The organism is Cesiribacter andamanensis AMV16, assembly GCF_000348925.1.
GTDB lineage: Bacteria > Bacteroidota > Bacteroidia > Cytophagales > Cyclobacteriaceae > Cesiribacter > Cesiribacter andamanensis.
In genome coordinates this window covers 1-57,315 of the sequence record NZ_AODQ01000007.1, presented here as the reverse complement: position 1 = coordinate 57,315, position 57,315 = coordinate 1, and the positions used below count along the sequence as shown (strand labels likewise).

At 55.1% G+C, this 57,315-nt stretch carries 50 protein-coding genes and 1 riboswitch (1 of these 51 only partly in view); of the genes, 25 read left to right on the top strand and 25 right to left on the bottom strand.

All coding sequences use genetic code 11. The features are described 5' to 3' along the window. On the bottom strand, positions 1-1,046 hold the 5' portion of the coding sequence (locus ADICEAN_RS02465) for a DUF5723 family protein (protein ID WP_152426282.1). It extends 334 nt beyond the left edge of the window; 1,046 of the gene's 1,380 nt are visible here — the first part of the coding sequence; the start codon lies at positions 1,044-1,046; its stop codon lies off the left edge, out of view. A gap of 302 nt (positions 1,047-1,348) precedes the next feature. On the opposite strand from ADICEAN_RS02465, the gene ADICEAN_RS02460 reads away from it, so the two are divergent. Continuing rightward, a complete protein-coding gene (locus ADICEAN_RS02460; protein ID WP_009193929.1) occupies positions 1,349-1,828 on the top strand; it encodes a hypothetical protein in 480 nt (159 codons plus the stop codon). Positions 1,829-1,995: 167 nt separating this feature from the next. Further along, positions 1,996-2,601: a TetR family transcriptional regulator gene (locus ADICEAN_RS20860; protein WP_009193928.1), complete on the top strand. Its 606-nt coding sequence runs from the start codon at positions 1,996-1,998 to the stop codon at positions 2,599-2,601. Positions 2,602-2,661: 60 nt separating this feature from the next. On the opposite strand, the gene ADICEAN_RS02450 is transcribed toward ADICEAN_RS20860, so the two are convergent. From ADICEAN_RS02450 to ADICEAN_RS02430, 5 genes are all read right to left on the bottom strand, one after another. Then, positions 2,662-3,267 carry an SPOR domain-containing protein gene (locus ADICEAN_RS02450; protein ID WP_009193927.1) on the bottom strand — a complete coding sequence of 202 codons (606 nt, stop codon included), beginning with the start codon at positions 3,265-3,267 and terminating at the stop codon, positions 2,662-2,664. Between the two features lie 230 nt (positions 3,268-3,497). Then, positions 3,498-4,925 (bottom strand): class II fumarate hydratase, encoded by a 1,428-nt coding sequence (gene fumC, locus ADICEAN_RS02445; protein ID WP_009193926.1) that lies wholly within the window; start codon positions 4,923-4,925, stop codon positions 3,498-3,500. Between the two features lie 208 nt (positions 4,926-5,133). Continuing rightward, positions 5,134-5,502, bottom strand: coding sequence for a cupin domain-containing protein (locus tag ADICEAN_RS02440; protein WP_009193925.1), 369 nt, complete (start codon positions 5,500-5,502; stop codon positions 5,134-5,136). Between the two features lie 24 nt (positions 5,503-5,526). Further along, positions 5,527-7,134, bottom strand: a complete 1,608-nt coding sequence (locus ADICEAN_RS20855) for a sensor histidine kinase (protein ID WP_051068775.1) — start codon at positions 7,132-7,134, stop codon at positions 5,527-5,529. A 94-nt stretch (positions 7,135-7,228) separates the two neighbouring features. Then, positions 7,229-8,026, bottom strand: coding sequence for a DUF1963 domain-containing protein (locus tag ADICEAN_RS02430; RefSeq protein WP_009193923.1), 798 nt, complete (start codon positions 8,024-8,026; stop codon positions 7,229-7,231). A 174-nt stretch (positions 8,027-8,200) separates the two neighbouring features. Between ADICEAN_RS02430 and ADICEAN_RS02425 the strand changes: the two genes are divergently transcribed. The 11 genes from ADICEAN_RS02425 to ADICEAN_RS21670 all read left to right on the top strand — a co-directional run bounded on the left by ADICEAN_RS02425 (position 8,201) and on the right by ADICEAN_RS21670 (position 21,515). Further along, entirely contained in the window at positions 8,201-10,171 is a 1,971-nt protein-coding gene (locus ADICEAN_RS02425; protein WP_009193922.1) for a DUF3857 domain-containing transglutaminase family protein, read from the top strand. Between the two features lie 9 nt (positions 10,172-10,180). Then, positions 10,181-12,097: a DUF3857 domain-containing protein gene (locus ADICEAN_RS02420; protein ID WP_009193921.1), complete on the top strand. Its 1,917-nt coding sequence runs from the start codon at positions 10,181-10,183 to the stop codon at positions 12,095-12,097. Between the two features lie 252 nt (positions 12,098-12,349). Beyond that, positions 12,350-13,153, top strand: coding sequence for an FkbM family methyltransferase (locus tag ADICEAN_RS02415; RefSeq protein ID WP_009193920.1), 804 nt, complete (start codon positions 12,350-12,352; stop codon positions 13,151-13,153). 181 nt (positions 13,154-13,334) lie between these two features. Further along, positions 13,335-15,242 carry a M1 family metallopeptidase gene (locus ADICEAN_RS02410; RefSeq protein ID WP_009193919.1) on the top strand — a complete coding sequence of 636 codons (1,908 nt, stop codon included), beginning with the start codon at positions 13,335-13,337 and terminating at the stop codon, positions 15,240-15,242. A gap of 263 nt (positions 15,243-15,505) precedes the next feature. Further along, positions 15,506-15,931, top strand: a complete 426-nt coding sequence (locus tag ADICEAN_RS02405; RefSeq protein ID WP_009193918.1) for a response regulator — start codon at positions 15,506-15,508, stop codon at positions 15,929-15,931. A gap of 375 nt (positions 15,932-16,306) precedes the next feature. Next, positions 16,307-18,376: an OmpA family protein gene (locus ADICEAN_RS02400; RefSeq protein ID WP_152426281.1), complete on the top strand. Its 2,070-nt coding sequence runs from the start codon at positions 16,307-16,309 to the stop codon at positions 18,374-18,376. 137 nt (positions 18,377-18,513) lie between these two features. After that, a complete protein-coding gene (locus ADICEAN_RS02395; protein ID WP_009193916.1) occupies positions 18,514-19,197 on the top strand; it encodes a hypothetical protein in 684 nt (227 codons plus the stop codon). A gap of 54 nt (positions 19,198-19,251) precedes the next feature. Continuing rightward, a complete protein-coding gene (locus ADICEAN_RS02390; protein ID WP_009193915.1) occupies positions 19,252-20,433 on the top strand; it encodes an AIR synthase related protein in 1,182 nt (393 codons plus the stop codon). Between the two features lie 173 nt (positions 20,434-20,606). Beyond that, positions 20,607-20,837 (top strand): DUF433 domain-containing protein, encoded by a 231-nt coding sequence (locus ADICEAN_RS02385; RefSeq protein ID WP_009193914.1) that lies wholly within the window; start codon positions 20,607-20,609, stop codon positions 20,835-20,837. Further along, positions 20,834-21,190 carry a DUF5615 family PIN-like protein gene (locus ADICEAN_RS02380; protein ID WP_040396001.1) on the top strand — a complete coding sequence of 119 codons (357 nt, stop codon included), beginning with the start codon at positions 20,834-20,836 and terminating at the stop codon, positions 21,188-21,190. Before ADICEAN_RS02385 ends, ADICEAN_RS02380 begins: the two co-directional genes overlap by 4 nt. A 106-nt stretch (positions 21,191-21,296) precedes the next feature. Continuing rightward, positions 21,297-21,515, top strand: coding sequence for a putative signal transducing protein (locus ADICEAN_RS21670; RefSeq protein WP_083879654.1), 219 nt, complete (start codon positions 21,297-21,299; stop codon positions 21,513-21,515). Positions 21,516-21,627: 112 nt separating this feature from the next. Here ADICEAN_RS21670 and ADICEAN_RS02375 read toward each other — a convergent pair whose 3' ends face one another. Next, positions 21,628-22,275 carry a hypothetical protein gene (locus ADICEAN_RS02375; protein ID WP_009193912.1) on the bottom strand — a complete coding sequence of 216 codons (648 nt, stop codon included), beginning with the start codon at positions 22,273-22,275 and terminating at the stop codon, positions 21,628-21,630. 285 nt (positions 22,276-22,560) lie between these two features. After that, positions 22,561-23,043: a methylated-DNA--[protein]-cysteine S-methyltransferase gene (locus ADICEAN_RS02370; RefSeq protein WP_009193911.1), complete on the bottom strand. Its 483-nt coding sequence runs from the start codon at positions 23,041-23,043 to the stop codon at positions 22,561-22,563. Positions 23,044-23,315: 272 nt separating this feature from the next. Between ADICEAN_RS02370 and ADICEAN_RS02365 the strand changes: the two genes are divergently transcribed. Continuing rightward, complete coding sequence (locus ADICEAN_RS02365; RefSeq protein ID WP_161622649.1) at positions 23,316-24,293, top strand: hypothetical protein; 978 nt, start codon at positions 23,316-23,318, stop codon at positions 24,291-24,293. A 44-nt stretch (positions 24,294-24,337) separates the two neighbouring features. Here the strand turns inward: ADICEAN_RS02365 and ADICEAN_RS23485 are convergent, their stop codons facing one another. The 7 genes from ADICEAN_RS23485 to ADICEAN_RS02335 form a co-directional block, all read right to left on the bottom strand. Further along, positions 24,338-24,466 (bottom strand): hypothetical protein, encoded by a 129-nt coding sequence (locus ADICEAN_RS23485; RefSeq protein ID WP_262486171.1) that lies wholly within the window; start codon positions 24,464-24,466, stop codon positions 24,338-24,340. A gap of 65 nt (positions 24,467-24,531) precedes the next feature. Further along, positions 24,532-25,275, bottom strand: coding sequence for a ZIP family transporter (locus ADICEAN_RS02360; protein ID WP_009193908.1), 744 nt, complete (start codon positions 25,273-25,275; stop codon positions 24,532-24,534). A 29-nt stretch (positions 25,276-25,304) separates the two neighbouring features. Next, positions 25,305-26,288 (bottom strand): patatin-like phospholipase family protein, encoded by a 984-nt coding sequence (locus ADICEAN_RS02355; protein ID WP_009193907.1) that lies wholly within the window; start codon positions 26,286-26,288, stop codon positions 25,305-25,307. Between the two features lie 54 nt (positions 26,289-26,342). Continuing rightward, on the bottom strand, positions 26,343-27,731 hold the full coding sequence (locus ADICEAN_RS02350) for a methyltransferase RsmF C-terminal domain-like protein (protein WP_009193906.1): 1,389 nt from the start codon (positions 27,729-27,731) through the stop codon (positions 26,343-26,345). 156 nt (positions 27,732-27,887) lie between these two features. Continuing rightward, positions 27,888-30,857, bottom strand: a complete 2,970-nt coding sequence (locus ADICEAN_RS02345) for a DEAD/DEAH box helicase (protein WP_009193905.1) — start codon at positions 30,855-30,857, stop codon at positions 27,888-27,890. A 182-nt stretch (positions 30,858-31,039) separates the two neighbouring features. Then, positions 31,040-32,263, bottom strand: coding sequence for an ABC transporter permease (locus ADICEAN_RS02340; protein WP_009193904.1), 1,224 nt, complete (start codon positions 32,261-32,263; stop codon positions 31,040-31,042). 96 nt (positions 32,264-32,359) lie between these two features. Continuing rightward, complete coding sequence (locus ADICEAN_RS02335) at positions 32,360-32,752, bottom strand: ribosome-binding factor A (protein WP_009193903.1); 393 nt, start codon at positions 32,750-32,752, stop codon at positions 32,360-32,362. An 83-nt stretch (positions 32,753-32,835) separates the two neighbouring features. Here ADICEAN_RS02335 and ADICEAN_RS02330 point away from each other — a divergent pair, with 83 nt between their 5' ends. Next, the gene (locus tag ADICEAN_RS02330; protein ID WP_009193902.1) at positions 32,836-34,272 is read left to right on the top strand and encodes a hypothetical protein; all 1,437 of its coding nucleotides are present in this window, start codon (positions 32,836-32,838) and stop codon (positions 34,270-34,272) included. A gap of 86 nt (positions 34,273-34,358) precedes the next feature. Here the strand turns inward: ADICEAN_RS02330 and rpiB are convergent, their stop codons facing one another. Beyond that, a complete protein-coding gene (gene rpiB / locus ADICEAN_RS02325) occupies positions 34,359-34,793 on the bottom strand; it encodes a ribose 5-phosphate isomerase B (protein WP_009193901.1) in 435 nt (144 codons plus the stop codon). A gap of 121 nt (positions 34,794-34,914) precedes the next feature. On the opposite strand from rpiB, the gene ADICEAN_RS02320 reads away from it, so the two are divergent. Further along, the gene (locus tag ADICEAN_RS02320) at positions 34,915-35,736 is read left to right on the top strand and encodes a hypothetical protein (protein ID WP_009193900.1); all 822 of its coding nucleotides are present in this window, start codon (positions 34,915-34,917) and stop codon (positions 35,734-35,736) included. Between the two features lie 99 nt (positions 35,737-35,835). After that, entirely contained in the window at positions 35,836-36,555 is a 720-nt protein-coding gene (locus ADICEAN_RS02315) for a hypothetical protein (RefSeq protein WP_009193899.1), read from the top strand. Between the two features lie 221 nt (positions 36,556-36,776). On the opposite strand, the gene tatC is transcribed toward ADICEAN_RS02315, so the two are convergent. Both tatC and glyA read right to left on the bottom strand, forming a co-directional pair. Continuing rightward, positions 36,777-37,667: a twin-arginine translocase subunit TatC gene (gene tatC / locus ADICEAN_RS02310; protein WP_009193898.1), complete on the bottom strand. Its 891-nt coding sequence runs from the start codon at positions 37,665-37,667 to the stop codon at positions 36,777-36,779. A gap of 54 nt (positions 37,668-37,721) precedes the next feature. Next, positions 37,722-39,035 (bottom strand): serine hydroxymethyltransferase, encoded by a 1,314-nt coding sequence (gene glyA, locus ADICEAN_RS02305; protein ID WP_009193897.1) that lies wholly within the window; start codon positions 39,033-39,035, stop codon positions 37,722-37,724. Positions 39,036-39,250: 215 nt separating this feature from the next. Here glyA and ADICEAN_RS02300 point away from each other — a divergent pair, with 215 nt between their 5' ends. The 3 genes from ADICEAN_RS02300 to ADICEAN_RS02290 all read left to right on the top strand — a co-directional run bounded on the left by ADICEAN_RS02300 (position 39,251) and on the right by ADICEAN_RS02290 (position 41,863). Next, positions 39,251-39,988 (top strand): head GIN domain-containing protein, encoded by a 738-nt coding sequence (locus ADICEAN_RS02300; protein WP_009193896.1) that lies wholly within the window; start codon positions 39,251-39,253, stop codon positions 39,986-39,988. Positions 39,989-40,007: 19 nt separating this feature from the next. Further along, positions 40,008-40,862, top strand: a complete 855-nt coding sequence (locus ADICEAN_RS02295) for a universal stress protein (RefSeq protein ID WP_040396020.1) — start codon at positions 40,008-40,010, stop codon at positions 40,860-40,862. Between the two features lie 140 nt (positions 40,863-41,002). Further along, positions 41,003-41,863, top strand: coding sequence for a universal stress protein (locus tag ADICEAN_RS02290; protein ID WP_009193894.1), 861 nt, complete (start codon positions 41,003-41,005; stop codon positions 41,861-41,863). Positions 41,864-41,909: 46 nt separating this feature from the next. Here ADICEAN_RS02290 and ADICEAN_RS02285 read toward each other — a convergent pair whose 3' ends face one another. Continuing rightward, positions 41,910-42,824, bottom strand: coding sequence for a DUF72 domain-containing protein (locus tag ADICEAN_RS02285; protein ID WP_040395998.1), 915 nt, complete (start codon positions 42,822-42,824; stop codon positions 41,910-41,912). 110 nt (positions 42,825-42,934) lie between these two features. On the opposite strand from ADICEAN_RS02285, the gene ADICEAN_RS02280 reads away from it, so the two are divergent. After that, entirely contained in the window at positions 42,935-44,068 is a 1,134-nt protein-coding gene (locus ADICEAN_RS02280) for a PA0069 family radical SAM protein (RefSeq protein ID WP_009193892.1), read from the top strand. A gap of 85 nt (positions 44,069-44,153) precedes the next feature. On the opposite strand, the gene ADICEAN_RS20850 is transcribed toward ADICEAN_RS02280, so the two are convergent. The 3 genes from ADICEAN_RS20850 to ADICEAN_RS02265 all read right to left on the bottom strand — a co-directional run bounded on the left by ADICEAN_RS20850 (position 44,154) and on the right by ADICEAN_RS02265 (position 49,015). Further along, the gene (locus tag ADICEAN_RS20850; protein WP_009193891.1) at positions 44,154-46,841 is read right to left on the bottom strand and encodes a T9SS-dependent choice-of-anchor J family protein; all 2,688 of its coding nucleotides are present in this window, start codon (positions 46,839-46,841) and stop codon (positions 44,154-44,156) included. A gap of 77 nt (positions 46,842-46,918) precedes the next feature. Next, positions 46,919-48,259 (bottom strand): zinc metalloprotease, encoded by a 1,341-nt coding sequence (locus ADICEAN_RS02270; protein WP_051068773.1) that lies wholly within the window; start codon positions 48,257-48,259, stop codon positions 46,919-46,921. A gap of 348 nt (positions 48,260-48,607) precedes the next feature. Continuing rightward, entirely contained in the window at positions 48,608-49,015 is a 408-nt protein-coding gene (locus ADICEAN_RS02265; protein WP_009193889.1) for a hypothetical protein, read from the bottom strand. Positions 49,016-49,187: 172 nt separating this feature from the next. Further along, positions 49,188-49,297, top strand: a riboswitch (SAM riboswitch). Positions 49,298-49,560: 263 nt separating this feature from the next. Here ADICEAN_RS02265 and ADICEAN_RS02260 point away from each other — a divergent pair. The 3 genes from ADICEAN_RS02260 (at position 49,561) to ADICEAN_RS02250 (ending at position 53,097) form a co-directional block, all read left to right on the top strand. After that, the gene (locus ADICEAN_RS02260) at positions 49,561-50,898 is read left to right on the top strand and encodes an O-acetylhomoserine aminocarboxypropyltransferase/cysteine synthase family protein (protein ID WP_009193888.1); all 1,338 of its coding nucleotides are present in this window, start codon (positions 49,561-49,563) and stop codon (positions 50,896-50,898) included. A 109-nt stretch (positions 50,899-51,007) separates the two neighbouring features. Then, a complete protein-coding gene (locus ADICEAN_RS02255; RefSeq protein WP_009193887.1) occupies positions 51,008-52,060 on the top strand; it encodes a homoserine O-acetyltransferase family protein in 1,053 nt (350 codons plus the stop codon). A 59-nt stretch (positions 52,061-52,119) separates the two neighbouring features. Continuing rightward, positions 52,120-53,097 (top strand): homoserine dehydrogenase, encoded by a 978-nt coding sequence (locus tag ADICEAN_RS02250; RefSeq protein WP_161622648.1) that lies wholly within the window; start codon positions 52,120-52,122, stop codon positions 53,095-53,097. A gap of 249 nt (positions 53,098-53,346) precedes the next feature. Here the strand turns inward: ADICEAN_RS02250 and ADICEAN_RS02245 are convergent, their stop codons facing one another. The 3 genes from ADICEAN_RS02245 to ADICEAN_RS02235 form a co-directional block, all read right to left on the bottom strand. After that, complete coding sequence (locus ADICEAN_RS02245; protein WP_009193885.1) at positions 53,347-54,711, bottom strand: hypothetical protein; 1,365 nt, start codon at positions 54,709-54,711, stop codon at positions 53,347-53,349. A gap of 20 nt (positions 54,712-54,731) precedes the next feature. Continuing rightward, positions 54,732-55,937: a tetratricopeptide repeat protein gene (locus tag ADICEAN_RS02240; protein WP_009193884.1), complete on the bottom strand. Its 1,206-nt coding sequence runs from the start codon at positions 55,935-55,937 to the stop codon at positions 54,732-54,734. Between the two features lie 168 nt (positions 55,938-56,105). Next, positions 56,106-56,741, bottom strand: coding sequence for a porin family protein (locus tag ADICEAN_RS02235; RefSeq protein WP_009193883.1), 636 nt, complete (start codon positions 56,739-56,741; stop codon positions 56,106-56,108). Between ADICEAN_RS02235 and ADICEAN_RS02230 the strand changes: the two genes are divergently transcribed. Beyond that, positions 56,729-57,315: gliding motility protein GldB-related protein (locus ADICEAN_RS02230; protein ID WP_449384782.1), on the top strand; the 587-nt coding region annotated here is incomplete at its 3' end. The genes ADICEAN_RS02235 and ADICEAN_RS02230 overlap by 13 nt on opposite strands.

Below are 57,315 nucleotides of genomic sequence, written 5' to 3'. Positions count from 1 at the left end.
AGCCGCATCTGGGTATTGAGGGGAGCCGAGAAATCAGCCCCTTCTTCAAAACTGAATTCATCGTAAATTCTGGCCAGCTGCTCTTTAAAGTTCAGGGTGCGGATGGTGGGATCATCCAGCTGCTCAATAAAACTGGCGGTGCTGGCCTGCGCCCGCACTACTCCCCTGTTCCAGTCCAGGGCCCCCATATCCAGCACAGCGGCGCCCAGCACCACCGTATTGGCAATCTCCAGGGTAAGGCCCAGATCCAGCCCCCAGCCACTGCCCGAGGTATCCAGTATTTTGCGCTGAAACTCATCCAGGTTGCGCCCTTCCGGCTGCAGATCACCATAGTTGATGTTATACACTTCTGAAAAGGCTGAATTGCCAATAATGGAGGCCCCCTCTATGGTGGTGTTGTAATAGCCGATGCCCCACAGCCGCTTGAGGGTACCCCCTGCATACAGGCTCAGGGCTTTGGAGCGAAACAGCGCCCGGCCATAGCCCAGGCTGGCCTCCCGTATGTGACTGTAGGAAACCCGCGTTCCATTGGATGCGGCTACCAGCTCCTGGGTGGTGCTGTTCTGGTAGGTATCGGACATGCGGCCCTCCAGTAGCAGAGCCAGCAGGTCATTGGGCACCGCGCTGTGGCTGCTGATGCGGTCCCGCACCCGTAGGGCAATGCCGCCCAGCTGAGGCGTGGCATAGCTGAAGGAAGCCCAGTTAAAATCGAAATTGGTGGCAAAGGTAAAAGGTTCTGTTTCCCCAGGGGCCAGCAGCTGGCTTTTTAGGGCAGTAGAAAGCGAATCGTCCGAGAAGGCAAAGCGCAGGGCATCGCCCAGATCCAGGCGGTTGGAGTACACATTGGAGCCGATCTGCAACAGACCAAGTGAGCGTTTTTTGGCCTTCACCCGTCCCAGCTGGGCCGGATTAATGTCCAGCGCCTGGGCATAGCCGGCCAGCAGGCTGTCGCCACAGCAGATCTGGCGGCCTTCCTTAAAGTACATTTGGGCAGGAGCAGCTGTGGCGGCTGCCAGCAGCAAAAGGATGATCAGGAGATGCTTCATAAGGGCGGCATTAAAAATGGAAGCGGTAAAGGTAAAAAATATTCCTGCCGGCAGGGCCTGCATGTAGTATTGCTTGAAAAAGAGCAGAATATAGGCCTGATCTAAAGATACGCATCCCTCTTTTTACACGGAAACCATCTGCGCTAAAATGTGCCTGAAGCCTGCACCTTCGCCAGGCCCCCTTTTATGCCTGCCCTTGCCCACTGCCTGAAGAGTGGACCATAAAATGCGGCCGGGGGGTTTCCTTTTTTGGAACGATGCCGCATCTTTGCCTCCCTTTAGACAGCAAAAACAAGAGTAGAATGAAAAAAACAGGTGTGCTGATTGGATTTATTATGATGCTGATGGCGCTGCAGGCGCAGGCGCAGGACTATGGTACCGCAGTAGGGCTACGGCTTTCGCCATTCTGGGGAGCCAGCATCAAGCATTTTATTTCCGGCACCGATGCGCTGGAGGGCATTGTGCACAGCCGCTGGCATGCCTTTAAGGTAACCGGCCTCTGGGAGCGCCATACCCCCGCCTTTAGGGAGCCGGGCCTGAAGTTTTATTATGGCGCCGGCGCTCACCTGGGGGCCACCAGCGGCCGTTACTACAATGATTCTTATTACAACCGGGGCCGCCTTATTCTGGGCATTGATGGCATCCTGGGCCTGGAGTATACCGTGCAGGATGCCTCGGTGCCGCTAAGTGCTTCGCTCGACTGGAAGCCGGCCTTTGACCTGGCTCCCTTTGCCGGCTTTTGGGGATCTGAGCTGGCCCTGTCAGTACGCTATACCTTTTAAGAAAGGCTGCTGCAGAACCCTTTTTCGCCCAGCTGACCAGCAGCTGTGCGGGCTTCACATGGGGGGTGTGCAAGGGCCTACTACCCCTTTGCGGGTGCTGCAGAACGTCTATTATTTTTAGCCTGCCGAATGCGCCATTTTAAGATACGGGCCCGTATGTTTGCAGCATGAAACGGACCAAGTCGGAAGCAGAAGAAACCCGCCAGCGCCTGCTGGAAGCCGGAATGCAGGTATTTTTAGAGCGGGGCTTTGATAAGGCCAGCCTGGAAGAGATTGCCCAGCAGGTAGACATGACCCGCGGGGCGGTGTACTGGCATTTTAAAGACAAACAGGCCCTGCTGGAAGCCCTGCTGGAGCAAAAACTGCAGCCGGCCCGTCAGCAGCTGGAAGGGCTGTTGCGCGATCCCGAGCTGCGGCCCCTGCAGAAGATCACCACTTTTGTGCGCCTGCAGCTGCAGCTGATGGCCGAAAATGAGGCCTACCGCAATGCTCAGCTCCTGTTGCAGCGCTGCTGGATGGCGCTGCCCGCCCCCGCCGAGGGCAGGTCTCCCTGGGGAGAGGAGCACTACCTGCTGCTGCTGGAAGAGCTCTACTGGCAGGCCCAGTCCGAGAGAGCCGTGGCAGCCCACCTAAGCCCCCTGCACCTGGCCACCTATACGCTGGGGGTGGTAAACGGACTGGTACAGCAGTTTGGGCAGCTGGGCCTGTCCCGGGCAGAAGCCAGGCGCATGGCCGAGCAGCTGGTATACCTGTTCATGCGCAGCCTGCAATAAAAAAAGCGCTCCCCAATGGAGAGCGCTTGCTTTATGTGGTAGATGAGCGGAGCAGGCAGCTTACAGCACGCCTTCCAGCACATCCTTCAGGGGAACCCGAACGCCGTCTTTGTACGATACGATCCAGGCATCTTTTACCCCCATTTCTCTGAGGTACTTCTTAAACTTGTCGGCCTCCCAGTAATCGGTAAACTGGCCAAGGGTGTAGCGCTGGGTTGAGTTGTCAACCTCGCCATCAAAGCTGCCGTTGCTTTCAAAGTATTTTGCCAGGTCTTTGTTGCGGAAGGCACCGATCTGTACTTTGAAGACCACGCCTTTGGCAACGCGGTTCTTATTGCCGGTGGCATCAATGGTATTGGTGGCCTCCTGGGCAGTTCTGGCTTCGGCCAGCTGGTTCTGCAGGTCTTTTACTTCGCTTTTCAGGCGGTCGGCTTCGGTGGTCTTTTCGTTGGCGCGGGACTGCAGGCTGCTTACCTGAGAGTTAAGACCAGCTACCTGGCTTTCAAGGGCTTCTTTTTCTTCTACCAGCTTCTTGAAGGCTTCTACATCCATATCCTTCATTTGCTTTTTCCACTCTTTCTTCTCCTTTTTAGAGAGCTGTGCGCTGGCATCAAAGGCTAGCGTTAGGCACAGCAGGGTGGCTACAGCTAAAACTACTTTTTTCATCGTATTCTTAAGGTTAAGGTTTCTGGCTGATAATCAGGCTTGCAAAGTAGTAAATGAAAACAAAATATTAATGTAGGGAAGCCAAAGAACCCTGCTAATGTAAGCTTTCCCCTAAAAATACAAAAAACCGGCAGGGGGGTACCTGCCGGTTTTGAGCTGTGTATAGCCCCAATTACTGTCGTTTAGGCCCCGGCTTAAGGAGCAGCGCAGGGCGTAGGCGACAGATAGGCTTATTTTTTCAGGCTGCCGATCATGTCTTCGGCCTTTACCCAGGCATCAAACTGCTCGTTGGTGAGCAGGTTCAGGTCCAGGGCTGCCTGGCGCAGGGTAGTCCCTTCTTTGTGCGCCTTTTTGGCAATTTTTGCCGCATTGTCGTAGCCAATGTGCGGATTCAGGGCCGTTACCAGCATCAGCGAATTGTCAAGGTGCATCTTAATGCGCTCCTGATTGGCCTCAATGCCCACGGCACAATGGTCGTTAAAGGACTGGCAGGCATCGCCCAGCAGGCGGGCCGCTGTAAGCAGGTTGTAGATCATCAGGGGCTTGAACACATTGAGCTCAAAGTGGCCGTTCATGCCGCCGATGCTTACGGCCACGTCATTGCCGATCACCTGGGCGCATACCATGGTAAGGGCCTCAGACTGGGTAGGGTTTACCTTGCCGGGCATGATGGAGGAGCCGGGCTCGTTTTCCGGAATGGTAATTTCGCCTATGCCGCTGCGGGGGCCGCTGCTCAGCATGCGAATGTCGTTGCCGATCTTCATCAGGCTTACGGCCAGCTGCTTGAGGGCACCCATGCTTTCTACCACCGCATCGTGGGCGGCCAGGCTTTCAAATTTGTTTTCGGCCGTGCGGAAGGGGTGGCCGGTAAGCTCAGCGATCTTTTGGGCTACGGCCACATCATACCCCTCGGGGGTATTGAGGCCGGTGCCTACGGCAGTGCCGCCCAGGGCCAGCTGGCTCAGGTGGTCCAGGGTATTGCGCAGGGCTTTCAGGCCGTGGTCCAGCTGGCTTACATAGCCGCTGAATTCCTGCCCCAGCGTAAGGGGGGTGGCATCCATAAAGTGGGTGCGGCCGATCTTTACCACCTGCATAAACTCCCGGGCCTTTTGGTCCAGCGTAGTGCGCAGCGTTTCCACCCGGGGAATGGTGTACTCTACCAGCATTTTGTAGCCGGCAATGTGCATGGCCGTAGGAAAGGTATCGTTGCTGCTTTGCGACTTGTTTACATCATCGTTGGGATGTACACTTTTCTTCTCGTCGGAGAGCTGGCCACCCCCTTTTACGTGGGCCCGGTTGGCGATCACCTCATTCACATTCATATTGCTTTGGGTGCCCGAGCCGGTTTGCCAGATCTTAAGCGGAAACTCGGCATCCAGCTGGCCGGCCAGGATCTCATCGCATACGGCGGCAATCTTCTGGGCCTTGTCCTGCGCCAGCACGCCCAGATCGGCATTGGTGAGGGCAGCCGCTTTCTTTAGGTAAGCAAAGGCGTAGATAATCTCCAGGGGCATTTTCATGGTATCGCCCCCAATCTCAAAGTGGTGTAGTGAGCGCTGCGTCTGGGCGCCCCAGTACTTGTCGGCAGGCACCTCTATGGGGCCCATGGTATCTTTTTCGGTGCGGGTGGCACCGCTGTGGTGTGGATCGTGGCTCATGATGATAGGTGTATCTAAATGATGGTACTAATCTGGATAAAAAGCCTGCTTGTGCTGGTTCGAGCTTGCAGCTCAGACCTCATTATGCTGGGAAAGGATCCGAGCTGCAAGCTCGAACCAGTGAGAACCAGTGAGATCAGTTGTGATCCTCCTGAAACGTCTGGGCCAAAAATAAAAAAATCCCGCCGGTATGGGTAGGCCGGAGGGATTATTCTGCTTCGCGGTGCACCAGATTGGGCGAAAAAGCCGGCATGCACAGCGAGATGTATTCATTTTCTTCAGCATAGGGGTTGCTGTAGCGGATGCGGGCGCCGGCTTTGATCAGGATGGACTGCCCGGCGCTGAGCTCGATCTGCTCGCCATCAATCTCAATTCGCTTGCGGCCGCGCAGCATCAGCGTAACTTCATCAAACTCGGGGGTCTGGTGGGGCTCGCTCCAGCCGGGCGGGGCTACCATGCGGGCCAGGCTAAACTGCTGGTGGCCGGTGGTGGCGCCGCCAAAATGCTCCAGAATGAGCTTGTTGTCGGGCACCGGTATGGGCAGGGGCTGGGTTTGTAGAATATACTTCTTGCTCATGCTGCTAAGATAGCACGAAAGCACTTAGGCCGAAAGTTTGCCGCTTTTGCTGGTGGCCGTTTCTTCCTGCAGCTTTACGGCATTGTTGCTGAGGCTGCTAAGTTTTTTGCGGCCGGGCAGGGTAAAATAAAAAATAGCGCCTTCGCCCGGGCTGGACTCGGCCCAGATCTTGCCCTCGTGCCGCTCGATGATCCGCTTTACGGTAGAGAGGCCCACGCCCGTGCCCTCAAAATTGGTGCCCGAGTACAGGCGTTTGAAGGGTACAAACAGCTTATCGGCCTCTGACATATCAAAGCCCACCCCATTGTCCCGCACATAGCAGGTAGTATAGCCCCTGGCCTCGTGGGAGCCAATGCGCACCTCGGGTGCGGCCGTTCTGGAGCTGTACTTTACGGCATTGGCAATGAGGTTTTGCATGACGGAGTGCATCAGGGTTTTGTCGCCCCATACCTGCATGTTGGGCTCTATTACAAAATGGACCTTTTTGCCCTGTACAGGCAGGTTTTCAATCACCTGCTCGCACAGGCGGCTCAGGTCTATCTTGCTGTAGTTAAGCTCTGTCTGGCCAATCTTGCCCAGTTTCAGCAGGTGGCTTACCAGCTCGGTTAGCTTTTCGCTTGATTGCACGATCAGCTGCAGCAGGTAGCGGTCTTTATCGGAGATCTGGCTTTCATTGCTGATCAGCAGCAGCGAGGCCAGCCCGCTGATACGGCCCAGGGGGCTTTTAAGGTCGTGCGATACGGCATAGGTAAAGGCTTCCAGTTCTTCGTTTACCTTGCGCAGCTCCTGGAGGGTGCGCTGCAGCTTTTGCTCGGCCAGTACTTTTTGGGTGATATCGGTGGTAACGGCAATTACACCAATGTTTTTGCTGCCTACATAGACCGGAGCGGCCGCGCAGCGCAGATACAGGTCCTGCCGGGTATTGAGGTTGGTGATAATGATCTCTTCTACCACCGATTCGCCATCCAGCGCTTTGGAGAAGGGGTCCTGATTTTGCACACTGGGCTCGCCAGTGGCGGCCGAGCGCACATTGAGGCGCTCTACCAGTTGCTCAATACGGCCCCGCATATCGGACAGGGAGCGGCAGCCAAACATATCCAGGCCCGGGCGATTTACCTTGTAGATGCCCTCGGAATTGCCAATGAATACCCCATCGGGCATGCTGTTGAGAATGGCCTCCTGCTCTTTTGTAGAGAAGGAAAGCGCATGTAAGGTTTCGTGTAATTTCTTTTCGGCCAGAATGCGTTCCGTAATATCGGTCACCACCAGCAATCCGGCCACCACCCGTTCGCCCTCCAGCAGGGGGCTGGCCGAGCAGCGGCAGTAGTGGCGCTTGCCGGTCTGGCTATTGATGTGCGAAAGTTCGGTAACCGTGCTTTGTCCGTTCAGGGCAAGCGACAGGGGGCCCTGGCCGGGAATTACGGGCTTCTCGGATTCCAGGTAGCGAAAATCAAAGGCATCAATAAAAGCAGGCAAATCAGTAGGAAGCGCTTCCTGGCTGGGCAACCCTACCAGCTGCAGTGCCTGTTGGTTAGCGCGCAAAATACCCTGCGCATTGCCAATGAACACAGCATCCTGCAGGCTATTTAAAAGGGTGGAGATATGGGGGTTGTCAAAAAAATTCGCTTCCAAAATAAGGAGTAGTTTCTTCTCTTCTAGTAATCGGATAAAACGGCACTTTGTTACGCTGCGGAAATAATCTACATGTAAGGTAACCGTTAGTTTTTCAATAACTTGACCAGCCAAAGGCCAGTACCCCTTTGTGCAGGCGGCACTGGTGCAGGTGGGCTACGCCGGCATCGCCAAACATATAGGGCAGGTGGTGGTCGGAGTCCAGCTGAAAGATCATCTGCATCTGCAGGCCGCAGTCGGGGCAGGCAGGATATTCTACCCCCTGAACCCAGTAGGGCCAGCCGCCCAGCTTATCGGCTGCCTTGGGGATGGTATTCTCATTGCTCTCCAGCGCTTCTACTTCCTGCTCACTCAGGCCGGCAGCGCCCAGCTGCATCTCGTGCCAGTCGGGGTAATCTTCATTTTCCACCCATTCGGTAATAAGACGCGCCGGGTACTGGCGCTCGGGTGCGGTGCCCGGCAGGGCGACCTCAGTGGCTGGCAGGGGCAGGGTGCGGGCCAGTTCACTTTTGGCAAAAGGCGCCCAGGCCTTGCACTCCAGCTCGCAATGGGGGTGCTGGTTGGTACAGTAAAAAAGTTGCACCAGCTTATCGGGTTCCAGGTCCAGGTCACAATTGGGGGGGAGGTTTGCGGGGTTTAGCTGCAAAAAAAGGGTAAGCGGCTCCTGGCAGTGGGCGCACAGCGGGTAGGTTTCGCCAGGGGGCAGGTAGGCCATACCCCCTATCTTGCTGGCCAGAGCTTCATCTTCAGCACCTTCTTCTACCAGGGGCATCCAGGTTTTACGCTTGTAGGCGGCAATTTTGCCAAGCAGGTCCTGTCCATCTGCGGGAGCAGCGGCGTCTGGCTGGTTTTCAGAACCCAGTATCCCCTTAAGTTTATCAAAAAGTCCCATCCCGTACTGTGGCTGTTGTGTGCTTATACGGCTTTTAGCAGCAGAAGATTTCGGCTATAATCATCTTTTATAGTACATGCTGGAGTTGATATTGTTATATAACATAGCATACTCCGAACAAAAAGAGTAGATTGTTGGCATAATTCTTCTTTTAACCAACAGCCCATCCCTGCTTTGAAAAAGATAGTATACACCTTTGCCCTGCTGCTGGGCGTAAACGCAGCACTACTGGCCCAGCCCGACCCTATGAAATGGGGCAAGATCGATCAGGAAGATCTGGACATGACCGAATACGCGCCCGATAAAACGGCCAGTGCTGTGGTTTTGGGTGATTATGCCCAGCTGGAGTTCAAGTATAGCGATCAAAATGGCTTTCAGCTCTACATGAAGCACCATGTGCGCATCAAGATTCTCACCAAAGAGGGTCTGGAGTGGGGCAATGCCGAGATTCCCCTTTACCAGAGCGGCAGCCGAAAAGAAAAGATCAACTCCATTAGTGGGGTGGTCTATAATATGGAAAACGGCAAGGTAGTCAGCAGCAAGCTTACCAAGGATGCCCGCAGCACCGAGCAGGTAAACGCCAATTTGCAGAAGTATAAATTTACCCTGCCCAATGTAAAAGAGGGCTCGGTGATCGAGTACGAATACGAAAAGATCAGCGACTTTATTTATGGTCTGGAGACCTGGTATTTCCAAACGACCATCCCTACCCGCTGGAGCGAATACCGGGTGCGCATACCCGAATATTTTACCTATAAGCACTTTTTAGGCGGCTACCATGGGCTGAATGTAAACGAAGCCGTGCGCTATAATGACCGCATCCACAGCCTGGACCTCAGCTTTACCGGCACGGCGCACCGCTGGGCACTCGGCAATGTGCCCGCCCTGGTAAAGGAAGCCTACATCACTACCCTAAACGATTACGCCTCCAAGATTGAGTTTGAGCTGAGCTCCACCCAGTTTCCCAATCAAAAGATAAATTACTACAGCAACAGCTGGGAAAAACTGACCAAAACATTTCTGGATAGTGAGCGCTTTGGCGGCGAGCTTAAAAAACAGCGGCAGGTAAGCGATCTGGTCAAGAGTCTGATAGCCGGCAAAGTAAGCCCCGAAGAAAAGCTGGCAGCCATTTATGGCCATGTGCAGCACAATGTGGTGTATAATGATCAGGAACGGGTATATGCCAGCAACAGCTTTAAGGAAACCCTGGCAAAGCGTTCGGGCAATTCGGCTGAGATCAACCTGCTGCTTACGGCCATGCTGCGCGAAGCCGGCCTTGCCGCCCATCCGGTGATCCTGAGCACCCGCAGCCACGGCCGGGTAAACCCGGTTATACCACTGGAAAAAGACTTCAACTATGTAGTATGCCAGGTAGTACTTGGCGATAAGGCACTGCTGCTGGATGCCACCGAGCCCTTTTTGCCTCCAGGCCAGCTTCCCTATCGCTGCATGAACGACCAGGGCCGGCTTATGCAGGAAAACACCTCCGAGTGGGTACCCCTGCTGCAGCAGGAAAAAGAAAGCTATAGCCTGAGCGCCAAACTGCGCCTGACCAGCAGCGGCACCCTGCAGGGCACTCTGAGCTATATAAAAGATGGCTATGCGGCCGTAGCGGCCCGCAAGCAGCTCTATGCCGATGGCGAAAATAAGTTCCTGGAAAAGTTAAAAGAGAAAAAGACCAACTGGACCATCACCGAGCATCAATTTGCCAACCAGATGACGCTGGCCAACAAGCTGGAAGAGCACTACACCCTGGAGATTCTGGACCGCGCCACCCTGGCAGGAAATAAGCTGTATGTAAGCCTGTTGCCCGATGGGGTGCTGGAAGCCAATCCTTTTAAGCTGGAAGAGCGCTTGTTTCCGGTAAACTTTGGCTGCCCCCTGGAGCAAATGCTCATGTATGAGATTGAGCTTCCAGAAGGCTACTCGGTGGAGCAACTACCTGAGCCGGCCATTGTAACCCTGCCTGACCGATCGGCCACCTTCCGCTTCAATGTGCAGCAGATGGGCAATAAGGTGAACGTTACCAGCATGATGCAGATCCGCAAACCGCTGTACCTGGCCGATGAGTACCAGCAGCTAAAGGAGTTCTACAGCCGCATGCTGGCCAAGCAAAACGAGCAGCTGGTACTGGTAAAAAAATAATTAAAGACCATGAAGATCCACCATGCACTTGCGCTGCTGGCTGTTTCGCTGCTGCCTTGGCAACAGGCATTGGCCCATGGAGCTGGCACCGGCAGCTATCCGGCATCGGCCATTCCGGCTGAGCTGAAGGAGGGGGCCAATGCGGTCATTCGCCATGAAAACACCACCTTTCGCATTCTATCGCCCGGTAAAGCCCTGAAAACCCTGGAGCGGGTAGTTACCGTGCTCAACCCCCAGGGCGATGATGAGGCCGTGCTGGTGAGTGGCTACGACAAGCTGGATAAGATCAGAAAAATAGACGGTAGCCTGCATGCCGCTGGCGGTGAGTTGGTACGCAGACTGAAGAAAAGTGAGATTTCTGACCATAGCTATTCTTCGTCGGTGAATTTCTTTCATGATAACCGCTATAAGGTAGCCAGCCTCAAACACTCAACCTATCCGTATACCGTTAGCTGGCAACTGGAAGAAGAAGTTACCAATATGCTGTTTTATCCGGTATGGCTGCCTGGCTCTGAAGAGAAGGTAAGTGTGGAGCAGCGAGAGTTTATTGTCATAACTCCGCCCCAACTGGCCATGAATCACCGCAGCTATCAACTGGCCGATCCGCATATCTCCACGCTGCCCGATGGCAGCCGGCAGTACCGCTGGCAGGTAAGCAAACTTGCCACGGCCCGCCCTGAATATTTTAGTCCCTACTGGGATGATTCTCCTTATGTAATTACGGCCCCCGAAGGCTTTGAGCTTGAAGGGTACAAAGGTTCGCTGGCGAGCTGGCAGGAGCTGGGTAAATTTATCCACCAGCTAAACCAGGGCCGCGATGCCTTACCCGAACAGACCAGGGCAGAGGTGCTGCGCCGAATCAGTGGCTGTTCTACCACCGAAGAAAAAGTAAAGGCTATCTATGAATACATGCAGCAGCATACGCGCTATGTAAGTATTCAGCTTGGCATAGGGGGTTGGCAGCCCTTTGAGGCTTCTTTTGTACAGCAAAAGGGGTATGGCGACTGCAAAGCACTTACCAATTACACCCATTCCCTGCTTAAAGCGGCGGGTATCCCCTCACACTATAGCCTGATTGCTGCCGGTCCCGAACTTAAAGAGCGGGTAGTAGAGGCCTTTCCCCGCAGTTACTTTAACCATGTGATTCTCTGTGTGCCCATGGAGAAGGATACCCTTTGGCTGGAGTGTACCAGCCAGACCGATCCGGCCGGGCACCTGGGCCGTTTTACCGGCAACCGCAAGGCACTGGTGATCCGGGAAGATGGCGGTCACCTGGTGAATACCCGCTATTATGGCCCGGCGGATAACCTGCGCAGTGCCACTACACAGGTAGACCTGCAGCATCAGGAGCCGGCCTATACACTGGCGCGCACCTACCATGGCGTACTCTTTGATACACCCCATGCCTATACAAAGGCCAGTGCGCAGGAGCAGAAAAAATGGGTGTTGTCGTCTGCCGGGCTGCCGGAGATTGGTCTGGAGGAGTATAAGCTCTTGAAAAAAGAGGGATATAACCCCCAGATGCGCCTGGAGGTAAGCGGCAAGCTACAAGACCGAAAGCTGCGCTCCGGCAATCGGCTGTTCCTGCCCCTGTACTTGGGTAGTCTGCCGGTTGAGATTCCCACCCCCTCTGCCACACGGAAAAATGATTTTGTGCAAAGCTGGGGCTATACCTTTGCCGATACCCTGGTTTACCAGCTGCCGCAGGGAGTAGTGCCCGAGCACCTGCCCGAAGCCCAGCAGCTTACCACCCCCTGGGGTGAGTTTAGCCTGCAGACCCGGTTTGCCAATGGGGCGCTTACCACCATCTCCCGCATCCGCCTGAACGAAGGCCGCTACCCGGCCAGCGACTATACCGAGTGGGTAGTCTTTATGCAGCAGATCAGGCGGGCGGCCAGCGCCAAGGCAGTGCTGGTGCAGCAATAATGGCCCCCTTTTGAGCGAGGAGCAGTGGGCCAGTCTGGCCCTGCACCATAGAAATGAGTCCTCAGAGCTCGCCACCGGATGTTTAGCTGCACCGGTAGCGAGCTTTTTTCTTTTGTTTATTCCCCATTTTTGAAACTTTAAAAGGGTTCTGCAAGTATGGTATAGGGCGACTGTGATGCTATCTGTCTGTGGCCGAGCGCTGCGGCTTCTTTACCCTTACCTATTTACTGGCTTAACATTTTTTGAGCAGGCATGAAAAACACCGCCTATCACCCCTCCCTCACCAATCTGGCGAAATACAGTACGTATACCGACTATCTGCTGGAGTATACCAAGCATAAAGATTGGAAATCGATCAAGGACTCCCTGAAATACGTCCTGTTTAAGACCCCCCCTACCACCGACCGCATCATTACCTCCAAAATGGGTACCTTCTGGTGCCGGGGCAATACCAATGATTTTCAGTATGTAAACTATGCCTACGAAAAGCAGGTAAAGAACTACATCTACAAAAACCGCAAGCAGTACGATTTCTTCATCGACATCGGTGCCTGCATGGGTGAGTACTGCATCTGGCTGGCCAAAGCGGGCATGCCCAGCATTGCCTTTGAGCCAGTGCCCTCCAACTTCAAGGCCCTCTCCAAAAATGTAGAGCTCAACCAGATGCAGCAGATGGTGACCGTGCTGCCCGTAGGCTTGGGCAGCAAGGCCGAAAAGGTGTATTTCGATATCAAGCCCGTGCTTACCAGTGCCAGCGGCATAGACCGCAGCTACCAGGGCCCCGAAACCAATGTGGAGATAAAGCGCTTTGATGACCTGCTGCCCGAGCTCCCCTGCACCCCCGAGCACCGGGTGATCATGAAGCTGGATGTGGAAGGCATGGAAGTAGAAGTGCTGCAGGGCGCCGCCGACTTTATTAAAAAAGCCCGCGGACTAGCCCTGGTGATGGAAAAGACCTTCTCCGGCGAAGACAATATTCGCAACTTCCTGGCCAGCCTGGGCACTTTTGTGTATGAAGACATTGATGAAGTGAATATGGTGGCCATTAAGCAATAAAGCACCTGATTTCTCCCCAACAGGCAGCGGCGCCCTTTTTGCTCAAGCAGAAAGGGCGCCGGTGGTTAAGGGATTACACTACCCCAGCAGCATGTTACCGCCCCCGGGCCGGCAGCCCCTGGCCCCCTGTTTGGTATTGGAATTTTTTTATATTGCGAAAACAAACCTCCCTCTTTTCAGTATGAAACTTTTGCACCTGCGTTGGCTGGCCCCCCTGCTTTGGCTGGCAGGCTGTTCCGGCACCGGCGAACAAACGCTTAACGACACCTCAACCCCTACACCTGTGCAAGACATACACTCTTATGCCCGGCCCGATGAGGCCGTAGTACGGCACCTGGACTGGGAGGCGACCGTAGATTTTGATACCCGGCAGATCACCGCCATTGCCCGCCTGGACATTGAGACCAGCGGCCGGGTAAAAGAGCTGATCCTGGATACCAAAGATCTGCAGATTGATAAAGTAACGTTGGATGATAACGAAACCGAGCTGGCCACCTTTGCCCTGGGCGCCAACAACCAGCACATGGGCAGCCCGCTCAGGATCACCATCCGTCCGCAAACCAAGCGGGTAAATGTACACTACAAGACCGGCCCCGGTGCCGAGGCCCTGCAGTGGCTCTCGCCTGAGCAAACAGCCGGCAAGCAGCACCCCTTTCTCTTTACACAATCGCAGGCCATTCTGGCCCGCAGCTGGGTACCCATTCAGGATTCGCCCGGCATTCGTTTTACTTATACGGCCTCGGTGCAGGTGCCTCCGCAGCTGATGGCCCTGATGAGCGCCGAAAACCCCAGCCAGAAAAGCGAGTCGGGCGTGTATAAATTTCGCATGAACCAGCCCATACCCGCCTACCTGCTGGCGCTTGCGGTGGGAGATCTGGAGTTTGCCTCCCTGGGCGCCCGCACAGGGGTCTATGCCGAACCCTCCATGCTTAAGGAATCGGCCTGGGAGTTTGCCGAGCTGGACAAGATGCTGGAAGCTGCCGAGCAACTTTACGGCCCCTACCAGTGGGAGCGTTATGACCTGATTGTGCTGCCGCCCAGCTTTCCCTTTGGCGGCATGGAAAATCCCCGCATAACCTTTGCCACCCCCACCATTCTGGCCGGCGATCGCTCCCTTACCTCGCTGGTAGCCCACGAGCTGGCCCACAGCTGGAGCGGCAACCTGGTAACCAATGCTACCTGGAATGACTTCTGGCTCAATGAAGGCTTTACCGTGTATTTTGAGCGCCGCATCATGGAGGCCCTCTACGGCCGCGATTATGCCGAAATGCTCGCACAGCTGGGCCAGCAGGATCTGCGCCATACCGTAGCCGACCTTACAGAGCAGGGCCAGGCCGCCGATACCCGCCTGCACCTAAACCTGGAGGGCCGCAATCCCGATGATGGCGTAACCGATATTGCCTATGAAAAGGGGTACTTTCTGCTGCGCTCGCTGGAGGAGCGGGTGGGCCGCCAGCAGTGGGATGCCTTTGTGCGCCGCTACTTCAGCGAAAATGCCTTTAAAAGCATGACCACCGAGCGCTTTATTGACTACCTCACCACCCATCTGCTACAGCCCAACGGTCTTAGCCGGGAAGCGGTACAGCTCGATCAGTGGATCTATGAAGAAGGCCTGCCGAAGGCCATGCCCACCATAACCTCGGAACGCTTTCAGCGGGTAGATGCAGCCCTGGCCCGCTGGAAGGAGGGTACGCCGGCATCCAGCTTAGATACAAACCAATGGTCATCACACGAGTGGCTGCACTTTATCCGCAACCTGCCCCAGGAGCTCAGCCGACAGCAACTGGCCGAGCTCGACGCCGCCTTTGGCTTTACCAGTTCCGGCAATTCTGAGCTGTTGGCGGCCTGGTTCATGCACACCATTGCCCATGGCTATGAGCCGGCTTACCCCGCACTGGAGCGTTTTCTTACCAACGTAGGACGCCGTAAGTTTTTGATGCCGCTGTACAGAAAGCTGGCCGAAACACCGGAAGGAAAAGAGCGGGCGCTGGCCATATATCGCAGAGCCAGAACCAATTACCATTTTGTATCCAGCAGCTCTATAGATAAGGTGGTGGGCTACAAGGAAGTCCGGGAGCCCGGCAACTGATGTAATGTTTGTTTGTGTACGCACACTTTTTTGGCGTAAAAACACCCATAGTTGCTAAAAATAACCCCAAATTTTGTATAAATTAAATACGAACCCTGTGCATTTACCCTAAGTGCCCGGCAAGGAGATTGTAAGATGAATTACGGAATGATAAAAAGACATCCAGTATTTTTTTAATATCTTTGTAAAGTACACTTGGTATATCTTTTGTGCCGTGCAACAGCAGAGACCGCTTGTGCAGTAAATTAAGCGTGAAGTAGCAAATGAGTCAGGAGAAGATTAATCGCGTTATGCTGGTAGATGATGATGAGATTCATAGCAACCTGTGCTATGAGCTCATCTTGCGGGCAGGAATTGCCAATACGGTAACTATTTTCAATGATGCCGAAGAAGCGCTGGCGTATCTGAGAACAGGCGTGCAGAATCCCGTAGAGCTGCCCGATCTTATCTTCCTGGATATCAATATGCCCTTTATGGATGGCTGGGATTTTCTGGATGCCTACGAGGAGTTTCGTCCGCAACTTAAAAAAGAGATTATGCTGATCCTGCTGACCTCTTCGGTTTACAAAAACGATATCGAAAAGGCCAAGCAGTACAAAGCGGTTTCGGAATACATTAAAACCCCCATTTCGATCGATAAACTCGTCGAAACCCGAAACGAATATTTCAAGCACCTCAAAACGGTGTAAGGATCAAAAAAGCTGACAGCGTGTCAGCTTTTTTTGGTTTAGGGGCAGGGGTGGCAACCAGGTCATTTTTTCAGCAGCCGGCTGTTTTACTCCCTATCCAGAAATAGCCCTATAGATTCGCTGTTTTGTGGCAGAATTGGGTATATTTCGTTTTAGACTCAAAAGTAGATTTCCGGGGAAGAAAAATAGCTTTTTGCCACACGGAGCAGGCCTCCAAAGCGTTATTCTTTCCAGTAATAATGTTAAATTTCAAGAACGGAGCCGTGGGGGCCCCTTTTGTTGTCTGCCAGCATGCAGGCATAGCGCCCCGCACCGGCTTCAGAGCTGTATCAAACGTACTATAAGCGGGCTTATTCGGTAAGCGTACAAGATGCTATGAACATACCTAGACCAATCAGACTCTGGAGTTTGATGATGCTTTTGTTGCTGGTGGCCGCCTGTAATCCCTATAAAAAAGGGGTGCGGAGCTATCAGCTGGGAGAATACCAGGTGGCCATTAACCAGCTGGAGAAAGTAGCCGATAAAAATCCCAAGGCAAACTTTTTTCTGGCCGAGTCCTACCGGCTCTCCAACCGCATAGACCAGGCCGAGCCCTACTATGCCGCCGCCCTGCAGGCAGGTCTGCAGGATGAAGAGGCCCGCTTCTATTACGGCTATGCGCTTAAGGCCAATAGCAAATACACCCAGGCCCGCCAGCAGTTTGAAAGCTACCTGGGCAGCGCGCCCCGCAACGAAGAGTTTAAGCAGCGGGCCCGCAAAGAGGTGAACAACCTGCAGGCCCTGAGCCAGATCCTGAGCCAGGAGCCCGTATTTGTGATCAAGCACCTGACCAATGTAAATACCGCCGATGCTGAATACGGCGCCGTAGCCCGCGAGGGTGAGCTTTACTTTACCTCTTCCCGGGGCGATGCCAAGATTTACAAAGCCACCGGCAAATCCTTTACCAACCTCTACCGGGCCCAGGTAGGCCAGGCCATGGAAACCGTACCCAATACGGTAGAAAAGCTGCCCGAGGCCTTTAACATGGCCGACCGGGCCGAGGGCGCCATTACCTTTAGCCCCGATGGCAATACCATGGTTTTTGCCCGCGGCAATGCCAAAGGCAAAAAAGGGGGCGATGAGGTAAACCTCTACATTAGCTACTTTCGCAATGGCCTGTGGTCGGAGCCGGTGATCATGCGCATTAGCGACCCCCGGGCCTGGGATAGCACCCCGGCCTTTAGCCGCAACGGCAAAACCCTGTACTTTGCCTCTAACCGCCGCGGCGGCCTAGGGGGGGTAGACCTGTATTCAGCACAGGTAGATGCCCGCGGCAACTGGGGCCGGGTGCAAAACATGGGCAAGGAGATCAATACGCCCGGTAACGAGATGTTTCCCTACGTTTCGGAAGATAACCGACTCTACTTTAGCTCCGACGGCCACCCCGGCTTAGGGGGGCTGGACCTCTTTATTGCCACCCGCCGCGATGGCAAGGTGAGTATTGAAAACCTGGGCGAACCCATGAACAGCCCGGCCGATGATTTTGGCCTCAGCTACTTTGCCATGGACAAGGGCTACTTCTCCAGCAACCGCGATGGCGGCGCCGGCGATGACGATATCTATGCCTTTGTAAACAATTCGCCCGACCTCAAGATCGTAAACTACTTCCTGGCCGGCACTACTTACACTACCGACGAGCAAAACAAGCAGGTAATTCTGCCCAATGTGCAGGTGCGCCTGCTGGACCATGAGGAGCGGCAGCGCGATGTGGTGATCTCCGATGAACAGGGCCGCTTTGAGTTTCAGCTGGAAGAGGGCATCCCCCAATTCCAGATCATTGGCGATAAGCCCGATTACTTTACCACCCGCCACGACATTGACATGTCGGGCCGCTACCTGGACCGCAAAACCCTTAAGCAGTTCCGCACCGATACCACCTTCCGCCAGGATCTGGTACTGGGCCAGATTGTGCTTGACCGGGCCATTGTACTGGATAACATCTACTATGACTTTGATAAGGCCGATATCCGTGCCGATGCTGCCCTGGAGCTGGACAAGCTGGTAACGGTACTGAGGGACAACCCGCAGCTGGTCATTGAGCTTAGCTCCCATACCGACTCCCGGGGCGACCTGGCCTATAACATCGACCTGTCGCAGCGCCGGGCCGAGTCGGCCGTGCGCTACATCATTTCCAAGGGCATCGACAGCAAGCGCATTACGGCCAGGGGATACGGCAAAACCCGCCCCATCATTGCCAATGCAGAAACTGAAGAAGAGCACCAGGTAAACCGCCGTACCGAGTTCAAGGTAACCGACATTACGCCCGAGGTGCAGGTAGTGCCAACAGAAGAAGAACAGGAGACACCCCCTGCAGTAGACCCGGAACAGCCACAACCCAAAAAAGAGGAAAAGCCTAAGAAAAAGTCGCGCGATGCCGTATTTGATGAGCTGGGTGATGGCAGGTAATACGCCCTGATCCCCTCAAAGCACAAAGAGCCAGTTCTGCAGCCAGCAGCAACTGGCTCTTTTTTATTGGCTTTAACAAACAAAAGCTACTAAAGCTGCCCGCCAAACCCCTATCTTTGAGCCCTTACGCCCAAAACATGAAAAAAAGATCCTTACTCCTCCTCTTCTGCCTGCTGAGCACTACTGTTGTGCTTGCACAAAAGCAATTTGAAGGCCGCATCGTGTACCGCTGGGAATTTAAAAACCCCATGCCCGCTGTGATTCCCGACAGCATGTTTTATGAAAGCATCCGGCAGGAGCTGGGCGGCAATACTTATTTTATAGGCAACTACTTCTACAAAAAGGGGCAGTATAAGCAAGAGATGGAAACCGGCGCCCAAAGCGGTGTACAGCTGTATGTGCCCGCACAGAAAAAAATCTATTCCTGGCAAACGGGCAGCGATACGGCCATGTGGATCAGCGCCAATGGGGCCACTACCGATAAAGCAGAGATCATCCGCCTGCAGGAAACCGAAGACGTAATGGGCATCCCCTGCCGCAAGATCATTATCAAAACCGGCATGATCACCACCACCTACTGGTATAATACCGATGTAGCCCGCGTAGACAAGGCCCTGTTCAGTGACCATACCTATGGCAGCTGGAATGTATACCTTGCCGAAACCGGCGTACTTCCCCTCAAATACGACCTCAACCTGGGCATGGCGCGCATGCTGGTAACCGCCACCGAACTTACCCCTCAGGCCCTAAGCGATGCCGAGTTTGCCCTGCCCCGCTTTGGCACACTCCTCGAAGATCCGACGAATGGGGTCGGAAAGTGATATTTACCAGGCAAGCACGTGCTTGCCTTTTTTTTTCGTCTTATTTTTACCCCTATGCAGCAAGACCGATACATGCAGCGGGGCGTAAGCGCCTCCAAAGAAGATGTGCACAAGGCCATCAGCAAGCTCGATAAGGGCCTTTTTCCCAAAGCCTTCTGCAAAATAGTGCCCGATCTGCTGGCCGGCGATCCCGACTGGTGCACCATCATGCATGCCGATGGGGCCGGCACCAAATCCTCCCTGGCCTGGCTCTACTGGAAAGAGACCGGCGACCTCTCGGTCTGGCGGGGCATTGCCCAGGATGCCATCATCATGAATACCGATGACCTGCTGTGCGTAGGCGCGCTGGATAATATCCTGCTCAGCAGCACCATCGGAAGAAATAAAAACCAGGTGCCCGGCGAAGTGATTGCCGCCATCATCGAAGGCACCGAAGAAGTGCTGCAGCTGCTGCGCGATCATGGCATTGGCATCTGGAGCACCGGTGGCGAAACGGCCGATGTAGGCGATCTGGTCCGCACCATCATCGTTGACAGCACCGTGGTAGCCCGCATGCGCCGGGCCGATGTGATCAGCAACGACCGCATCCAGGCCGGCGATGTGATTGTGGGCCTGGCCTCCTACGGGCAGGCCAGCTACGAGCAGGCCTACAATGGCGGCATGGGCAGCAATGGCCTCACCAGCGCCCGCCACGATGTGTTTGCCCACTACCTGGCCCAGCAGCATCCCGAAAGCTTTGATCCGGCCGTACCCCGGGAGCTGGTGTATGCCGGCAGCAAGCACCTGACGGATGCCGTAGACGGCCTGCCCGAGGGGGTACAGATGGATGCCGGCAAGCTGGTGCTCTCCCCCACCCGCACCTATGCCCCCGTACTCAAGGCCTTCTTGCAGGAGCACCGCGCAGGGGTACATGGCCTGGTGCACTGCAGCGGCGGTGCCCAAACCAAAGTGCTACATTTCTTAGGTGATAATCTGCGGGTGATCAAGGACAATCTGCTGCCCGTACCCCCTCTGTTTCGCCTGATCCAGGAGCAGAGCGGCACCCCCCTGCAGGAAATGTTCAAGGTATTCAACATGGGCCACCGCATGGAAGCCTACCTACCCGAAGCACTGGCCGGCGAGCTCATCCAGATTGCTAAAAGCTTTAACATCGATGCCCAGATCATCGGCCGCGTAGAAGCCGGCACCCGAGGGGTAAGCCTTCATCATGAGGGGCAGGTGTATGAGTATGTGTAGGGGCTAAAATTGCCAGAAATACAATAGGTGCGCTTCGCCAACACAAGACGGTTGGGTAAGCGCACCTTTTTAGTATTTTGAAGACATAGAGGATAGCTATTGTAGCTGCTATTCAGTAGTCGTAGGTCATTACAAGGAGGAACGACCTTAGCGAAAATTTCGTAGATTTAACCATGGAAGATTTGCTAAATAGAATCACACTGAATCCTGACATATGCCACGGTAAGCCTACCATCAGGAATAAAAGGTATACAGTAGACCTTATTCTGGACCTGCTTACCTCTGGCATGACTGAACAGGAAATATTGGAAGATTATCCGGCCCTGGAGCGTGAGGATATATTTGCCTGTTTAGCATATGCTGCCAGACTAACCAGGACTAAGACCTATATTAAAACAGCATGAAGTTCCTGGTTGACGCTCAACTGCCAGCTAAGCTATGTGAGATATTGCATTCAGCTGGACTTGATGCGACGCACGTAGACTCTCTTCCAGATGGAGATGAAAGCGCTGATAGGGATATTACATTATATGCAGACCAGCATAACCTGATTGTCATCACAAAGGATTCTGACTTTTACCACTCACACATGATACTGCAGCAGCCAAAGAGGCTGTTGCTGATTACCACCGGTAATATCAAAAACAGAGGACTATTCGACCTGATAAGGGCTAATGCACAAACACTAAAAGCCCTGTTCAATAGCTGCAATTATGTTGAACTGACCAATGACAGCATTATCGGGCATGAAAGGTAAAATAGAGTAAACGAGGCATACCAAAAGAATTTATAATAAAATGTTAACAATGGATCTGCTTTGCACAGGTACATTTTGAAAAGGAACCCATTATAACGCAAGAGGCATGGATGGACCTGTGAAAATTCTAACGGATAGTGCCGTTGTTATTAATCGGATTGCACAACTTTTAGATGAAGAAAAAATACCAAGAATCATTAGAGATAATGTTGAATCCGCCAGACTCGCAGGTTTCGGAACTTCTTCAAATAATGTTGAGCTGTATGTAAATAAATCTGATGTAGAAAGAGCAGAAATGATAATTAGAACCTTTACGAAAAAGTAGAGTCAACAATAAAAAGCATCCTATAACAGTCTATAGAAACCCCCGCTGATCCGAGCGGAACGCTCGGACCAGTGGGGGTTTCTTTTACTCTGAACCAGAACGCTTCCCTTTCCTAATTCAGCGAGAAGTACTTTAAAAACTTTACCAGCTTTTTGTAATTGGTAATTACCGAGCGGGGCGCCCACTGGTTTTGCAGGTACTTCAGGTAGGTTTTTACCAGCTTGTTGTAGTCGGTGCGGCAGGTGAGCTTGGCAATGATAATGCCCCGGTAGCAGCGGTGAATCTGGTTATACAGATAGGGGCAGGGCTTATCGGGAGCACGGTTGATGAGGGCATCGATCTTTTTGAGATGATCAAAGCGCTCCAGAAAACGAAACCCCTTCTCTACCATATAGGTCTCAATGCGCTGGCATACCTCCTGCAGTTCGTCTTCGCCCCGTACTACAAAACGAGTGTAGGGATCCCGGTTCAGGCGCCCGTAAGAGGCCACAATGGTGGTACTGTCCTGCATGCTGAAGCGGGGCGGTCCGCTCAGAAATTGGTATACCAGCTCCTCTACCACATCCATGCGGATGCTCAGGCTCAGGTCAATGGTCTGTTCCTGCCGGTCGCCGCTTACCGAAAGCAGGGCGGCCCGAAAGCCATTGCGGCTCTGTTTTCTGAACTGCTTGGTGTGCGGCTGTAGCGCATAGCCATGCTCGCTGAATAGAGGAAGTAAATGATCGTATAGCTGTTTCTCCTGTATGCGTATTTCGTTCATAATCGGCCTAAGGTCAAAAAATGAGCGCTCCTCAATGGGGGAACGCCAACTAGTAAAAATTACGGGAAGGCCCTGTTTTAGTTAGGGAAAAGCTCCGCTATGCAGCAATAAAAATTGACGGTTGTGCTGCCCTGGCCCTCAGATATATACTGTAACAGGCTGTTTTTCAATATATTCCATGGCGTACGCGTCTTTTTCGGGCAATTTCTTTTGTTTAGGAGAAGAGGGTTAGGCGCCTGCTGCCCGCCAGCCCTACCCGAAAGGCGGGTAAACAACCACAGCCGGCTAAAACAGACAAAGCTGGAGCACCTGCTGCTCATGCTGCAGCAGCCATTGCTTGCGCAGCAACCCGCCGGCATAGCCGGTAAGCACCCCATTGCTGCCAATCACCCGGTGGCAGGGCAGCAGAATAAGGCAGGGATTTTGTGCATTGGCCATGCCTACTGCCCGAGCCGAGCCGGGAGCACCAATGCGCTCGGCCAGCTGTCCGTAGCTGAGGGTCTGGCCGGGGGGAATGTTCAGCAGCGCCTTCCAAACCGTTTGCTGAAAGGGAGTACCGCTTAGGTCCAGGGGCAGATCAAAGCTGTTGCGCTGGTGGCAAAAATAGTCGGTAAGCTGCTCCACTGCTTCCAACATACAGTCGGGAAGCTGCTGATCCTGAGCAAGATGGTAGGAATGGTCAGTTTGGAACTGAACAGAGCGAATACCAGCCTGGCTCCCCTTTACAAGCAGTAGGCCGATGGGAGAATTATAGAGGAGCTCGTACATAATGCAATCTACTGCCCTAAAACTAGAAGCACAAGATTAAAACACAATTAAAAACGCCTATTATTTCAGGAAATATTTCAATTTACTGTGAAGTATACTCTTTGTATTTAGGCTATTTACCTACACAAAAGGGGGGTACTCTTTTCTTCCTTCATGGATCAAACCCCATCACAGGCTGTAACATACCGGTCCCTGCGGGAGTTATACAGGGCCCCGCTCTGGCTACTTTGTTGGGCGCGGCAATGATCAATCAGGCGTTTAAAAAACAGTGTATGCGGGTATGGGTGGCGTGGATAGGGCTACTGATGGCGGCTTGCCAGACAGAGGGGCGGGTGGAGCGCCTGTCTACGGCCGCGGAAACCGCCTATACGCTTTGCCGCGCACCTGCCCTTGCCCCGGGAGTAGGGCTGCGGGTAGCCCTAGATACAGCCGCTGGCGGAATGCTGCACCTCTATCTGCTGCTGCATAATACAAGCAGGAAAGCCCTGACGGTAGCGCCCGGCAGGGCCAACCTGCTTACGGCAGATCAGCGGCCACAGGAACCCCTGCAGGCGCTGGCGGGCTTTGCCCTTGGGCCCGGGCAGGAGCAGGAGATTCAACTTGGCTACCAACCGGTAAATGATCTCTACCTGTACCAGCGTACCGGCCTGCGGGGCCCCTGGCAGCAGCAATATCGCCTGCCTCTTTCGTTTATAGGGGAGTTATCAGATACGCTTTCATTTTGCTTTGAGCCACAGGCCTATCTGGCCTACAGCCTGCAGCGGGAGCAGCACCGGCCCCGGCTGTACCGCCCCAGCGCCGCCATTAAAACCCGGGAAGCCGCCGCCCGGCAGGAAGTATACTGGCAGCGCCTGCTGGGGCGGGCAGATACCGTAGCGCTGGCACCAGCCTATTTTACCGATCAGGATTTTTTCAATGCAGGGGTTAATCTCAGGCATTCCCTTTTTGCTCTGAATGATAGTTTGTACCTCAGCCTGTTTATCACCAACAATGCCGCTATCATGCTGGAGATTGTGCCCCATAACATCTGGCTGCAAACTGCTGAAGGGGTGCATGCCCCGGTAAAACTGCTGGGCTACTCCTACCAGCAGCAGCAAGCACAGGTATTGCTACCAGGTGACCGGCTACGGTTGGGCCTTGTCTATACAGCACCAGCTGCCGATAGTGTGCTGTTGCGCCTGGGCGGCCTCGGGCTACACCCCCTTGAGGCGCCCCTGTTTTGGGAAGATTTTATGTTTGTGCAGGAATAAAAGAGGCTGCCGAAGCAGCCCGATTAATCTTGTATTTTCCCTCCTTAGATAGGAAGCAGGGAACGGGTTTTCGCCAGCAGGCGCTGGCTCAGGGTTTTGCGCACCACCTTATAGCCAAGCATTTTTTTGGCGCCCATAATAAATATTGCTGCTTTAATAAGTCTCCACATCATAGCATTAAAATTTTTAGTAAACATCTGTATCCTACACTATACTACGCATCCTCCCTGGGAGGGTTTTAAAGCAGAAGCAGCATTCCACTGTAAAGTACTATGCCAAAGATAAAAGCCTTGAAGTTACTCTTGCGTTCTTCAGGCAGTTCTTCCTTCAATACATTTAGGATGGTACTGCCTGCCACAAAGGCAAACAACAGCGAGATCCAGAGTTCTTGCACGGGCATCCAGGACCCCACCGCCCAACCAATGCCAATGGCCAGGCAGAGAATCCAGCGCCCTCGCTTGCGGTAATAATGTTTGTAATGGTGGAGCAGCCCATAGTCGTTGATCATAAAATGAAACGCCATGGCAATGGTAAACCACAGGAGCTCCAGCAGGTCAAACGCTTCTTTATAGACCAGCAAATACCCGATAAGGGCATTGTAAAGCCCAAAGGAAATAATGTGTAGCCAGAAAACACGGATGCTTTTTTCATCCTGCTTTACCTCTTGTGTGGTGGTAGTGGCAGGGACACGCTTATCATGCGCTAGTTTGGCGGCACGCTCCAGCCCGTAAAAAAGGGTAAGTCCGAGCAGGGCGATCAGATAGGTATGATGCTTTAAATAACTAAGAAAGTCTTCCTGTTCCTCAAAAATGGACTGCATCTCCTGTAGCTCCGGCAGTATGTGCAGAAAAATATAGGAGACGGCAACCCCTCCGGCAAAAGAAAGCCACTTGCTTCTGGGAATGGGGGTAAAGCGAAGCTTTTCAGCAAAAATATGGGTAAGGGCCAGTACCAGCGCAGCCCCGGCGGCATACCAGTTCATAGGGATACAACCATACCCCTTCCTAAAAGTTAGGCGAGCTGTTGGCTGCTGTACAGGGGGGCGCCTGCCAGCTGGGGCTGATAGGCAGCAAAGGCCTGCCGGGCTGCTTCATAGCCCAGCTGCAGCCTGCGCTGCACAGCCGGCTGCGAAAAATCGAGCAGATCGCCCAGCGGCTCCAGGGGAGAGATCAGCACCGTTTTATACGCTTTTAGCAGGCGACCCTTCCGGTTTTTGAGCTGTACCCCCTGCCCGGCGGCCTGTTTTACCAGATGATTGAGGGTAAGGTACTCCCGCAGGTCGGTAATAAAGATCTCATTCAGGGCAATGTCGAGCAGGGCCCGCTTGGCAATTGTAAATACATTTCTGCCGGCCTCAGGCGCCGGTTCCAGGGAGTTTTCGCCATCGGTAAAGGGGCTGCAGTTCAGGATCACTACCTCATCGGGCTCCTGGTCCAGCACATCCCCAAGCGGGCTGTTGTTGCGTACGCCGCCATCCACGGCCTGGGTGATCGTGCCCTGCTTTGTTCTGATCTCCGAAACGGGCTCCCAGAGCACTGGCATGGCTGCCGACGCCAGAATGGCGTTGCGAAACTGCTGCTCGTCGGTAAAATCTCCGGCCTGGCAGGGGTAGTAGCACCCGTCGGTGAGGGAGACCACCCCCAGGGTAAAGTGAATGCCGGACGCCAGCGTATCGGCCAGGCTCACATGCCGGCCAATGAGCTCCTGCAGCGGTTTGTAGCCCAGCACGGCCCGTTTGCTGCGCAGAGCCAGGTGATAGAGGGCCGAGGGCAGGCGCAGGCGTCCGGTATATACAGCAGCATTGCTCATGCGGTTCCAGATCTGCAGCAGCTCGGGCAGCTTTTGCTGCGCCACCATTACCCCATTAAGGCAGCCTACGGAAATGCCGCTGACGACCGAAAACTGAAAGTCAGGATAGCGTGCCCTCACTACCTCATCCATATAGCGGAGAGCGCCGGCCTGAAAGGCCCCCTTGGCCCCACCGCCACTTAACACCAATGCAATTTTTTCATGGCCTGCCAAAAGGGGAATCAAATGACCCCATGTACCCTATGGTAACACCGGGGATGGCAATTCGGTTGGCAATTCCATGCGCAGCCGCCAGTGGGTGGGCCAGTAGCCATTGCTGCGGTGCTTCATCATCTTGAGCCAGCCCAGCCCTACCCCCCGGTAGCGGCAAAGCACCCAGCCATCGGGGGTGCCATCGGGCAGAATATCATCTTTGCGCAGAAACCGCAGGGCAGTGGGCAGGTCCAGCTCCGCCTGCGGAAACTGGGCCGGGTTCAGGTGGCGGCTCAGCGCCAGGGCCGGCTGCGGTATCAGGCTTTTGCCTTTGGGTTCGGCAAGTTGCAGGCCCCCATGCACTACCCGAAACTGCTCATGCAGCACCTGGACAAGGGGCAGCCAGTGGGTGGGATAGGCCGTCCAGAGGGGGCCCTCCTGCACAATTTCCCAATCCTGGGCATCCAGTAGCCAGGGCTGCACCTCAGGCACCAGCTTTTTGGGCAGAAATGAAAGGCGGGGCTTGCGCACATGGGGCAGGCGGTCGGGCTCGTAGCCCTCAAGCTTTTGCAGCACGGCCAGAAAAAAGCCTTCGCCCCGCAGCTTGTGGGGGTAAAAACGGTAGCCCCGCAGGCCGCTGATCTCGGTTTCCTCAATGCCCCAGGCCTCGGGAATCTGCAGCGGCAGGCTTTTGACCCGCTGCTGCTGGCTGAGCCACTGCAGGTTTTCTTCGTTCTCCTGCTGGTTGTAGGTGCAGGTGCTGTACACCAGCAGGCCGCCGGGCTTCAGGGCGGGCCAGGCATCCAGCAAAATGCGGCGCTGGCGTTCCATACACAGCTGTACGTTTGCCGGCGACCACTCCTCCTGGGCCGCAGCATCCCGCCTGAAGAGGCCTTCGCCGCTGCAGGGAGCATCTACCACCATCAGGTCGAAAAGTCCCTCCAGGCGGGCGAATTGCCCGGGATCGTTATTGGTCACCAGGGCATGGCCGGTACCCCATTTCTGCAGGTTTTCGGCCAGAATATTGGCCCGGCTGCGGATTACTTCATTGCTTACCAAAAAGCTGCCCTCGGGCAGCAGCGAGGTCAGATGGGTGCTCTTGCCCCCTGGCGCACCGCAAAGGTCCAGCGCCAGCAGGGGTTCATCAATGGTCAGGTGCTGCCGGAGCGCCTGCTCCAGAAACTGGCTGCTGGCTTCCTGCACATAATAGGCACCCGCGTGCCAGAGGGGGTCCAGCGCAAAGAGGGGTCGCTCGGGCAGGTAGTAGCCCCGCTCCGACCAGGGGATGGGTTCATAGGGGGGGGCTCCCTGCCACTTAAAGGGGTTCAGCCGAAGGCTCACCGGTGTATCCTGCTCCAGCGCCTGCACAAACGTATCGTACTGTCGGCCCAGTTGCTGCAGCATGCGTTCGGCAAATGCGGGGGGTAGGGTACTCATGGGGGTTAAGGCTGTTAGAATGAAAAAATGGGTGTTGATCAAGGATACGTAAAGATACGCACCTCCACCTGGGGCTGCAATGGCAGGGGGTTAGTTACTACTGAAAAGGAGGCAGTCCCCCTAGCGAGGGAATTAATTCCCTCGCTAGGGGGTAGCTTACGCCAGTATACTATCAATATCCTCCTTGCTCAGTGTTTTTACAAAGCTCTCCTCGGTGGTAATCAGATTGTCGGCCAGGCTGCTTTTGAGCTGCTGTAGGGCCAGGATCTTTTCTTCTACCGTGTCTTTGGTGATGAACTTGTAGGTAAACACCTGATTTTCCTGCCCGATGCGGTGCGCCCGGTCTATGGCCTGCTGCTCAATGGCGGGGTTCCACCAGGGGTCGAGCATAAACACATAATCGGCCTTGGTGAGGTTAAGGCCTACCCCGCCGGCTTTCAGGGAGATCAGGAAAACGCGTAGTTTAGGATCGTTCTGAAAGCGCTCTACCTGGGCCTGCCGGTCTTTGGTGGCGCCATCCAGGTAGGCGTACTGGATCTTTTCGGCATCCAGGTAGCGGCGCACAAGCGTCAGGTGCTTTACAAACTGGCTGAAGACCAGGATCTTGTGCCCCTCGGCAATGGCGCTTTGCAGCATGTCTACCACCTCCTCCATTTTGCCGCTGCCGTCTTTGTACTCCTCATCTACCATAGAGGGGTGGTTGGCGATCTGGCGTAGCTTGGTAAGGCCCTGCAGCAGCACAAACTGCGATTTTTTCACTCCATGCAGGTCTATCTGGTCCAGAATGTGGCTGCGGTAGTAGTTTTTGGCGGCTTCGTACTTTTCGGCCTGCTCTTCGGTCATGCTGCAGTAGCGGATGTTCTCTACCTTATCGGGCAGCTCGGTGGCTACCTGCGTTTTTTGCCGGCGCAGAATAAAGGGCTTGATAATGCTGTAGAGCTTGCTGCTTTTATCGCCATCCTGCTTTTTCTCAATGGGGTTTAAGAACTCGTTGCGGAAAAAGCTCTGGTTGCCCAGCAGGCCCGGGTTGATGAAATGCATCTGCGACCAGAGGTCCATGGTGCTGTTCTCCAGAGGGGTACCGGTCAGGATCAGGCGACGGCGGCTCTTCAGGTCCCGCACGGCCTTGGCAATGTTGGAGCTGGGGTTTTTAATGGCCTGGCTCTCGTCCAGGATCACATAGTTGAAATAAAACTTCTGCAGCTCTTCGATGTCCAGGCGCACGATGCCGTAGGAGCTCAGCACCAGGTCATAGTTCTTAAAGCGGCTTACATCTTTGTTGCGGTTGGTGCCGGTGTAGAGGTGCACGCGCAGGTTGGGGGTAAAGCGGCGGGCCTCCATCTCCCAGTTGTAGATCAGGGAGGTGGGCATTACCAGCAGGCTGGTGCCCTCCTGCCCGCTTTCTTTCTGGGCCTGCAGCATGGCCAGCGTTTGTACGGTCTTGCCCAGGCCCATATCGTCGGCCAGGCAGCCGCCAAAGCTGTACTTGTTCAGGAACTGCAGCCAGTTGTAGCCGGCCTTTTGGTAGGGGCGCAGCAGGCCCTGGAACTTGGCCGGCACGGGGTGGTCTTCTATCTCTTCAAAGTCACGCAGCTTCTCCAGCTTGCGGCTCATGCTTACCTCGGCCAGGTTACCGCTCTGCAGGTCCTGCACCAGGGCCAGGTGGTGCTTGCGCAGCACCATGTTTTCCTGCTCTCTACCTTCTTCGGCAAAGGCAAAAAGCTCGCTGTAGTCGGCAAACCAGTGGGCGGGAATAACGGCTACCTCGCCATTGGGCAGCTTTATTTCGGCCTGCTTGCGCATGATGTGCTTGCGCAGCTCCTGAAAGGGGATCTCGTAGGGGCCAAAGCGAATCACGGCATAGATATCGAACCAGTCGATGTTTTCCCGCACCTCAATGCGGATGGACGACTCGCCCAGAAAGTAGCGCTTGCCATCGGTTTCGCTCTGGCCAATGCTAAAGCCCAGCTCCTCCAGCTGCTGGCGGTAGCTGCTCAGCCAGCCAAAGGCCTCCTGCTTGGGCAGGGCGGCGCGGGCATGCTTGATGTCCAGGCCGGTATCGCGCAGCAGTTTCAGAATGCGTTTTTCTTCCGAGGGGGAGCGCTTCACTTTATGAAAGATGTATTCGCTGCCCTGCTGGTCTACGCGCACGCTGGTTTCGCTGTTGGTATCGGCCTTAAAAAGGTAATTGCCATAACGAAACTGCAGGCTGAAGAGAATTTTGCTGCCATCGGCCAGAAGGGCAGCGGTGCCGTTGGCAAGAGCCGTATCGCTGCCATTGGTGCTGGCGCCTTCGTACTGGAGCAGCTCGGCCCGCTGGGCTTCGGCCAGCTCCGAAAAGCTGAGCACCGGCTGCGGGGGGTATTTTTCTTCCCGGATCTCGAAGCCCTGCGCCAGCACATCAAACTGTGAGATCAGGGGTGCCACAAAACGGCGGTAATAGGTATCTTCTACCTTGCGGGGCACTTCTATGTACTGCTTTTTGAGGAAGGGCTGCAGTTTTTTGCCATCCACTTCCTGTTCAAAAGTATAAAGACGGTTGTTGAGCACCAGCCAGGCCGGTTCCTTACAGATCAGGTACCCCCCGCGGCGCTGAAAGTCCAGCTTTTGCCCGCCGTATTTAATGGTGGGGAAGTAATGGGTGCTGATCTCGTTGCGACGAAAGTGAAAAAGCACGGTTGCCCGCTCGGTCATCACCTCTATCTGGCGCCAGGCCGGCTCGCCATCATTGCCCATTTCAAAAAGCAGCTTGCCCTGTATGCGCTCCAGCACCTGGGCCCGGCGGCGCTCCAGATAGGCCTCAATTTCTTCCTGCAGGGCTTTGTTACCCTTTTCGGCATCGTATACTTTTAAGAAGAATTCGCTGGGATTTACTTTTTTGGGCCAGAACTGCTTCATGATCACATCCTGCTGCATGGTATCCATGATGCGGATCAGTTCATAGTCGGTCTCATCGAGCCCGGAGGCAAACTCGGCTGCATTTTTGGCAGAGATGTTCTGGTGCAGGAAGGAGAGCTGACCGGCATCGTCCAGCTGAACGACAAAGGATTCGAACAGATAGCCCAGGAATTCATGGGCATAGAGCGAATAGATCAGCTTAAAGGGTTTAGACGTGCTAACTTTCATTCACCAAAAAGTAAAAACAGCCTCGCAAATTAGCTAAAAATGGGGATATACAGGCCGGGGCAGTACTAAATTTAAGGATTCTTGCGGATATAAAAAGGCCTGCTTTTGCTTTTTGTAAACTTTTTTTGAAGCAAAATAATTTTTTTGAGAATCAGGCACATACAGGCTTTTTTGACCCCTCTTTACACATGCTGGGCCGTATCGGTGCGGGCGGCCAGCGAGGCCGGATGGAAGGAGGCCAGCAGGGTAATAAGGGTGGTGCTGATGGCAGTAAAGAGCAGGTCGCTGGCCATTAATTTTACCGGATAGGCACTTTCTACAGAGGTTTGCATGCCCATGCCCACCAGGCCGTAGCGCTCCTGCACCAGCACGATCAGCACCCCCAGCAGGGTGCCCAGAATGGCGCCGGTAAAGGCAATGATGGCCCCTTCGTACAAAAAGATCTTGCGCACCAGCCCCGGAGAGGCACCCATGGAGAAGAGAATGGCAATATCCCGCTGCTTATCCAGCGCCAGCATGGTGAGGGAAAAAAAGATGTTGAAGGAAGCCACGGCCAGTATAAACGTAAAGGCCAGGTACACAAACAGCTTTTCAATCTTGATGGCTTTGAGCAGGCTGCTGTGCTGCTCATCGCTGTTTTGCACCACAAAGCCTGCAGGCAGGCGCTCCTTTAGCAGGCGCTGCACCCGGCTGATGCGCATCTCATCGGTGGTTTTTATTTCCAGGGCCGTGCGCCGGTTTCCATAATCAAAGAGCTTTAAGGCAAAGTCCAGGGGTACAAACACGTAGTTCTCATCGTACTGCTTTTCAATGCTGAAGATGGCCCCGGGGCGGATGTTCTGCTGCACGTAGTATTTGCTGGGGTCCAGCGTGCCGGGCCGCACATTGCGCGGGTAGTAGATGCGCAGGGCATAAAAATCATTCTCCAGCGCTACGGATAGTGCATTGCGCACCCCTGCGCCGATAATGGCTACCGGAAACTCACCTTTTGTAAGGGCCAGATCGCCCTGTACAATCGTGCCCTGCATGCGGCCCTGCTCCAGAAAGTTTTGGCTTACCCCCTTTACTTTGGCCACCTTTTCGGCATCCTGATAGCGGATCAGGGCATTGTCTTCGGCCACCTCGGTTATAATGGCCACCCCCTCGGTAGTGCGCACTATGTTGAGCAGCTCCGGCGTAAGCTCAAAGGTTTTGCCCCGCTCGGCCACAATGCGCAACTCGGCATCAAAGGCATTGTAGAGGGAGCGGATCAGGTCCTCGAGCCCGTTAAAGACCGACAGCACAATAATAAGCGCCATGGTGCCCACTGCCACTACCAGCATGCTGATAATGGAGATGATGTTGATAAAGGTCTTTTTCTTTTTAGACCGGAAGTAGCGCCTGGCGATGAAAAAGGAGAGGTTCAAACAGCTAGTGGGTATTGAGTAGTGAGTAATGAGACAAGGGGGCAGTAGCGGTCAGAAAAGCCGGTAGCGGCCCCCTGCTTTGCCTGTATGCCGGGCTTACTCTTCTTCGTCGGAGGTGTTTTTTTCCATCGCCACCGGAGGAATGTCCAGGTTGCTGATCACCCGGTCCATATGGGCGGCATAGTCGGCCCCCTCATTTAGGAAAAATACAAGTTCGGGAATGTGGCGCACCTCCTTGCGGATGCGGCGGCCCAGCATGTTGCGGATCTCGCTCTTTCGTTCGTTTACCGTATCCAGCAGCAGCTGGGGGTTGGGGGCCAGCATAAAGCTCAAAGAGGCCTTTACTACGCTCAGGTCGGGGCTAACGTGCACATCGGCAACGGTAACCATGGTATTTTTGAACAGATGTGGAATATCTCGCTGAAAAATTTCACTTAATTCCTTTTGCATCAACCGCCCAAATTTTTGCTGTCGCTTGCTTTCACTCATAGGTGCAAATATTATAACAAGATTGTTGTTTGTCTAAGAAATGAACTATTTTCGTTTTTGTTTAGGTATACGATACTTCCTCTGTGATAGCCTTCTTCCGACTTAACGACCCCTACCGGCTTATTGGTATCTTTTTGCTACTGCTGGTGCTGCGGCTGCCGGCCCTGCTTGGCTGGATTCCCGCGCTGCAACCCCAGCTGGGCTGGATGGTGCTGGGCGAAAACCTGGCCGCCGGCGATAGTCTGTACGAAGGCATCTGGGACAATACCGGCCCCTTTGCAGCGGCGGTCTACTGGCTGCTGGATGCGCTCTTTGGCCGATCTCTACTGGCACACAGCCTGCTGGCCATGCTGGTGGTGCTGATACAGGCAGCGCAATTTAACCTGATGCTGCTTAACTTCCGGGCCTACAATGAAAATACCTACGTACCAGCGCTTATTTATACGGTGCTGGCCCACCTGTTTTACGATTTTTACCTGCTTTCGCCCCCCCTGCTCTGCCTTACCTTTTTGCTGCTGGCCCTGCGCAACAGCTTTAAGGTAATTGCCGGTATGGGCAAGGACGAGAGCCTGTTTTTCCTGGGCGCCTATATAGGGGTGGCTGCCGGTTTTTACCTGCCGGCGCTGGCCTACCTGCCGGCCCTGCTGTTTGCCCTGCTGCTCTTTACCGGCACCAAGCCCCGGCAATACCTGCTGCTGCTCATAGGGGCAGCCCTGCCGCTGGTAAGCATTACGCTCTACTTTTTCTGGCAGGATAATCTGCAAAACTATTACTTCAGCTACTTTCTATCACTGAGCATCTTTGGTACCGATAATTACCTGAGCACCCTTTTTCTGCTGGGGCTGGCCACCATTCCCACCCTCTTCTTCCTGGTTGGGCTCTATCGCTTTAGCAGCCGCAACTATACCATTACCCAGACCCGCATGCAGCAGGCAATCTTTTATTTTCTGATTGCCGGACTTATTGCCATCTTTTTCTCAGCCGAGCGCTCGGGCTTTCACCTGCTGCTGCTGGTGCCGGCCTGGGCCTTTTACATCTCGCACTACCTGCTGCTCATTCGGCAGCACTTTAAGGCGGAGCTTATCTTCTGGGGCTTTTGCCTGCTGCTGGTAGCGCTTAATGTGCTGGTGCTTACCCGTATGGTGCCCGAGCTGGATCCCTACATTGATACCGAGCGGCTGCACGTGCAGCCGCGCCCCGAGCAGGAGCTGGTAGAGGGCAAAAAGATCCTGAGCCTGGGCCGGGACCTGAGCCTGTACCAGCATGCCCGGCTGGCTACCCCCTACCTGGAGTGGCGCCTGGCCACCCGGCAGCTTTCGGAGCTGAACTACTATGATAACCTGGTAGATGCCTTTAGCTACTTTCACCTGGATACCCCCCAGGTGCTGGTAGACGATGCCGGCATAGTGCCGCAGCTCTTTGAGCGCATGCCTACCATTGCCAGCCGCTACCAGCAGTCCTCCCGCTTTCCGCATGTGTATGTGCTCAGGGAAAAGGGTGTGGCGGCCGAGGATAACTAAGAACTAGCCGGCCTTTAGCCAAAGGCTGCAGGGCGGTCAAATTCCGGAGCGTTAAGCCCCCTTTCTGCAAAGCTAAGGCAACTTCCCTAACAGGCAATCTTATTTACCCTGTTGGCATGGCGGCCCCCTTCAAAGTCGGTGTCCAGAAAGGTGTCGGCCATTTTTTCGGCCAGGGCATAGTCTACAAAGCGGGCCGGCAGGCACAGAATGTTGGCATTGTTGTGCTGGCGGGAGAGGGAGGCCAGCTCTTCGGTCCAGGTAAGGGCCGCCCGGATGCCCTGGTGCTTGTTGGCCGTCATGCATACCCCATTGCCACTACCGCAGATCAGAATGCCAAAATCGGCCTGCTTGTTGGTAACGGCCTCGGCCAGGGGGTGTACATGGTCGGGATAATCTACAGACGCCTCACTGCCAGGGCCAAAATCCTGTACGGTATACCCCTTGCTTTGCAGGTGGCGGATCAGCTTCTCTTTGTATTGGTAGCCGGCATGGTCGCCGCCAATGGCTATTTTCTTGCTCATAGGTGTAAAAAATATGGGCGTTAAGTACGGCAATTTTGGGAGTAGTTTCAAGTAATAAGGGGCAGTATCCGGGGCCAGGCAGCAAAAGCTTCTTATCTTCGCAGTGCTAGTCTTGCCCCTTATGAAACTCCTTGCCCTTCTTGCCCACCTACTGCTTATATTGCTGCTTACAGCCCTAACGCAAATTGGGGGGCTGCTGTGGCTACTGGCCTACGGGCTGTCGGGCTGGGGCAAAAAGCCCGGCACCGGGCTCAGGCTGGGCCGCAGTCTGCTGCTGTTCATGGGCCTCTACACCCTAAGCGCACTGGTAGTGCTGCCTGTGGCGGCCGGCTACTGGGGCAAAGTGGGCCTGCCGGTCTGGTCAAACGAACGGCTGGGGCCGGCCTCACTGCTGTATCCCCTGCTCAACCGGCATTATGTAACGCGCCCTACCAAATGGCTCCTGCAGGAGGTGGCCGATCAGCTGCACCAGCAGCAGCCTGGCGCCCAGGTACGGTACCTGGATGCCGGTTTTCCGCTTTTTAGCCATTTTCCGCTGCTGCCCCACCTGAGCCATACCGATGGCCGCAAGGTAGACCTGGCCTTTTTTTACCAGCGCCCCGATGGCACCCCTACCAATGAAACACCCAGCCACACGGGCTATGGCGTGTTTGAGGGGCCTACCGAAAACGAGCAGGCCACGGCCGAAGGATGCGCCGGCAAAGGCTACTGGCAGTACAGCTACCCTCGCTACCTGACCATGGGCCAGCGGCCCAGCCTGCGCTTTGATGCCCTGCGCACCAAAAAACTGCTGCAGCTGCTCGTGCGCCAGCCCGAGACGGAAAAAGTATTTCTGGAGCCCCACCTCAGGGAGCGCCTGGGCTTTGGCCGGGAAGAAAAGGTGCGCTTTGCGGGATGCCAGGCTGTGCGCCACGATGATCACATTCATGTACAGCTGCGCTAATTGCTGGCGGCGGGCTGTACTAAGATTATCCCTGCGGGCGTTAGCATGAAGCGCTGTATTTCACCTAAATTTGCAGCTTAGATTCTATTCCTAACAAACATGTACAGTATACGTCTATTCCTTTTTGCTGCCCTGCTGGCAGTACTGGCTACTTCCTGTCAGAAAAACGATCCCGTGCCGCAAGGACCGCAGGTGGACCTTAGCAAACAATATTCGGCAGCCGAGCTGCACAGCGAGGCCATCCACATTGGCGTTCGGGGCAAGTGGCACATTTGGTCACAGGATTCGGTGCTCATCAAGAATTATATGAGCCGCAGGATTCAGGAAGAAAATAATCCCGGCTTTTTGCCCCCACGCAAGAGCCAGTCCCTGGGCGGAGCCGCACAGCGCCTGAGCTTTGAAAACCAGCTGGCCCTTTTGATGGAAAACGGGCAAACCACTACCTATTCTTTTGAAATACCCAATGGCTATACGGTGCTATGGCTGCGCCAGCAGGATACCCTTACGTATTATGAGAACGAGCGGCCGGCGGTGGTGAGCAAGCTGGGCTATTTTACACCGGTCTATTACCAGAAAACACCGGCTCCCGAAAATCCCGACTATAAGTATCAGATCCGGACCGTGCCGGAGCGCTACTTTACCATTGAGACCGGTGAGCTGCAGGCGCCGGGCATTTTGTACCACCTCAGAAAGTGGGATGAGGTTGAAGATTTTGGTGAGGTGCACAATTACCTGGGCTACCAGCCCGATATTCTGCAAGGGCTGGAAGTAGGCGATACGCTGCTGATCCAGCTTTACCGCAAGGACTTTACCTATTAATACCCCTTTGGGGTAGCGTCTCTCCCCCAGAAAGACAGCTGCGAAACACGCGTGCCACGAATTACTCGTGGCACGCGTGTTTCGCAGATGGATACAGCAACTAGTGCAAAAGTAGCTTATCCGATCAGATAAAAAAGGCCAGGCAGCTAAGCATTGCCTGGCGATAGGATGCTTAAAAAGAGAGCGGCTCCCCTACAGGTGCCGCTCTCTTTTTTTAAGACTTAATCAAACTGCTGATCGATGGGCAGCTGCTTTTTGGGTTCTTCCAGCCGCTTTTGCTGCTCCTCGTACAGGCGCTCCCGCTCTTCCATGGCCTTTAGGTGGGCGGCTTCTTCTTTGCGCTGGCGGCGCAGAATAATGGCGCTCAGGTAAATGCTGATCTCATACAGCAGCATCAGCGGCAGCGAGATCAGAATCTGGCTCATCACATCAGGGGGAGTGATAACGGCCGAAACAATCAGGATAATTACAATGGAGATTTTGCGGTAGGCCCGCATGCTGGCCGGGGTGGCTACCCCAATCTTGGTCAGGAACAGCACCACCACCGGTAGCTGAAACATCAGGGCACAGGCCAGCACCAGCATGGTAAGGGTAGAGATGTAGGAGTTTACATCAAACTCGTTTACAATGCTGGGGTCCAGCTGGTAGTTGGCCAGAAAGTTAATGGAAAGCGGAGCCACAAAGTAGTAGCCAAACAGGGTGCCCACCATAAACAGCACGCTTACGAAAAACACGGCCCCGCCACTTACATTGCGCTCCTTATCATACAGCGCCGGGCTTATAAAGCGCCAGATCTCCCAGAACACATAGGGAAAGGCACAAATCAGGCCCACCACAAAAGAAGTGGTAATGTGCATGGTAAACTGGGCCGACATCTGGCGGCTTTGCAGAATAAAGGGCAGTTCCTCAATGCAGATGGCATCCGAGCCTATGTACGCCCCCCACTGGCACAGCAGGCGGTAGGTCCAGAAATCGGTGCGGGACGGCCCCAGGATGATGTCATGAAACACCAGATCCTTGGCCATAAAAGCCGCTACGGCAAACACCACCACGGCTATCAGCGAGCGAATCAGGTGCCACCGGAGTTCTTCCAGATGGTCAATAAAAGACATGTCTTTAGCAGCAGCCACGGCGTTCTCCCCCTTGTCCTCTTTCTAGTGATTTGATTAGCGATAGAGCGGAAAATCCTTCATCCAGCTATTTACTTCTGCCCGCACCTGCTGAAGCACCCCTTCGTCCTCATGGTTCATCAGCACCCGGTCAATCAGGTCTACCACACGGGCCATATCACCTTCCTTAAGGCCGCGGGTAGTGATGGCAGGCGTACCTACCCGGATGCCCGAGGTCACAAAGGGTGATTTGTCATCAAAGGGCACCATGTTCTTGTTTACAGTGATATCGGCTTTTACCAGGGCATTTTCGGCCTGTTTGCCAGTAATGTTCTTGTTGCGCAGGTCAATGAGCATCAGGTGATTGTCCGTACCGCCCGATACCAGGTTATAGCCCTTGGCCACAAAAGCCTCGGCCATGGCGTGGGCATTTTTTACCAGCTGCAGGGTATAGTGCATGTATTCGTCGCTGAGCGCCTCGCCAAAGGCTACGGCTTTGGCCGCAATAATGTGCTCCAGCGGCCCCCCCTGCGTACCCGGAAATACGCCGCTATCCAGCAGTGCCGACATCATGCGGAGCTCGCCCTTGGGCGTTTTCAGGCCCCAGGGGTTCTCAAAATCCTCACCCATCATAATTACGCCGCCGCGGGGGCCGCGCAGGGTCTTGTGGGTAGTAGTGGTTACAATGTGGCAGTGTGGAATAGGATCGTTCAGCAGGCCTTTGGCAATAAGGCCGGCCGGGTGTGAGATATCGGCCAGCAGCAGCGCCCCTACCTCATCGGCAATGTCGCGCAGGCGCTCATAGTCCCAGTCCCGGCTGTAGGCCGAGGCGCCACAGATGATCATCTTGGGCTGCTCTTTTATGGCGATTTCTTCTACCTTGTCCCAGTCAATAAGGCCAGTCTCCTTTTCTACCCCATAAAACACAGGGCGGTAGAGCTTGCCCGAGTAGTTTACCGGCGAGCCGTGGGTCAGGTGGCCGCCATGGCTCAGATCAAAGCCCAGAATGGTATCGCCGGGCTGCAGGCAGGCCAGCATTACCGCTGCATTGGCCTGGGCGCCCGAGTGCGGCTGCACATTGGCCCATACAGCACCAAAGAGGTCCTTGAGCCGGTCTATGGCCAGCTGCTCCACCTGGTCTACCACCTCGCAACCGCCATAGTAGCGCTTGCCAGGCAGGCCTTCTGCATATTTGTTGGTGAGCACGCTGCCGGCCGCTTCCATTACCTGCGGTGAGGTAAAGTTTTCGGAAGCAATAAGCTCCAGGCCTCGTTCCTGTCGCTCGCGCTCCTCGTGGATGAGCGAAAAAACGGCTTCGTCGCGGGCAATGGTATGTGCTGCGTTATTTACGGCAGAAGGAAATGCTGTCATAGGGGGTCAGGATTAAAAACCAGGGGTAAAAATAGGATTTCGGCGGCACATTACCAATGCGAAGCCCGGCAGATGCCGGTGTGCTGCCGGCGGGGCAGCAGGGGGTATGCCACACCTGCTTTTAACAAGACTCCCGCTTGTATAGTTCTTATGACGCAGATCGTTGGTTTTTGCAGCAGCAACTTGTAGATTGACCCTAACTAAATCACCTATTTATGCTAAAACACTTTTTATGGCTGGCGGTGCTGCCCCTGCTTTTTTCCTGCAATAACAACGGCAACACCGTGCAGGGCAATGGCATGGTGGTAGAAGATCAGCGCAGCCTGGAAGATTTTTCTGCCATCAATGTAGAGGGCAGTTATGAGATTGTACTGGTACAGGGGCCGGCCGGCCTGCTGATCCAGACCGACTCTAACCTGCTGTCCTATATCCAGACCGAGGTAAAGCGCAATACCCTGCGCCTGAGCTCTACCGAAAACCTGAAGGGCTCCGATGGAATTATGATCCGCATCAGCTACCCCGAGCTGGAAAAACTTACCATTGGCGGAGCCGCCAAAATAACCGGCGATGGGCCCATTAGCGGCCGGGACCTGGAGATAGAAGTAAAAGGAGCGGCCATGGTAGAGCTTGATGTGGATGTGCGCAAGCTTGAGCTACAGATGGATGGCGCCTCTTCGCTCAACCTCAACGGCACGGCCCAGCAGCTGGATGCCCGCCTGGAAGGGGCCGGCAACCTGGCAGCCTATGACCTGCAGGTGCGCGATGCGTCCATTCACCTGAGCGGCATAGGCGGGGCACAGGTATTTGTAACCGACAACCTGCAGGCTCGTGTGAGCGGTGTGGGGGGTATCCGCTACCGCGGCAATCCGCAAAATATCCAACGCAAAGTAAGTGGTGTAGGCTCTATAGAACCGGCCAGCGCCGATGAGCAGGAGTCTGCCCCGGCATTATAACAGCAACCAAAACAGCATTATGGAACGCATATTAGTACTTACTGACTTTTCAGACATTGCCCAGCGCGGTCTGGAAGAAGCCGTTCGGCTGGCCCGGCAAATGGGCGGGGCCGAGCTCTACCTGCTCAATACCGAGCCGGCTCCCCAGGGCCGCGAGTTTTCAGCTACCGGCGATATTTACTATACCGATAATCCGGAAGAAGACCGCTTTATGATCGCCCTGATCCGGAAAAACAAAGAGCGGCTGGAGGCCCTGGCCGCCCAGTACGGCAGCGAGCAGGTGCGCGTTACCCCCTTTATGGAAGTGGGCGATCTGCAGGAGATTGTAGATGCCTTTATTGAAAAGCGCCAGGTAGACCTCATTGTCATGGGCACCAGCGGCGAAAATACCTTTGAGGAATACTTTGTGGGCAACCATACCGAGCAGGTGATCCGTGTGGCGCATGTGCCGGTTATCTCTGTAAAGGTCACCGATCGGCCTATGGACATCCGCAACATTGTGCTGGCCTCCGACATGAATGATAAGGCCGCCACCGGCATGCGCCATGTGCAGGCCCTGGCCAGCAAGCTGGGCGCACAGCTGCACCTGGTGCATGTAAGCAAAAGCGGCAAGCTGCAGCAAAGCCGTGCCGATCTGGAGCGCTATGTACGGGAGCATGGCATCACCAACTATACCATTGGCGCCATAGAAGACAGCGATACCGAAGAGGGCATCAAACGCTATGCCGCCAAGGTAGGGGCAGACCTGATTGCGGTGATCACCCGCGGCCGCGATGGACTGGCAGCCCTGCTGAGCCACAGTGTGGCCCATGATGTGATCCGCGAAGCCAGCGTGCCCGTGCTCACCGTAAACATGAGCGAACTTACCGCCTGAGCATAGGCGCTGCATACCTAATGAGTACAGCATAGAGCCCTGCCTGCCTGGGCAGGGCTCTTTTTCTATCCGGCAAAGTGATTTTTAGAAACCCTCTGTTCCGATTTTTGACTCCATCATAACTCAACCAACCCTCGCCTATGGAACGCATCCTAGTTCTCACCGATTTTTCAGACATTGCCCGCAGCGGCCTGGAAGAAGCCGTACGCCTGGCCGAGCAGCTGGGCCAGGCCGAAATCCTGCTGCTTAATACCGAAGAGACCAGCCAGGGCGCTGATTTCTCCTCTACCGGCGGCAGTAATTTTTACATGGATATCTCGGAGGGAGATCGCTTTGTAGTGGCCATCCTCAAGCGCAACAAAGAGCGGCTGCAGGAGCTGGCCATGCAGTACAGCAGCGAGCGGGTGCGCATTATTCCCTTTATTCAGGTAGGGCCGGTGCAGGAAACGGTGGATGTTTTTATCCACAACCATAAGGTAGACCTCATTGTGATGGGCACCAGCGGCGAAAACACCTTTGAGGAATACTTTGTGGGCAATCATACCGAGCAGGTACTGCGCATTGCCAATGTGCCGGTGATCACCATTAAAGTGGGCGACCGGGCTCCCAAAGAAGTGCGCTCCATTGTGCTGGCCACCGATATGAGCGAAAAAGCCGCCAGGGGCATTCCCTATATCAATGCGCTTGCCGGCAAACTGGGTGCACAGCTCCACCTGCTGCACGTAACCCGAAGCCGCAAGCTGGAGCAAAAGCGCCACGATATGGATGCCTATGCCCGGGCCCACGGTCTGGCCGGCTACGAGCTGGCCGCCATCACCGACAGCGATACCGAAGACGGCATCAAGCGTTATGCCGCCCAGATCGGCGCCGACATGATTGCCGTAATCACCCACGGCCGCGATGGCATAAAAGCCCTTTTTGCCGATAGCGTAGCCGAAAAGCTGGTGCGCGAATCTTCTATTCCGGTGCTTACCATCAATCGGCGGGAAATAGCCCGCTAAACGGGCCACCTCTTTACCGCCCCTTTTATAGCTGCGGCCCTGCGTACTAGCTTTCAGTATAAAGGCTCAGTTGCTGCTGCTCCCCATACCAGATGGGTTCAGGCAGGCCCAGCCCCAGCCGGGCATTGAGCGTGCGGATAAAGTAGCGGGCCAGATCGGCGCCCAGGCCCTGCTCGGGCTGGTGCATAAAAAAGAACACCTCTTCCAGCCCTTCTTCCATCCACTCCTGCAGCTGCAGCGCCCAGGCATTGAGCCGGTGGTAGTCGGTAGGGTGCAGGTTGTGGCCATTAAAGCGCACCAACACCTTACGGCTGCTCAGGCGCATGTGCAGGGCATCGCGCCGGCCGCCTACATCCGATAGTATGGCATGGGTGCCACTGGCCTCCATCAGGGCAAACAGCTCATCCTGTGCTGCCGTATCGGCAAACCAGGCGGGGTGGCGTACTTCCAGGGCCATGGCTATGTCCTGCGGCAGGGCCTCCAGCAGGCGGGCCAGTTCATCCAGGCGGTCGGGACCAAAGTAAGGGGGCATCTGCATAATGCAGGGGCCCAGGTGCCCTTCCATGGCCGCCAGCCGCAAAATAAACTGCTCGATCATTTCCGGATTGCCCAGCATGTTGCGCCGGTGGGTAATAAACTGGGGCACCTTGGGGCAGAACAGAAAGCCTTCCGGTACGGCGGCCATCCAGGAGGCTACCACCTCCGGGCGGGGCAGGTAGTAGTGGGTGCCGTTAAGCTCTACAGTGGGCAGCTGCCGGGCATAGGTTTCCAGAAAACGGCCTTGTGGGGTTCTGGGGGGAAAGATGCGGCCCTTATACCCCTTTTCTGACCATACCGAACAGCCTATGTGCACCCGGGGAAGCAGGGCAGGCCGGCCTGGTAGCACTTTTGACGTAAGGGGGTGGCTGGGCGGCAGGTTAAAGGCATGCCCCTCCGGGGAGTCTAATCGTCCAAATTTCATGTAAAGGCTGTCAGCTGATGGTAGAACTGCCAGGGGTAGCATATAGTTGCTGCCACCAAAATATCGCAATTATATTAGCAAAATTACTAAAATAATTGGCTAATTGCAGCATGAAATCTACCCGGAAAACAACTGACAAGCAGGCGGCTCCCCTGCAGACTCCTTCAGGCCAAGGGGCGCCCGGCCAGGGGGCGCCCGGCATAGGGGTTGCCGGGCGAGGTGCGCAATCCAACCCCCACAACCGTTTCAGCCGCCAGGGCAGGGGGCTGCTGCACCTGGAGGGCATCGATGAGTTGCCCGCCGCCAGACAGCCCACCCAGTTTTTTATGGACACCCCCCGGCAGATCGTCAATAAGGTAGACAGCCCTGACCTGGGCATGATGCAGTCGGTAAACCCCTACCAGGGCTGCGAGCATGGCTGCATTTACTGCTATGCCCGCAATTCGCATGAGTACTGGGGCTTTAGTGCCGGCTTGGATTTTGAAAGCAAGATTGTGGTAAAGAAGAATGCCCCCGAGCTGCTGGAGAAGCAGTTTGCAAGCAAAGCCTGGACGGTAGCGCCCATTGGCCTGTCGGGCAATACGGACTGTTACCAGCCGGCCGAGCGCCAGTTTGGGCTTACGCGCCGCCTGTTGCAAACCTGCCTCAAATGGGGCAACCCGGTGAGCATCATTACCAAAAACAGCCTGATCTTGCGAGACCTGGATATCTTAAAACCCCTTGCCGAAGAAGGTTTGCTACATGTGTACCTGAGCCTTACCACCCTGCAGGAGGAGCTGCGGCGCAAAATGGAGCCCCGCACCGCCACGGCCCAGCGCCGCCTGCATACCCTGCAGCAGCTTACCGAAGCAGGCATTCCCTGCGGCATCATGACGGCGCCGATCATTCCCGGCCTTAATAGCAGCGAAGTGTGGGAGCTGGTAAAAGCAGGTGCAGCCCATGGCGCCCTTACGGCGGGCTATACCGTTGTGCGGCTCAACGGGCAGGTAGGCCCTATTTTCAAAGAGTGGCTGCACACCCATTTTCCGGACAGGGCCGCCAAGGTCTGGAACGGGATTTGCGCGCTGCATGGAGGCGAGGTGGCCGACAGCCAGTGGGGCCGCCGTATCAATGGAGAAGGGCAAGAAGCCCAGGCCATCCGCCAGCTGTTCAGGGCAGCCAAGCAAAAATTTATGGCCGGCCGCCAAATGCCCGCCTACCGGCTGGATCGATTCCGGCCCGGCGGAACCCTCAGCTTATTTTAGCAAAGGAAAACCCCCTGTCCCCTGGAAAATTGCTTTTTTGGGGAACAGGGGGTTTCAGAGGCCGATCAGCCTGTTGAGGAGTCTATTAGTGAATGATCAGTTTTTGCAGCAGGTGCTGCTGGCCATCGGTGATCTGCAGCAGGTACAAGCCAGCAGGCATCGCATTCAGCCTGATCTCCACTTCATTACTACCGGCCTGTATGCCATGCTGGCTATTCAGGACCGGCAGGCCACCGGCGGTTAGCAGCTGAATGCTTAGGGTTCTTGCTGCATCGGCAGTAAGGGTAAGGAATACCGCATGACGGGCCGGATTGGGATGCAGGCTTTGCAGGGCAAACACCGGCTTACCCAGTTGAACCAGCAGGGTAGCGCTGTACTCGAAGGTAGCATCGGTATCTACCATGCGAAGGCGGTAATAATGCCGGCCAGCGGCCAGACGGCGGTGAATAAAGCCATAATCCTGCCGCAAATGGCTGTTTCCGGCTGCGGCCACTTTACCTTTAGTGGTGTAGGTAAGCCCGTCCAGGCTATGTTCTACCTCAAAATAGTCTGAATTTTTTTCAGTAGCCGTTGTCCAGCGCAGCTGCACCTCCCCATTGGAGGAGGGGCTGGCGGTAAAGCCCATTAATTCTACCGGCAGGGCAATAACCGGGGGCAGGCCAGGATCGCCTATGCCAAAGCCCGAAAAGCCGGAAGTAAAGCTTCCAGTCACCGACCAGCCTCCGCCAAATGCTGTAAGAGAGCTGGCCGTACTCAGGGATCCGCTGGCACCCGCAGGTATGCTGTTGGGGCTTACTTCTTTGATGCGGGCCCCACTGATCTTGGCAACTTTCAGGTCTTTTCTGTTCTTGCCCGTCTGCAGTTCCCAGCCCGCAATCTCTGCCTCGGTATAAAAGAGGGTAATGGTATAGCTGCCATCTGGCTTGTTGTGGGCAGGGGTAACGTATACGGTTTTATTTGCCAGGCCTTTATCGGCGCCTGGGTTCCAGAACTCGGTGCTACTGGTGCCGCTGCGATCTATCTGAATAGTGGTACAGCCGTAATCCCAGGCCGTTGGATTGTCGATAAGGGCAATGATCTCACCGCTTGCCGCATCAAAAAAGCGTGCCGTGCTATAGGGCCCCAGATACAGGCTCTGTTGCTGGTCCAGTGTTTGGGCAATGGCGCTACCGGCGCTGGCAGCAGCGCTTACGCGTACATTCTGGAGAATAAGGGCAGGGTTGCCATTTTTGTTGTTGTTGTCGTTTATCCAGTTCCAGGCCAGATAAAAGCTTTTTCCTTCCAGTTCGGCCGGCAGGGCAATGCTGGCGGCTGTAGCGGACGTTTTTCCCTGCAGTACCGGGCCTATTACCTTATAGGAGATGCCATCCAGCGAATAATAAACCCGCCCATAGTCTGAATACGAGGGGTTAGCGCCATTGGTGCCGGTGGCCTCCCCATTGGCATAATAATTAAAGCTGAGCAGCAGCCCCTTGCGGCTGGCGGCATGGATCAGGGGGGATATCAGCCGAATGTTGGTAGTGGTATTGCTGTAGCTGCCAGCAGCGGCCGTGGCACTGCTGGCTACATAGGCCGATCCTTTTCCTGCATAGGTACCATAAAACCACGCATTGCCCGATCCGGCGCCGCCGGCCAGGTCTACGGCATACCAGCCTCTGTTTTGGGGCTGGCCGCCATCGGCAAAGTTTTCGCTAAAGATAGCCCCTGCCGGAAAACCGGCTACCAGGGGGGTATCGTTGTCGGGTATGCTAAGGGTATGCCGGCTTGCGCCGGATGACAGCACAGCATTGCTGGTGCCAGAGAGTGTAAGGCCCAGCTGCAGACTTTCTTCGGCTTCCAGCTCGGTATCGTCATACACCCGGATCTTTATGGTCTGTGGCGCTTTGCTGCCTGCCGGAAATACCACGCTGCTGGTTAGCAGGCTGTAGTCGCTGCCGGCCGTAGCCGTGTTTTCCACCACCGAAACAGCCACGGTAGCATCGCTGCTGGGGGCATTGGCAATCTGCAGGTTTATACTATAGTCGGCATAGCTGCGGCAGCCATCGGGGGTGGTGGCGCTGGCCTCGCCCAGGCTGCCGCCGGTGCTGGCAAAGCTGATCTCGGGCCGATTGGTGGTATAGATAAACGCAATATTATCGATGTGCACCGCATTGCCGTCATTGGCTACCCCATTGATGTTGCTGCGCTCGTATTTGCAATTGGCTTCAAAGTAGATCTGGATTTTGCCGCCTGCATAGGCGCTCAGGTCCAGGTTTACCCGGGTCCAGGGGGTATCGGCTCCACTGGGCTGAATGAGGCTACTGACAAAGCTGCCCTTATCACTAACAATACGGTAGCGAAAGTTGGTGTAGGCATTGCTGAGGGTATAGTTGAGGTAGTAATCAAAGCTAAGCTGCAGGCTGCCGGCATTGGTAGCATCGTAGCAAAGCAGGGCGGCGGCGTAGTGCGGATGCGAGGGGGTAAAGGCCTCGGCTGCCGTAGGCCCGGCGGGAGCCGCAGGATAGCCGTTGGCTGAGTTTCCTTCCAGGTACAGGCTCAGGCTGCTTTTGCTTTGCAGTTCGGTATCTACTCCCAGTTTTGATTCGGCGTTTTTGATCAGGATCAGCTCCGAAAGGGCTTTGGCGCCGGCTTCAAAGTCCTGGGTATAATTATCAGACAGTACGCTGGTGGTAAGGGTAGTGTTGGTGGCGTTGTTCTGGTTGTTTTGGTCGGCCACAGCGTTTGGGCTGCTGGTGTATACGCGTATGGTATGCACCCCCAGGGGCACCTGCATCGGGGGCAGCGTAATAAGGGTGCTGCGCAAAGGGGCCAGCTGCCCTGTCCAGCTATGGCTGGCTTTTACCTCTCCATTTACATCAATCTGGATGGTGGCAGATGTAAGTGCTCCCTGGGTGGCAAATTGGTGAGCAGGGCAGTTCCGCTGATGTTGCCGTCGCAGTCTTTGCTAAAACTTATTTTGGTGATGCCCGCATCATGATAAGTAGCGCCTGCTACCGTAGAAGCGGGAAGTTCCCGGCGGCGGGGGCTGTTAAGCATTACGGCCTGCGTTCTGGCCTTTTGTCCGGCTGTGAATGCATTCATGCAGCCGTCGTTGGAGTAATCCATGTAATTCTCCACCATATCGGGCAGGTCGCCGGCCTGGTTGCTGTTGCAGCTGTTGGCTGTAAGGTTACAGCCGCTGTTGGAGGCAGCTGCCGCAGGGGTATCGGCCACAAAATCATCAACCAGGCAGCCACCATCGCCCCAGATGTGGCGCAGGCCCAGCCAGTGCCCCACCTCGTGTGTGGTGGTGCGGCCCTGGTTGTAGGGTGCCCGCAGGCTAAAAATCCCGCCCGGATCTTTGGTGCTACAGCCAAAAGAGGTGTAGACCATAACCGTACCGTCGGTCAGGGCACTCTGAGGGGTGGTGGGCATGCCATTCAGGCCGCTGCTTTCGGGAAACTGGGCATAGCCCAGCAGGCCGGCCATGTTGCCGCCAAAGCTGGCCGACCACATATTGCTGTAGCGGGTAGGGTCCCAAATGGTGGCAGGCTTCAGGATCTTTTCTACATCATCGCGCAGGTCCCAGCTGGCGCGTTTGCCATGGTAGCGCCGAATGCCCGGCTCGGCCAGCTGATTGCCGTCGGGATCTACGGTAGCGGGCACAAACTCCAGTTCCATATCTGCAGCCATGGGGGCAAAGATAGCCCGGGTGTTTACCCTGTCGGCATTCTGGCGGCGCAGGTCTTCATTGAGCGATTCGATTTGGGAATACACCTGAGCTGCCATAATGTTAGGACCGGTGCCAATGGGCTCGCCATTGTGTACCACATGCACAATAACCGGGATTCTGTACACCGTACCGGCCTGGCGGCTGGCGGAGGATTGTTTCTGCTTGTGTGCTACAATTTTATCCTCAATCCACCTTTCAAAATCGGCATCGGTCGGCAGCTGGGGGTTTTCCCTGCGCCGGGCCAGTTCATTTTCTACCGTATAGCAACGGATGATCTCCTGGCCGGCGGCAAGGGACATGCCCTGATGCTGTAGCGGATCAGGACTTTTGGTAACTTGTTGAAAGGGGTTGTTCTGCTGGTGCTGCCTGGCTGGATGGCCGGAATGAGAAGGTAGCCCTGATGCCAGTATTTTTTGCTGTGCGGGCAGGTGGGAGAAGCCAAGTAGCAGTGCCAGCGGCAGGAGTATTCTTTTTTTCATGCGTTCTTTCTCCTTCAGGTAAGCAAAGTCGGTTGGTTGGTTACCTCAAATGTACTGGAGAAGCAAAGGCCGAAAAACTCGATTACAGGCTGAAAAGTACGCTCGCATTGGCCCGGCACGGGTACAGGACACCGGTAGCATATCTAACGGTATGCCTATATGTTAAAAATTGATATTGAGTAAATCCTATAGGGAGATTTGTTAGGAATAGTGGTGGCCATTTGGAACTATATTCTGCATTTGCTTTTGCACTCAAAATTACATTTGGAAATCAAATGTATTTGCGAAAGATGGTGCCAAAAGACTGCATTCTGACAGGGGGTGGCAGAGTGGAAAATGCCTGTTTCTCTATTCCGGCAGCTTGCGGATCACCAGGCGGTCGTTGGCAATTTCAATCAGCTCGGCCGAAAACTGGTACCCCCTGCTCTTGGGCAGGCTTACCTCTATGGTGCGCTGGTTAAGGGGCAGCCAGCGGCCTTCTTCCGGATCGGCCTGGCCGTCGGTGGGCGCTATGGCGTAGTAGAGCAGCACCCCCTTGGGGCGTATGTCAAAACGCTCCCGCCCCCGGCTGGGCGGAAAGTTAAAGGAGGGATGGCGGTACACCTGGTAGCCGCTGTAGTCTTCTTCATGCGAATGGATCCAGCTGCCGTAGAAGCTGTCGGGCATAGCGTAGTCTTCGGCTCCGCCGCCGCAGCGATTGGCCGTAAGCAGTAGCGCGCTAAGCAGTAAGAGGGTAAAAAAGCCTAGGGTTTTCATAAGGAATGAAGGGGGTTAAACAGCACGGTATACTTCTTTAACGGTCTGGGTGCAAGTCTGTTTTACCAAAAAAATTTTATAGCCCCGGGCTTGCATGGCAAAAAAAGGGGGCGTACGTTTGCGGTATCACGTCATTCTCAGCGGGAAATTTTCTTCCCTTCCAGAAGTGACTGATTTATAAAGAAGCGCGGAGAGACAGGCTCTGTGAAGCGCTAGCAACCCTGCCAGACAGATGGCAACGGTGCTAAATCCTGATCCCGGATAAGCGGGAGAATATAAATCGTTACTGTATGAACACACACACGAATTTTACAGCGCCTCTTTTTTTACTGACCCTCCCTTGGGCAGTTTCTGCATCTGTTTGCCGCTTTGCTGCCGGCAGCCGAATGTGCTGTTGTTGCTGTTGCTAACTCCTCCTTTCAGGCTTTTTTGAGTGGGCTGCTCCCCGCCGGTATGGTGGGTAGGCTCGCTGGCCTCTTCCCTTGGGCTGCATCTCCTGCTCCCCCTTCTTTTTTACAATTTATTCATCATTAATTACCGATATCATGTCTGATCAATCCCAAAACCTCCGTTTCGAGACCCTGCAACTGCATGCAGGCCAGGAAATCGATCCCACCACCGGCAGCCGTGCCGTACCCATTTACCAGACCACTTCCTATGGCTTCCGCAGTGCCGAGCATGGGGCCAAGCTATTTGCCCTGCAGGAGTTTGGCAACATTTACACCCGCATCATGAACCCCACCACCGATGTGTTTGAAAAACGCATTGCTGCCCTTGAGGGGGGTGTAGCCGCCCTGGCCACCGCCTCGGGACAGGCGGCCCAGTTTCTGGCCCTGAACAATATTCTGCAGGCGGGCGATAATTTTGTAACCTCCCCCTTCCTCTATGGGGGTACCTACAACCAGTTTAAAGTAGCTTTTAAGCGGCTGGGCATTGAGGTGCGCTTTGCCCAAGACGACCAGCCCGCCAGCCTTGCGCAGCACATTGATGAAAACACCAAGGCCATTTACCTGGAAACCCTGGGCAATCCCGGCTTTAACGTACCCGATTTTGAGGCCATAGCCGCCCTGGCCCGCCGGCACGACCTGCCCCTGATTGTGGACAATACCTTTGGCGCCGGCGGCTACCTGTTTCGCCCGCTGGAGCATGGGGCCAATGTGGTGGTAGAATCGGCCACCAAGTGGATTGGCGGCCATGGCACCTCCATCGGGGGCGTGATTGTAGATGGGGGCAACTACAACTGGGGCAATGGCAAGTTTCCGCAGTTTACCGAGCCTTCCGAGGGCTATCATGGCCTGAAATTCTGGGATATTTTTGGTGAGGGCAACCCCCTTGGCCTGCCCAACATTGCCTTTGCCATCCGGGCCCGGGTAGAAGGCCTGCGGGATTTTGGTCCTGCGCTAAGCCCCTTTAATTCCTTTTTGCTGCTGCAGGGCCTGGAAACGCTGAGCCTGCGCGTAGACCGCACCGTGCAAAATGCCCTGGCGCTGGCCCAGTGGCTGGAGCAGCACCCCGAGGTAGAGAGTGTAAACTATCCCGGCCTGGAGAGCAGCCCTTACCACCAGCTGGCCAAAAAGTATTTTAAACGAGGATTTGGTGGGGTGTTTACCTTCCGGGTACGGGGGGGTAAGGAGCGGGCCGAAGCTTTTGTGAACTCGCTAAAACTGGTGAGCCACCTGGCCAATGTGGGCGATGCCAAAACGCTCATCATTCACCCGGCCACTACTACCCACCAGCAGCTAAGCGAAGTGGAACAGATTAGTGCCGGCGTGCACCCCAACGAACTGCGCATTTCGGCAGGCATTGAGCACATCGACGATATCAAAGCCGATCTGCAGCAGGCCTTTGCCGCTGTGCCTAAAGGAGAGCCGGTACTGGCCTGATGCACCCTATCCCCCTCTCCGGTCGGAGAGGGGTGTTTTACCCTGATCAACCCCTACTGACAGGCCGGGCTTCTCCTCCTCTGGAGCAGGTGATTCCGGCAGAAAGACCATGCTGCACACCTTTCGATATACCCACCCCTTTGAACTGGAAAGCGGTGGCGCGCTTCCGGGCTTTGAGCTTGCCTACACCACGGCCGGCAGGCTCAATGCGGCCCGCGATAACGCCGTCTGGATCTGCCATGCCCTTACTGGCAATGCCCAACCCCAGGAGTGGTGGGCAGGACTGGTGGGGCCGGGCAAGCTGCTGGACCCGGCCCGCCACTTCATTGTTTGCGCCAATGCGCTGGGGGGCTGCTACGGCTCTACCGGCCCGCTAAGCGTACACCCCAAAACCCATACCCCCTGGTACCACAGCTTTCCGGAGCTTACCAACCGGGATATGGTGCGGGCCTTTCAACTGCTGCAAAAGCATCTGGACATTCCGCGCATAGGCCTGCTGATGGGAGGCTCACTGGGCGGGCAGCATGCGCTGGAGTGGGCCGTGGAGCAGCCCCGCTCGGTAGCGCGGCTGGTGGTGCTGGCCAGCAATGCCTGGCATTCGCCCTGGGGCATTGCCTTTAATGAAAGCCAGCGCATGGCCATAGAAGCCGATGTTACCTGGCAGCTCAACAGCAAAAAGGCTGGCCTGCAGGGCCTAAAGGTGGCCCGTACGCTGGGGGTGCTCTCCTACCGCACCTACGAGATCTACCAGCAGCGGCAGGCCGAGCAGGATCCGGACCAGCTTGGCCGGTACCGAGCCTCGGCCTATCAGCAATACCAGGGGCATAAGCTGGCCGAGCGCTTCAATGCCTATACCTATTACCGCTTCAGCCAGGCCATGGATTCGCACCATGTGGGCCGGGGCCGGGGCGGCGCGCAGCAGGCGCTGGCAGGGGTTACGGCCAAAACCCTGGCCGTGGGCATTGATTCGGACCTGCTGTTTCCCCTGCAGGAGCAGGAGTACCTGGTGCAGCACATTCCGCAGGCACGGCTGGAGGTGATCTCCTCGCTCTATGGGCATGATGGCTTTCTGGTAGAAGCCGCCCCCATAGCAGCGGCCATCCAGGGGTACTTTCCGGATTTTACCGGCGTAGCCCAGGCCCAGACAGAAGTAAAAGTATAGCCCTTTTTTAACAGAACGATTTACACACGCATTCATTCCCTACAACTATGGACAGGCGCTTGAAGATAGGATTATTTGGTTTTGGTACGGTAGGACAGGGTTTTTACCAGATTCTGCAGGAGCAGCAACTCCCGCTGGAGGTGCACCGCATTTGCGTGCGCAACCCCCACAAAGAGCGGCCAGCCCCACAGGAGCTGCTTACCTGCGAGGCAAGGGATATTCTGGAAGATCCGGAGATCGATCTGGTGGTAGAGGCCATCAGCGAGACCGAGCCGGCCTTTTCCATTGTACGGGAGAGCCTGCTGCGCTGGCTGCCGGTGGTTTCGGCCTCCAAGAAAATGCTGGCCCTGCACCTGCCCGAGCTGCTGGCCCTGCAGCAGGAAACCAGTACCCCCCTGCGCTACGAGGGGGCTGTAGGCGGCGCCATTCCCATCCTGCACCTGCTGGACGAACCCCTGCGGCATGAGCCGGTGCTGTCACTGCGGGCCATTCTCAACGGCACCTCCAACTACATCCTGAGCCAGATGCGCCAGCAAGGCTGGAGCTATGCCCATGCCCTACAGGAAGCCCAGCGCCTGGGCTTTGCCGAGGCAGATCCTGCCGCCGATGTTGAGGGCTACGACCCCTGCTACAAGCTCAGCCTGCTGGCCCTGCATGCCTTTGGCACAGCGCTTGCCCCCGCAGACATTACGCGCACCGGCATTACGGGTATATCTGCCGGCCAGATCCGGGAAGCAGAAGCGCAGGGCCGCCGCATCAAGCTGATTGCCCGGCTGCAAAGGGACGCAGGGGGTAGCCTGCAGGCCAGTGTTGGTCCCGAATGGCTGGAGCCCGATGATGCGCTCTGGGGCATTGAGCAGGAGCTGAATGGAGTAGAGGTAGCGCTGAAATACAGCGGCCCGCAGCTCTTTACCGGGCGGGGTGCGGGCGCCCGGCCTACAGGCACGGCGGTGCTCTCAGATGTACTAAAGCTTATGGAGGGCAGGGCCTATGCCTACCCCAAACAAGAAAAGCGCCACCCCATAGTGGTGGCCTGATGATGGTTGGTTACGATGTTTCTGAAAGCTGCCCTTACCTTAGGGGCAGCTTTTTTCATTTGCAGCACCAGTTGTGCCCCGACTAAGGGCTGATTTTGGGCAGAGGATGCGCACTACCAGCCCCTCTCCTTTACAAGTCGTGGCACAACCTTCTGCCAGACAAGTGGAGAGACTTAGAAAATAAACAATTTGCAAGCAGGCACAGGTGCTAATCACAGCAACCGAACAGGAGGGCATCTCTTGTAAGCCTCAACGCTGCCTGTTTTGCTTTTCATGGATCAACTCTATTTCCTTTGTATAAAATTCGCCTATTTTCTCCTCCACTACTTTTACGGATAGCGATGCCCCTCTCTTCTCCGGCAGGCTAATTTCTATGAAGCGGTTAAGCCCAACGGTGGGGGTAAACACAAAAACAGGCTCTTTTTTATCTCTGGTATAAAATTTAAGCTCACCAACGGGCGGTGTGATGACTAGCTGCCGAAGGGCGTTAGGGGCAAGCTCAAGCGTAAGCGTATCGTTTATGGAAAGAAATACCTGCTCCTGCAGCTGCCCCTTTCCCCTTCTGTAGAGGGTGATGGTAGCCGGGGTAGTTTCGTCGGTTGTAGGAAGAAACTGCTCATTTTCGGGTGATTGAACAGTGCCCGTAAGCATGTTGAGCGAATATTCTACCGTTTGCCCCTTTCCTGAGGTTGCTCCGGCTATGGCCCCGCCAATGGCCCCACCCAGCACGGCAGCCGTTGCTACATGCTGACTATTGATGGCGCCATAACCATAAAAAACAAATCCCTCTTCATGTTGTACCAGGGGAAAGAAGCTATTACTGTAGTGAATGTAGAAGGTGTTGCCATCGGAAAATCCCCAGGCATTGGTTACTTTTTGGTTGTCCGGAACAAAGTGGGCTACATAATCCAGACGGCCCTTTTCTTTGATTGTGATGGGAATTGTATTGCCGGGAGAATTGTCCCGAAACTCCTGAAACGAGCCATACACCCCGGCTTTAGGCGCAGTTGTTAAGATGGCAAACTCCTGAGGGGTAGCGGCATTGCTCTCTTGCATTAGGTCGGCCAGGCTGAGGGGAGTGGCCGCCTGCAGACGCTCCTGGAGGTTTTCTCTGGCCAGCTGATCAAAGCATTGTTGCCATACCCGTACCAGGTTATCATCATGCTTGCCGGTAACGTCCATGCCCGAACTTTTGGTAACTGCCGAGGCAGAGGCCAGGTACAGATAGTGCTCGTCTTTTTTTGCGTAAAAGGTCAGGGCCAGCTCGGCGTGTGCATACTCTTTAGAGAAAAGCGTTTCTTCCCAGACGGTAAGCTTTTGTATTTTGAGCACCAGGGGTAGCTGGGCTGCCGGGCCTGCTCCATGCGAATTGATAAAGCGCATTAGCTCGGTTGTAAAGCCATTTTTGAAGTTTACCGGCTGTTTCTGATTTACCATTCCTTTTTGCACCCAGCCAATGGAAGATTTCGCAGGGCGCTGATCAATGATTTCTTCCACGCGCAGCGAGTGGCGGCTAAGGTCTAAGGATACCTTGTCCAGGCTGGTCAGGTGATCCTGGGCCGCGGCGGTAAAGCAGCAGAGGAGGCTCAGTAGAAGAGAGGAAAGAAGCTTCATAAAGCAGTTGAGGGCTAAGATTAAAGTGTATCGGCACTAAAATGAATATGTTCTTTGAGCTGGGAGGCGCGGTAGCGGGCGTAGTCCTGGTAGCCGGTATTGACCGTATCCACTTCCACCAGGAATTTCTCGTAGTAGCGCAGGGCTACCTTCTTGTCTTTATAATAGCGGTCGTAGTTGCGGGCAAGGTGGTAGAGCAGCAGTCGGTCGCCGGAATCTTTATAGGCCAGCTGATACGCCTGAATGGCCTTGCCATGATCGCCCTTTTCCTCATAGCTTACCGCCAGCTGGGTATAGTAATGGCCCAGGTTTTCGGACATGCCCTTTTTTACCGCCTTTTCCAGTAAGACAATGGCCTTTTCGGGCTGGCCGTTGTTGCGGTAGCTCAGGCCCAGGTAATAGTTAAGCACTTCGGTATCTACGCCCTGCTGCTGCAGAAAGTCCAGCCAGCGGATGGCCTCGGGGTAGCGGCCCAGGTGAAAGTGGGAGATGCCCAGCAACTGCAGGTAATAGTGGCTGGTATCGCCGGCGGCCAGGGGATACTCCATGGCGCTAACAACTGCCTGATAGGCTTTTTGCCGGTAGGCTACCCGGGCCTGCAGCCGCCAGAGGCGCAGGTTGGCAGAGTCCAGGGCAAGGCCCTGCAGCAGCAGCTGGGAGCTTTGGGCGGCATTTCCCGTCTTTAACCAGAGCTCGGCCAGCTCGGTGAGGCTCTCCACATCATGCTCGTTGAGGGCCAGGGCCTGCTGGTAATGGTGCATGGCAAGGGAGAGGGCGCCCTGCCGGCTGGCAATAGAGGCCCGCTGGCGGTGGTAGTAGGCATTGGTGCTGTCCAGCGCCAGGGCCTGATCATAACAATCGGCCGCTGCTCCATAGTGGGTTTCCCGCAGGTAGAGCCCGCCCAGCAGGGACCAGGCAGGCTGGTGAGCGGGCTCTACCTCCAGCAACTGCTGCAGCTGTCCCTTAGCGGCGGCCGTTTGCCCGGTTTGGCTGTAGCACTGGCCCAGCAGCCAGCGTGCTTCTGCCGCTGTGCTATCGGTACCGGCAGCCGTAAGCAAAAGGGGGATGGCCTGTTGATAGTGATAGGACAGCATGAGCTGACGGGCCTCCAGCAGGGGATGTTGGCTGCTATCGGCCTGCTGTGCCGGTAATGAAGAAATAACGCCGCCGCCGATCACAGCTGCCAGCAGCAGCCGGCAGGCCAGGTGCTTAAAAAATAGGTGCATACGGGACTGGAATAAAATACAGCATAAAAGATATAACAATTGATAATTACACCCAAGCCGCCGCTGCTATTTTAGAAAAAGGAGCGGCTGGGGCATAAAAAAAATACCGCCAGGGGGGTTCCTGGCGGTATTTGTGCTTTTCTGCTACAAGGGGTTAGAAAGGGTGGCTTAGAACTTAATGCCCAGGTCCAGGCCCAACAGGTCATTGTTGATGCGGAGCTTGTCGGCAAAGTCATTGGTGCGGCGGGCAGCGTTCACTACGCCGCGGTTGTAGAAGAAGCCGCCAAAGAGCACTGTGTTGTAGCCCAGGCGGTACTCGGCGCCGGCGCCCAGGTGTACGCTAAAATCGAAGAACTGAAATTTGTCGATGTAGCGGTTGTCATCGCTCTGGGCCTTTTCATTGATCTTGACATCCAGCAGGCCGCCCAGCTGAAAATACATACGTGTATCCAGGGCCAGTTCGTTGGTAAAGAGCTTGAGCGAGGCGGGCAGCTGCAGGTACTGCAGGCTGTAGGCCTCGGTGCGGGTCATGCTGGTGGTGCGGTCGGTTACCTCCAGGCCTACCCGTTTGGGGGCATACATCAGGCCGGTGCTGAATGAATAGTTATCGGCCAGAAACAGGTCATACACCACGCCAAAGACAAAACGGCCGCCTATGCCATCGGAGTTAACGCTGAAGTCGCTGCCTTCATAGTTGACCCGATTGGTAGAAAGGGTTGGAGAAAACTTTATTCCTATCTTACTTTGTGCCTGAGCGCCAATTGCAAGGGCTAAACCCAGAAGAACCAAACATGCTTTTTTCATACCATCGTCAATTTAATCCAGTCTATCGTTTTATCTTCCTGTTGCCCCTTTGCCTGCAGCTGGTGGCCTGTGGCGATGCATCCGAAGAGGGCATCCGCCGCCCGGATATTGGCGACAACATGCCTGAGGTGCGCATTGGCCGTCTGGAGCAGGAGGTGTTTGAGGCAAAATCGAGGGACGAAATAACAGCATTTCTGCAGGAAAATGAATTATTCGCCAAAAAGTTTTTGCGCCTGGGCGACTATCCGCACGATTCCATTGTGGTAAACCAGCTCTGGCAGCTGGCACAGAACCCCCACCTGGATACCGTATACCAGGAGAGCCAGCAGGTGTTTCCGGACCTCAGCGGCTGGGAGCAGGAGTTTGCCACCGCCTTTGGCTACATCCAGCATTACTATCCCGATTTTCAGCCGCCGCAAATCTACACCATGGTAACGGGCTTTGGCACCGACCTGTTTATTTCCGATGAGATGGACCTGGTGGTGATTGGCCTGGACTACTTCATGGGGCCCCAGGCCCCCTACCGCCCGGCCGAGCTGCCTCAGTACATTCAGCGTCGCTACAGCCCCCAGTA

Excerpts from the sequence above, each read along its gene's own strand:
- ADICEAN_RS02265 (WP_009193889.1), bottom strand. The coding sequence starts at position 49,015 with ATGAAAACCCTAGGCTTTTTTACCCTCTTACTGCTTAGCGCGCTACTG.
- ADICEAN_RS20860 (WP_009193928.1), top strand. The coding sequence starts at position 1,996 with ATGAAACGGACCAAGTCGGAAGCAGAAGAAACCCGCCAGCGCCTGCTG.
- fumC (WP_009193926.1), bottom strand. The coding sequence starts at position 4,925 with ATGAGCCACGATCCACACCACAGCGGTGCCACCCGCACCGAAAAAGAT.
- ADICEAN_RS02360 (WP_009193908.1), bottom strand. The coding sequence starts at position 25,275 with ATGAACTGGTATGCCGCCGGGGCTGCGCTGGTACTGGCCCTTACCCAT.
- ADICEAN_RS02415 (WP_009193920.1), top strand. The coding sequence starts at position 12,350 with ATGAAAAACACCGCCTATCACCCCTCCCTCACCAATCTGGCGAAATAC.
- ADICEAN_RS02405 (WP_009193918.1), top strand. The coding sequence starts at position 15,506 with ATGAGTCAGGAGAAGATTAATCGCGTTATGCTGGTAGATGATGATGAG.
- ADICEAN_RS02245 (WP_009193885.1), bottom strand. The coding sequence starts at position 54,711 with ATGAAGCTTCTTTCCTCTCTTCTACTGAGCCTCCTCTGCTGCTTTACC.
- ADICEAN_RS02370 (WP_009193911.1), bottom strand. The coding sequence starts at position 23,043 with ATGTACGAGCTCCTCTATAATTCTCCCATCGGCCTACTGCTTGTAAAG.
- ADICEAN_RS02385 (WP_009193914.1), top strand. The coding sequence starts at position 20,607 with ATGGAAGATTTGCTAAATAGAATCACACTGAATCCTGACATATGCCAC.
- ADICEAN_RS02290 (WP_009193894.1), top strand. The coding sequence starts at position 41,003 with ATGGAACGCATCCTAGTTCTCACCGATTTTTCAGACATTGCCCGCAGC.
- ADICEAN_RS02295 (WP_040396020.1), top strand. The coding sequence starts at position 40,008 with ATGGAACGCATATTAGTACTTACTGACTTTTCAGACATTGCCCAGCGC.
- ADICEAN_RS02430 (WP_009193923.1), bottom strand. The coding sequence starts at position 8,026 with ATGGGACTTTTTGATAAACTTAAGGGGATACTGGGTTCTGAAAACCAG.
- ADICEAN_RS02300 (WP_009193896.1), top strand. The coding sequence starts at position 39,251 with ATGCTAAAACACTTTTTATGGCTGGCGGTGCTGCCCCTGCTTTTTTCC.
- ADICEAN_RS20850 (WP_009193891.1), bottom strand. The coding sequence starts at position 46,841 with ATGCAGGTGCCCCTGGGGGTGCATACCATACGCGTATACACCAGCAGC.
- ADICEAN_RS02440 (WP_009193925.1), bottom strand. The coding sequence starts at position 5,502 with ATGAGCAAGAAGTATATTCTACAAACCCAGCCCCTGCCCATACCGGTG.
- ADICEAN_RS02335 (WP_009193903.1), bottom strand. The coding sequence starts at position 32,752 with ATGAGTGAAAGCAAGCGACAGCAAAAATTTGGGCGGTTGATGCAAAAG.
- ADICEAN_RS02285 (WP_040395998.1), bottom strand. The coding sequence starts at position 42,824 with ATGAAATTTGGACGATTAGACTCCCCGGAGGGGCATGCCTTTAACCTG.
- ADICEAN_RS02270 (WP_051068773.1), bottom strand. The coding sequence starts at position 48,259 with ATGAAAAAAAGAATACTCCTGCCGCTGGCACTGCTACTTGGCTTCTCC.
- glyA (WP_009193897.1), bottom strand. The coding sequence starts at position 39,035 with ATGACAGCATTTCCTTCTGCCGTAAATAACGCAGCACATACCATTGCC.
- ADICEAN_RS02345 (WP_009193905.1), bottom strand. The coding sequence starts at position 30,857 with ATGAAAGTTAGCACGTCTAAACCCTTTAAGCTGATCTATTCGCTCTAT.
- ADICEAN_RS02280 (WP_009193892.1), top strand. The coding sequence starts at position 42,935 with ATGAAATCTACCCGGAAAACAACTGACAAGCAGGCGGCTCCCCTGCAG.
- ADICEAN_RS21670 (WP_083879654.1), top strand. The coding sequence starts at position 21,297 with ATGGATGGACCTGTGAAAATTCTAACGGATAGTGCCGTTGTTATTAAT.
- ADICEAN_RS02420 (WP_009193921.1), top strand. The coding sequence starts at position 10,181 with ATGAAGATCCACCATGCACTTGCGCTGCTGGCTGTTTCGCTGCTGCCT.
- ADICEAN_RS02350 (WP_009193906.1), bottom strand. The coding sequence starts at position 27,731 with ATGAGTACCCTACCCCCCGCATTTGCCGAACGCATGCTGCAGCAACTG.
- ADICEAN_RS02375 (WP_009193912.1), bottom strand. The coding sequence starts at position 22,275 with ATGAACGAAATACGCATACAGGAGAAACAGCTATACGATCATTTACTT.
- ADICEAN_RS02320 (WP_009193900.1), top strand. The coding sequence starts at position 34,915 with ATGAAACTCCTTGCCCTTCTTGCCCACCTACTGCTTATATTGCTGCTT.
- ADICEAN_RS02315 (WP_009193899.1), top strand. The coding sequence starts at position 35,836 with ATGTACAGTATACGTCTATTCCTTTTTGCTGCCCTGCTGGCAGTACTG.
- ADICEAN_RS02400 (WP_152426281.1), top strand. The coding sequence starts at position 16,307 with ATGAACATACCTAGACCAATCAGACTCTGGAGTTTGATGATGCTTTTG.
- ADICEAN_RS02460 (WP_009193929.1), top strand. The coding sequence starts at position 1,349 with ATGAAAAAAACAGGTGTGCTGATTGGATTTATTATGATGCTGATGGCG.
- tatC (WP_009193898.1), bottom strand. The coding sequence starts at position 37,667 with ATGTCTTTTATTGACCATCTGGAAGAACTCCGGTGGCACCTGATTCGC.
- ADICEAN_RS02240 (WP_009193884.1), bottom strand. The coding sequence starts at position 55,937 with ATGCACCTATTTTTTAAGCACCTGGCCTGCCGGCTGCTGCTGGCAGCT.
- ADICEAN_RS02395 (WP_009193916.1), top strand. The coding sequence starts at position 18,514 with ATGAAAAAAAGATCCTTACTCCTCCTCTTCTGCCTGCTGAGCACTACT.
- ADICEAN_RS02410 (WP_009193919.1), top strand. The coding sequence starts at position 13,335 with ATGAAACTTTTGCACCTGCGTTGGCTGGCCCCCCTGCTTTGGCTGGCA.
- ADICEAN_RS23485 (WP_262486171.1), bottom strand. The coding sequence starts at position 24,466 with ATGATGTGGAGACTTATTAAAGCAGCAATATTTATTATGGGCGCCAAA.
- ADICEAN_RS02365 (WP_161622649.1), top strand. The coding sequence starts at position 23,316 with ATGCGGGTATGGGTGGCGTGGATAGGGCTACTGATGGCGGCTTGCCAG.
- ADICEAN_RS02235 (WP_009193883.1), bottom strand. The coding sequence starts at position 56,741 with ATGAAAAAAGCATGTTTGGTTCTTCTGGGTTTAGCCCTTGCAATTGGC.
- ADICEAN_RS02255 (WP_009193887.1), top strand. The coding sequence starts at position 51,008 with ATGCTGCACACCTTTCGATATACCCACCCCTTTGAACTGGAAAGCGGT.
- rpiB (WP_009193901.1), bottom strand. The coding sequence starts at position 34,793 with ATGAGCAAGAAAATAGCCATTGGCGGCGACCATGCCGGCTACCAATAC.
- ADICEAN_RS02380 (WP_040396001.1), top strand. The coding sequence starts at position 20,834 with ATGAAGTTCCTGGTTGACGCTCAACTGCCAGCTAAGCTATGTGAGATA.
- ADICEAN_RS02390 (WP_009193915.1), top strand. The coding sequence starts at position 19,252 with ATGCAGCAAGACCGATACATGCAGCGGGGCGTAAGCGCCTCCAAAGAA.
- ADICEAN_RS02450 (WP_009193927.1), bottom strand. The coding sequence starts at position 3,267 with ATGAAAAAAGTAGTTTTAGCTGTAGCCACCCTGCTGTGCCTAACGCTA.
- ADICEAN_RS02260 (WP_009193888.1), top strand. The coding sequence starts at position 49,561 with ATGTCTGATCAATCCCAAAACCTCCGTTTCGAGACCCTGCAACTGCAT.